Annotated in this window: 58 protein-coding genes and 1 pseudogene (1 of these 59 running past the window's edge); 21 read left to right on the forward strand and 38 right to left on the reverse strand. The window is 59.6% G+C overall.

Annotated elements, in window-relative coordinates; translation table 11 throughout:
• From ACIPZE_RS23625 to sdhC, 3 genes are all read right to left on the reverse strand, one after another.
• Positions 1–785, reverse strand: a 785-nt coding sequence (locus tag ACIPZE_RS23625) for an FAD-dependent oxidoreductase (protein WP_400775635.1), incomplete at its 3' end; no start/stop codon positions are given.
• A 3-nt stretch (positions 786–788) separates the two neighbouring features.
• Positions 789–1157 (reverse strand): succinate dehydrogenase, hydrophobic membrane anchor protein, encoded by a 369-nt coding sequence (gene sdhD, locus ACIPZE_RS23630; RefSeq protein ID WP_007977503.1) that lies wholly within the window; start codon positions 1155–1157, stop codon positions 789–791.
• Positions 1151–1525: a succinate dehydrogenase, cytochrome b556 subunit gene (gene sdhC, locus ACIPZE_RS23635; protein WP_400775637.1), complete on the reverse strand. Its 375-nt coding sequence runs from the start codon at positions 1523–1525 to the stop codon at positions 1151–1153. Before sdhC ends, sdhD begins: the two co-directional genes overlap by 7 nt.
• A gap of 362 nt (positions 1526–1887) precedes the next feature.
• Between sdhC and gltA the strand changes: the two genes are divergently transcribed.
• On the forward strand, positions 1888–3177 hold the full coding sequence (gene gltA, locus ACIPZE_RS23640; RefSeq protein WP_007919904.1) for a citrate synthase: 1290 nt from the start codon (positions 1888–1890) through the stop codon (positions 3175–3177).
• 1143 nt (positions 3178–4320) lie between these two features.
• Here gltA and ACIPZE_RS23645 read toward each other — a convergent pair.
• The 3 genes from ACIPZE_RS23645 to ACIPZE_RS23655 form a co-directional block, all read right to left on the reverse strand.
• Entirely contained in the window at positions 4321–5979 is a 1659-nt protein-coding gene (locus tag ACIPZE_RS23645; protein ID WP_129391062.1) for a cation acetate symporter, read from the reverse strand.
• Positions 5976–6287 (reverse strand): DUF485 domain-containing protein, encoded by a 312-nt coding sequence (locus ACIPZE_RS23650; RefSeq protein ID WP_129391059.1) that lies wholly within the window; start codon positions 6285–6287, stop codon positions 5976–5978. Before ACIPZE_RS23650 ends, ACIPZE_RS23645 begins: the two co-directional genes overlap by 4 nt.
• A 240-nt stretch (positions 6288–6527) precedes the next feature.
• Positions 6528–7379, reverse strand: a complete 852-nt coding sequence (locus ACIPZE_RS23655) for a glycine betaine ABC transporter substrate-binding protein (RefSeq protein ID WP_400775640.1) — start codon at positions 7377–7379, stop codon at positions 6528–6530.
• A gap of 286 nt (positions 7380–7665) precedes the next feature.
• Between ACIPZE_RS23655 and ACIPZE_RS23660 the strand changes: the two genes are divergently transcribed.
• Positions 7666–9261, forward strand: a complete 1596-nt coding sequence (locus tag ACIPZE_RS23660) for a beta (1-6) glucans synthase (RefSeq protein ID WP_400775643.1) — start codon at positions 7666–7668, stop codon at positions 9259–9261.
• A gap of 94 nt (positions 9262–9355) precedes the next feature.
• On the opposite strand, the gene ACIPZE_RS23665 is transcribed toward ACIPZE_RS23660, so the two are convergent.
• On the reverse strand, positions 9356–9724 hold the full coding sequence (locus ACIPZE_RS23665; protein ID WP_400775644.1) for a hypothetical protein: 369 nt from the start codon (positions 9722–9724) through the stop codon (positions 9356–9358).
• Positions 9725–9948: 224 nt separating this feature from the next.
• Here ACIPZE_RS23665 and ACIPZE_RS23670 point away from each other — a divergent pair, with 224 nt between their 5' ends.
• Together ACIPZE_RS23670 and ACIPZE_RS23675 are read left to right on the forward strand one after the other, a co-directional pair.
• Positions 9949–11247 carry a serine/threonine protein kinase gene (locus tag ACIPZE_RS23670; protein WP_129391047.1) on the forward strand — a complete coding sequence of 433 codons (1299 nt, stop codon included), beginning with the start codon at positions 9949–9951 and terminating at the stop codon, positions 11245–11247.
• Complete coding sequence (locus ACIPZE_RS23675; RefSeq protein ID WP_129391045.1) at positions 11240–12028, forward strand: VacJ family lipoprotein; 789 nt, start codon at positions 11240–11242, stop codon at positions 12026–12028. The genes ACIPZE_RS23670 and ACIPZE_RS23675 overlap by 8 nt, the downstream gene beginning before the upstream one ends.
• 138 nt (positions 12029–12166) lie before the next feature.
• Here the strand turns inward: ACIPZE_RS23675 and ACIPZE_RS23680 are convergent, their stop codons facing one another.
• Complete coding sequence (locus ACIPZE_RS23680; RefSeq protein WP_283437217.1) at positions 12167–13081, reverse strand: DUF808 domain-containing protein; 915 nt, start codon at positions 13079–13081, stop codon at positions 12167–12169.
• Between the two features lie 135 nt (positions 13082–13216).
• Between ACIPZE_RS23680 and ACIPZE_RS23685 the strand changes: the two genes are divergently transcribed.
• Positions 13217–13825, forward strand: a complete 609-nt coding sequence (locus tag ACIPZE_RS23685; protein WP_283437218.1) for a TetR/AcrR family transcriptional regulator — start codon at positions 13217–13219, stop codon at positions 13823–13825.
• Between the two features lie 100 nt (positions 13826–13925).
• On the opposite strand, the pseudogene ACIPZE_RS23690 reads toward ACIPZE_RS23685, so the two are convergent.
• The 3 genes and pseudogenes from ACIPZE_RS23690 to ACIPZE_RS23700 all read right to left on the reverse strand — a co-directional run bounded on the left by ACIPZE_RS23690 (position 13926) and on the right by ACIPZE_RS23700 (position 16221).
• A pseudogene (locus tag ACIPZE_RS23690) lies at positions 13926–14383 on the reverse strand (REP-associated tyrosine transposase).
• A 227-nt stretch (positions 14384–14610) separates the two neighbouring features.
• Positions 14611–15681: an alpha/beta hydrolase-fold protein gene (locus tag ACIPZE_RS23695; RefSeq protein ID WP_283437219.1), complete on the reverse strand. Its 1071-nt coding sequence runs from the start codon at positions 15679–15681 to the stop codon at positions 14611–14613.
• Positions 15682–15780: 99 nt separating this feature from the next.
• The gene (locus ACIPZE_RS23700) at positions 15781–16221 is read right to left on the reverse strand and encodes a heme-binding protein (RefSeq protein WP_129391030.1); all 441 of its coding nucleotides are present in this window, start codon (positions 16219–16221) and stop codon (positions 15781–15783) included.
• Positions 16222–16488: 267 nt separating this feature from the next.
• Between ACIPZE_RS23700 and gcl the strand changes: the two genes are divergently transcribed.
• The 8 genes from gcl (at position 16489) to ACIPZE_RS23740 (ending at position 26070) form a co-directional block, all read left to right on the forward strand.
• Positions 16489–18264 carry a glyoxylate carboligase gene (gcl, locus tag ACIPZE_RS23705; protein WP_129391027.1) on the forward strand — a complete coding sequence of 592 codons (1776 nt, stop codon included), beginning with the start codon at positions 16489–16491 and terminating at the stop codon, positions 18262–18264.
• Between the two features lie 145 nt (positions 18265–18409).
• Positions 18410–19192 (forward strand): hydroxypyruvate isomerase, encoded by a 783-nt coding sequence (gene hyi, locus ACIPZE_RS23710; protein ID WP_077571696.1) that lies wholly within the window; start codon positions 18410–18412, stop codon positions 19190–19192.
• Positions 19193–19323: 131 nt separating this feature from the next.
• On the forward strand, positions 19324–20217 hold the full coding sequence (locus tag ACIPZE_RS23715; protein WP_129391024.1) for a 2-hydroxy-3-oxopropionate reductase: 894 nt from the start codon (positions 19324–19326) through the stop codon (positions 20215–20217).
• 163 nt (positions 20218–20380) lie between these two features.
• The gene (locus tag ACIPZE_RS23720) at positions 20381–21655 is read left to right on the forward strand and encodes a glycerate kinase (protein WP_283437220.1); all 1275 of its coding nucleotides are present in this window, start codon (positions 20381–20383) and stop codon (positions 21653–21655) included.
• Positions 21652–23067, forward strand: a complete 1416-nt coding sequence (gene pyk, locus ACIPZE_RS23725) for a pyruvate kinase (RefSeq protein ID WP_400775649.1) — start codon at positions 21652–21654, stop codon at positions 23065–23067. Before ACIPZE_RS23720 ends, pyk begins: the two co-directional genes overlap by 4 nt.
• A gap of 139 nt (positions 23068–23206) precedes the next feature.
• Complete coding sequence (locus ACIPZE_RS23730) at positions 23207–24121, forward strand: urea transporter (protein ID WP_400775652.1); 915 nt, start codon at positions 23207–23209, stop codon at positions 24119–24121.
• Between the two features lie 21 nt (positions 24122–24142).
• Complete coding sequence (locus ACIPZE_RS23735) at positions 24143–24967, forward strand: ion transporter (protein ID WP_016987501.1); 825 nt, start codon at positions 24143–24145, stop codon at positions 24965–24967.
• Between the two features lie 104 nt (positions 24968–25071).
• Positions 25072–26070 carry a sulfate ABC transporter substrate-binding protein gene (locus tag ACIPZE_RS23740; RefSeq protein ID WP_064117377.1) on the forward strand — a complete coding sequence of 333 codons (999 nt, stop codon included), beginning with the start codon at positions 25072–25074 and terminating at the stop codon, positions 26068–26070.
• Between the two features lie 116 nt (positions 26071–26186).
• Here the strand turns inward: ACIPZE_RS23740 and ACIPZE_RS23745 are convergent, their stop codons facing one another.
• A complete protein-coding gene (locus ACIPZE_RS23745; RefSeq protein WP_400775655.1) occupies positions 26187–26807 on the reverse strand; it encodes a hypothetical protein in 621 nt (206 codons plus the stop codon).
• A 233-nt stretch (positions 26808–27040) separates the two neighbouring features.
• On the opposite strand from ACIPZE_RS23745, the gene ACIPZE_RS23750 reads away from it, so the two are divergent.
• Positions 27041–28228, forward strand: a complete 1188-nt coding sequence (locus tag ACIPZE_RS23750) for an MFS transporter (RefSeq protein ID WP_400775657.1) — start codon at positions 27041–27043, stop codon at positions 28226–28228.
• Positions 28229–28297: 69 nt separating this feature from the next.
• On the opposite strand, the gene ACIPZE_RS23755 is transcribed toward ACIPZE_RS23750, so the two are convergent.
• On the reverse strand, positions 28298–28702 hold the full coding sequence (locus ACIPZE_RS23755; protein ID WP_400775660.1) for a type II toxin-antitoxin system HicB family antitoxin: 405 nt from the start codon (positions 28700–28702) through the stop codon (positions 28298–28300).
• Positions 28702–28914 (reverse strand): type II toxin-antitoxin system HicA family toxin, encoded by a 213-nt coding sequence (locus ACIPZE_RS23760; RefSeq protein ID WP_400775661.1) that lies wholly within the window; start codon positions 28912–28914, stop codon positions 28702–28704. The genes ACIPZE_RS23755 and ACIPZE_RS23760 overlap by 1 nt, the downstream gene beginning before the upstream one ends.
• 220 nt (positions 28915–29134) lie before the next feature.
• On the opposite strand from ACIPZE_RS23760, the gene ACIPZE_RS23765 reads away from it, so the two are divergent.
• The 5 genes from ACIPZE_RS23765 to ACIPZE_RS23785 all read left to right on the forward strand — a co-directional run bounded on the left by ACIPZE_RS23765 (position 29135) and on the right by ACIPZE_RS23785 (position 32673).
• The gene (locus ACIPZE_RS23765; RefSeq protein WP_400775663.1) at positions 29135–29791 is read left to right on the forward strand and encodes a peroxiredoxin-like family protein; all 657 of its coding nucleotides are present in this window, start codon (positions 29135–29137) and stop codon (positions 29789–29791) included.
• 25 nt (positions 29792–29816) lie between these two features.
• On the forward strand, positions 29817–30536 hold the full coding sequence (locus tag ACIPZE_RS23770) for an SDR family oxidoreductase (RefSeq protein WP_400775666.1): 720 nt from the start codon (positions 29817–29819) through the stop codon (positions 30534–30536).
• A 129-nt stretch (positions 30537–30665) separates the two neighbouring features.
• A complete protein-coding gene (locus tag ACIPZE_RS23775) occupies positions 30666–31553 on the forward strand; it encodes a LysR family transcriptional regulator (RefSeq protein WP_283437227.1) in 888 nt (295 codons plus the stop codon).
• Positions 31554–31633: 80 nt separating this feature from the next.
• Positions 31634–32101, forward strand: coding sequence for a helix-turn-helix domain-containing protein (locus ACIPZE_RS23780; RefSeq protein ID WP_283437228.1), 468 nt, complete (start codon positions 31634–31636; stop codon positions 32099–32101).
• A complete protein-coding gene (locus ACIPZE_RS23785; RefSeq protein WP_283437229.1) occupies positions 32098–32673 on the forward strand; it encodes a putative toxin-antitoxin system toxin component, PIN family in 576 nt (191 codons plus the stop codon). The genes ACIPZE_RS23780 and ACIPZE_RS23785 overlap by 4 nt, the downstream gene beginning before the upstream one ends.
• 56 nt (positions 32674–32729) lie before the next feature.
• Here the strand turns inward: ACIPZE_RS23785 and ACIPZE_RS23790 are convergent, their stop codons facing one another.
• The 10 genes from ACIPZE_RS23790 to ccmA all read right to left on the reverse strand — a co-directional run bounded on the left by ACIPZE_RS23790 (position 32730) and on the right by ccmA (position 40110).
• Positions 32730–33134 (reverse strand): hypothetical protein, encoded by a 405-nt coding sequence (locus tag ACIPZE_RS23790; RefSeq protein ID WP_283437230.1) that lies wholly within the window; start codon positions 33132–33134, stop codon positions 32730–32732.
• A 25-nt stretch (positions 33135–33159) separates the two neighbouring features.
• Positions 33160–34362 (reverse strand): c-type cytochrome biogenesis protein CcmI, encoded by a 1203-nt coding sequence (gene ccmI, locus ACIPZE_RS23795; protein ID WP_400775670.1) that lies wholly within the window; start codon positions 34360–34362, stop codon positions 33160–33162.
• Positions 34359–34829 carry a cytochrome c-type biogenesis protein gene (locus ACIPZE_RS23800; protein WP_400775673.1) on the reverse strand — a complete coding sequence of 157 codons (471 nt, stop codon included), beginning with the start codon at positions 34827–34829 and terminating at the stop codon, positions 34359–34361. Before ACIPZE_RS23800 ends, ccmI begins: the two co-directional genes overlap by 4 nt.
• Complete coding sequence (locus ACIPZE_RS23805) at positions 34826–35362, reverse strand: DsbE family thiol:disulfide interchange protein (RefSeq protein WP_016987490.1); 537 nt, start codon at positions 35360–35362, stop codon at positions 34826–34828. Before ACIPZE_RS23805 ends, ACIPZE_RS23800 begins: the two co-directional genes overlap by 4 nt.
• On the reverse strand, positions 35359–37347 hold the full coding sequence (locus ACIPZE_RS23810) for a heme lyase CcmF/NrfE family subunit (protein ID WP_400775676.1): 1989 nt from the start codon (positions 37345–37347) through the stop codon (positions 35359–35361). The genes ACIPZE_RS23805 and ACIPZE_RS23810 overlap by 4 nt, the downstream gene beginning before the upstream one ends.
• A 3-nt stretch (positions 37348–37350) precedes the next feature.
• Entirely contained in the window at positions 37351–37806 is a 456-nt protein-coding gene (ccmE, locus tag ACIPZE_RS23815; protein ID WP_064117387.1) for a cytochrome c maturation protein CcmE, read from the reverse strand.
• Complete coding sequence (gene ccmD / locus ACIPZE_RS23820; protein WP_008083431.1) at positions 37803–37979, reverse strand: heme exporter protein CcmD; 177 nt, start codon at positions 37977–37979, stop codon at positions 37803–37805. Before ccmD ends, ccmE begins: the two co-directional genes overlap by 4 nt.
• On the reverse strand, positions 37976–38731 hold the full coding sequence (locus tag ACIPZE_RS23825; protein ID WP_283437232.1) for a heme ABC transporter permease: 756 nt from the start codon (positions 38729–38731) through the stop codon (positions 37976–37978). Before ACIPZE_RS23825 ends, ccmD begins: the two co-directional genes overlap by 4 nt.
• Before the next feature lie 78 nt (positions 38732–38809).
• A complete protein-coding gene (ccmB, locus tag ACIPZE_RS23830; protein ID WP_283437233.1) occupies positions 38810–39478 on the reverse strand; it encodes a heme exporter protein CcmB in 669 nt (222 codons plus the stop codon).
• On the reverse strand, positions 39475–40110 hold the full coding sequence (gene ccmA / locus ACIPZE_RS23835; RefSeq protein ID WP_400775680.1) for a cytochrome c biogenesis heme-transporting ATPase CcmA: 636 nt from the start codon (positions 40108–40110) through the stop codon (positions 39475–39477). The genes ccmB and ccmA overlap by 4 nt, the downstream gene beginning before the upstream one ends.
• A 197-nt stretch (positions 40111–40307) precedes the next feature.
• Between ccmA and ACIPZE_RS23840 the strand changes: the two genes are divergently transcribed.
• A complete protein-coding gene (locus ACIPZE_RS23840; protein ID WP_283437234.1) occupies positions 40308–41882 on the forward strand; it encodes a flagellar hook-length control protein FliK in 1575 nt (524 codons plus the stop codon).
• Entirely contained in the window at positions 41879–42208 is a 330-nt protein-coding gene (locus tag ACIPZE_RS23845; protein ID WP_129390969.1) for an EscU/YscU/HrcU family type III secretion system export apparatus switch protein, read from the forward strand. The genes ACIPZE_RS23840 and ACIPZE_RS23845 overlap by 4 nt, the downstream gene beginning before the upstream one ends.
• 97 nt (positions 42209–42305) lie before the next feature.
• On the opposite strand, the gene ACIPZE_RS23850 is transcribed toward ACIPZE_RS23845, so the two are convergent.
• The 14 genes from ACIPZE_RS23850 to flhA form a co-directional block, all read right to left on the reverse strand.
• A complete protein-coding gene (locus ACIPZE_RS23850; RefSeq protein WP_008083419.1) occupies positions 42306–42698 on the reverse strand; it encodes a DUF2802 domain-containing protein in 393 nt (130 codons plus the stop codon).
• Complete coding sequence (locus tag ACIPZE_RS23855; protein WP_008083417.1) at positions 42699–43184, reverse strand: chemotaxis protein CheW; 486 nt, start codon at positions 43182–43184, stop codon at positions 42699–42701.
• Between the two features lie 89 nt (positions 43185–43273).
• Positions 43274–44224 carry a CheW domain-containing protein gene (locus tag ACIPZE_RS23860; RefSeq protein WP_400775683.1) on the reverse strand — a complete coding sequence of 317 codons (951 nt, stop codon included), beginning with the start codon at positions 44222–44224 and terminating at the stop codon, positions 43274–43276.
• 131 nt (positions 44225–44355) lie between these two features.
• Complete coding sequence (locus tag ACIPZE_RS23865) at positions 44356–45144, reverse strand: ParA family protein (RefSeq protein WP_007919990.1); 789 nt, start codon at positions 45142–45144, stop codon at positions 44356–44358.
• Between the two features lie 43 nt (positions 45145–45187).
• On the reverse strand, positions 45188–46078 hold the full coding sequence (motD, locus tag ACIPZE_RS23870; protein WP_008077690.1) for a flagellar motor protein MotD: 891 nt from the start codon (positions 46076–46078) through the stop codon (positions 45188–45190).
• Between the two features lie 12 nt (positions 46079–46090).
• The gene (locus ACIPZE_RS23875; protein ID WP_003222929.1) at positions 46091–46831 is read right to left on the reverse strand and encodes a flagellar motor protein; all 741 of its coding nucleotides are present in this window, start codon (positions 46829–46831) and stop codon (positions 46091–46093) included.
• Positions 46831–47976, reverse strand: coding sequence for a chemotaxis response regulator protein-glutamate methylesterase (locus ACIPZE_RS23880; RefSeq protein ID WP_400775686.1), 1146 nt, complete (start codon positions 47974–47976; stop codon positions 46831–46833). The genes ACIPZE_RS23875 and ACIPZE_RS23880 overlap by 1 nt, the downstream gene beginning before the upstream one ends.
• A gap of 49 nt (positions 47977–48025) precedes the next feature.
• Positions 48026–50293 (reverse strand): chemotaxis protein CheA, encoded by a 2268-nt coding sequence (locus ACIPZE_RS23885; RefSeq protein WP_283437237.1) that lies wholly within the window; start codon positions 50291–50293, stop codon positions 48026–48028.
• Positions 50294–50347: 54 nt separating this feature from the next.
• Positions 50348–51136, reverse strand: coding sequence for a protein phosphatase CheZ (locus ACIPZE_RS23890; protein ID WP_034151516.1), 789 nt, complete (start codon positions 51134–51136; stop codon positions 50348–50350).
• Between the two features lie 18 nt (positions 51137–51154).
• The gene (locus ACIPZE_RS23895; protein WP_161986607.1) at positions 51155–51526 is read right to left on the reverse strand and encodes a chemotaxis response regulator CheY; all 372 of its coding nucleotides are present in this window, start codon (positions 51524–51526) and stop codon (positions 51155–51157) included.
• 166 nt (positions 51527–51692) lie between these two features.
• Positions 51693–52433 (reverse strand): RNA polymerase sigma factor FliA, encoded by a 741-nt coding sequence (fliA, locus tag ACIPZE_RS23900; RefSeq protein ID WP_007920004.1) that lies wholly within the window; start codon positions 52431–52433, stop codon positions 51693–51695.
• Positions 52430–53260 (reverse strand): flagellar synthesis regulator FleN, encoded by an 831-nt coding sequence (gene fleN, locus ACIPZE_RS23905; protein WP_003222917.1) that lies wholly within the window; start codon positions 53258–53260, stop codon positions 52430–52432. Before fleN ends, fliA begins: the two co-directional genes overlap by 4 nt.
• Positions 53261–53376: 116 nt before the next feature.
• Positions 53377–54717, reverse strand: a complete 1341-nt coding sequence (flhF, locus tag ACIPZE_RS23910; RefSeq protein ID WP_129390952.1) for a flagellar biosynthesis protein FlhF — start codon at positions 54715–54717, stop codon at positions 53377–53379.
• Between the two features lie 11 nt (positions 54718–54728).
• Positions 54729–55919 carry the 3' portion of a flagellar biosynthesis protein FlhA gene (gene flhA / locus ACIPZE_RS23915; RefSeq protein ID WP_129390949.1) on the reverse strand. The gene runs 939 nt beyond the window's last position, so the window shows 1191 of its 2130 coding nt (coding positions 940–2130); its start codon lies beyond the right edge, outside the window — the gene reads right to left on this strand; its stop codon occupies positions 54729–54731.

A 55919-nucleotide genomic window follows, 5' to 3' on the forward strand; every position in this document is an offset into this window, starting at 1 on the left:
CCCCGGCAACCTTCGGTAACCACTACACCGGCGCCGGCGATGCCGGTCGGGCGGAACTGCCACATTTCGAGGTCTTGGACCGGCACGCCAGCACGCAGAGCCATGCCGACGCCGTCACCGGTGTTGATCAGGGCGTTGGTGGTGGACGCGTAGATACGACCTGCACCGCCGGTAGCCAATACGGTGGCTTTAGCGCGGATGTAGGTGGTTTCGCCGGTTTCGATGCAGATCGCGATCACACCGACGAAGTCGCCTTCCTGGTTTTTCACCAGATCGACAGCGTAGTACTCGTTCAGGAACGTGGTACCGGCTTTCAGGTTGCCCTGATAAAGGGTGTGCAGCAGCGCGTGACCGGTACGGTCGGAAGCGGCGCACGTACGGGCAGCCTGCCCGCCCTTGCCGTAGTCCTTGGACTGGCCACCGAACGGACGCTGGTAGATACGGCCCTGTTCGGTACGCGAGAACGGCATGCCCATGTGGTCCAGCTCATAAACAGCAGCCGGGCCTTCCTGACACATGTATTCGATAGCGTCCTGGTCACCGATGTAGTCGGAACCCTTGACGGTATCGTACATGTGCCAGCGCCAGTCATCGTTCGGGTCTGCAGACGCGATTGCGCACGTGATGCCGCCCTGGGCGGATACAGTGTGCGAACGGGTCGGGAAAACCTTGGTGATCACGGCAGTCTTGTGACCGCCCTGTGCCAGCTGCAGCGCAGCGCGCATGCCGGCACCGCCACCACCAATAATGATGGCGTCGAAAGAAATCGTTGGAATGTTAGCCATGAATCAGATACCCCAGAGAATCTGCACACCCCAGACGAAGTAAGCGAACATCGCGACGCCGCATACTGCCTGGAAAAGGAAACGTACTGCAGTCGCGGACTTGCCCAGCGCCATCGGCGTCAGGTAGTCGGTCGCGATGGTCCACATGCCGACCCAGGCGTGAGCGCCAAGGGCAACGAGGGCCAGCAGACTGAAGATACGCATCCCGTTGTGAGCGAACAGGCCGTGCCACTGGTCGTAGCCAATGCCCGGATTCGCTGCAAGGTATCCGATCAGGAAGATGAAATAAGCCGCGAGAACAACCGCAGACACACGTTGCGCCATCCAGTCATAGAGGCCCGAACGCGAAAGGTTCGTAACGCTGGTTACCATATCCAAACTCCTGCCAGAACGATCAGCACCACGGAACTGGCGATGATGATTTTCGAGCCCAGGCGGCCGCCTTCCAGCGTCTCTCCGATGCCCATGTCCATGATCAAGTGGCGCACACCGGCTACCAAGTGATACAGCAGAGCGGACAGGAGGCCCCATGCTACGAACTTGGCCAGCGGGCTGGTCAAGCATGCCTTCACTTCGGCAAAACCTTCCTCGGAACCCAGGGATTTGCCCAATGCATAAAGCATGAAGCCAAGGCCCAGGAAGAGGATGATGCCGGAAACACGGTGAAGTAACGAGGTAACGCCGGTGATGGGGAGTTTGATGGTCCTTAGGTCTAGGTTTACAGGTCGTTGGCTTTTCACGGCTTTTTTTTCACACTGAAGAGCCCCTAACAATCAGGGCAAAGTTGTTGGGGAGTGCACTGGTCAGGTAACCACCACCCAGGGATGCGACCCCCAATAAAGCAGGCCCAAAAGCCCTTGGCGGTCGGTGGCCGAGTATAGACAGTTAGGCTACTAATGACAACGCAATCACCTACCCCCAATAGCTGATTGCACAAGTTGCATAAAAGGCGTAAATGGCAGTCAATTTCGAGGAAAAAGTGCGCTTAAAGCCTTCTGGAGCAAGACTTTAGGCAAATTGACATTCGAATTTATCTCACTATAGTGGTGCGGGCCCTGCGTGGGGGGTCTGTCTGATGGTTCAAGCATAAATAGGAGGCCACATGGCTGACAAAAAAGCGCAGTTGATCATCGAGGGCGCAGCCCCCGTCGAGCTGCCCATTTTAACCGGCACCGTTGGTCCCGATGTAATCGATGTTCGGGGCCTGACGGCCACGGGCCGCTTCACTTTCGACCCTGGTTTCATGTCGACCGCTTCGTGCGAATCGAAGATCACCTATATCGACGGCGACAACGGCATTCTGCTGCACCGCGGCTACCCGATCGAACAGCTGGCTGAAAAATCGGACTACCTGGAAACCTGCTACCTGCTGCTCAACGGCGAACTGCCGACCGCAGAACAGAAGGCCCAGTTCGTCAGCACCGTGAAAAACCACACCATGGTTCACGAGCAGCTGAAAACCTTCTTCAACGGCTTCCGTCGCGACGCCCACCCAATGGCCGTCATGTGCGGTGTAGTCGGCGCCCTCTCGGCCTTCTACCACGACTCCCTCGACATCAATAACCCGCAGCATCGCGAAATCTCCGCGATCCGTCTGGTTGCCAAGATGCCGACCCTGGCAGCGATGGTTTACAAGTACTCCATGGGCCAACCCATGATGTACCCGCGCAACGACCTGACGTACGCGGAAAACTTCCTGCACATGATGTTCAACACCCCGTGCGAGATCAAACCGATCAGCCCGGTACTCGCCAAGGCCATGGACCGGATCTTCATCCTCCACGCCGACCACGAGCAGAACGCTTCGACCTCCACCGTGCGCCTGGCCGGCTCTTCGGGTGCCAACCCGTTCGCCTGTATCGCCGCCGGTATCGCCGCACTGTGGGGCCCTGCCCACGGCGGCGCGAACGAAGCCGTGTTGACCATGCTTGACGAGATTGGCGATGTGTCGAACATCGACAAGTTCATCGCCAAGGCCAAGGACAAGAACGATCCGTTCAAACTGATGGGCTTCGGTCACCGCGTTTACAAGAACCGCGATCCTCGCGCGACTGTAATGAAGCAGACCTGCGACGAAGTACTGAAGGAACTGGGCATCAACAACGATCCGCAACTCGAACTGGCCATGCGCCTGGAAGAGATCGCGCTGACCGACCCGTACTTCATCGAGCGCTCGCTGTACCCGAACGTCGACTTCTACTCGGGGATTATCCTCAAGGCGATCGGCATTCCAACCAGCATGTTCACCGTGATTTTCGCGCTGGCACGTACTGTTGGCTGGATTTCGCACTGGAAAGAGATGCTCTCCAGCCCGTACAAGATTGGCCGTCCGCGCCAGCTGTACACCGGCTACGAGTCGCGTGATATTTCCAAGCTGGAAGACCGTAAATAAGATCTGTCTTGCGATAGGTTTTTAAGTTGTATCGGGAACGGCCTCTATTTATATAGGGGCCGTTTTTGTTTGTGCCGTGGCGGTTTTATTGGATTAGGGGCATATCCGATGCTGCGGGAGCCGCCGCTGGCGGTTTCGCCCTTACAGCAACTCACTTTTCCAAACGCCGAAAAGTAAGCAAAAGGCTTGGCCCCGGCGTACGGCACTTCGCTGAGGCTCAGTGTTCCCTCGCTACGGCGTCCATCCGGGGGCATCGCCTACGGTTTGCTTCGCTGCACCTCCTCTCGATGTATGCGGCTGCGCCGCACGGCGCTGCGCGCCTACCCCCGGATGAACACCTACGCTCGGCCTGCCGATGGGGCAAAAGATCAAAGGCCGAAGCCAAAGCCAGATCAAGATCACAAACCAGATCAAGAGCCCCTCACCCTAGCCCTCTCCCGGAGGGAGAGGGAACTGACCAAGGTGATTGCGAGAGCTACGCCGACGTGCGATACCGCGGTGAACTCATGCCTTGAAACACCCACAGATCGGCCCCCTCTCCCTCCCGGGGGGAGAGGGAACTGACCGAGGTGATTGCGAGAGCTACGCCGACGTGCGATACCGCGGTGAACTCAGGTCTTGAAACACCCACAGATCGGCCCCCTCTCCCTCCGGGAGAGGGCTGGGGTGAGGGGCGAATCCACAACCAATCCAAAGCCGAGCGCGCTGTTGCTCCTCACCACTCAACAGGATGAGCGTTAGCTCGGCTGCAGCTCTTGATCTGTAAGGCGACGTCGGAAGGCTGAGCGGAGGGATTGATCCGGGGGGTGGGAGCGTAGCGACCGTTTGGCGCAGCCAAACACAGCGAGAAGAGGTGCAGCGAAGCAAACCGTAGGCGCTGCGCCCGGATCGATCCCGCAGCGAAGGAACCCCGAGCTCCAGCGAGCGGGCCGCACGTAGGAGCAAGCGTTTTTTGCTTACTTTTTTTGGCGTTTGAAAAAAAGTGAGTCGCCGTAAGGGCGAAACCCTAAGCCGCCGTTACCGCAGCAACGGATATGTACAAAATCCACACAAAAAGCACAGCCTGCCCGATAACCGCCCACAAAAAATGCCCCGATCTCTCAACCGGGGCATTCAGCACAACATTACCAAACCATCAAACCATCAATGCGAAACCGCCCCGCTCGCCCCCAACCCAGTCTGCGAACGCACAAACTGCGGGAAGAACAGCGCACGTTCTTTGTCCGCAGCCGCCGACTTGTCAGTAATCGAGAAGAACCAGATCCCGACAAAGGCAATGATCATCGAAAACAACGCCGGATACTCATAAGGGAAGATCGCCTTCTCGTGATGCAGAATCTGCACCCAAATGGTCGGCCCGAGAATCATCAAACCCACCGCACTGATCAACCCCAACCACCCACCAATCATCGCACCACGAGTCGTCAGCTTCTTCCAGTACATCGAAAGCAACAGCACCGGGAAGTTGCAGCTCGCCGCAATCGAGAACGCCAGACCCACCATGAACGCAATGTTCTGGCTTTCGAACAAAATACCCAGGCCAATCGCCAGGATCCCCAGTGCGATGGTGGTGATCTTCGAAACGCGAATCTCATCCTTGTCGTTAGCCTTGCCCTTCTTGATCACGCTGGCATACAGATCGTGAGACACCGCCGAAGCACCGGCCAGCGTCAAACCTGCCACTACCGCCAGAATGGTCGCAAAGGCTACCGCCGAGATGAAGCCGAGGAAGATACTGCCGCCCACCGCGTCAGCCAGGTGCACCGCCGCCATGTTGTTGCCGCCGAGCAGAGCGCCCGCTGCATCTTTGAAGGCCGGGTTGGTGCTGACCAGCAGGATCGCGCCGAAGCCGATGATGAAGGTCAGGATGTAGAAGTAACCAATGAAGCCGGTCGCGTACAGCACGCTCTTACGCGCTTCTTTTGCGTCGCTCACAGTGAAGAAGCGCATCAGGATGTGTGGCAGGCCAGCGGTACCGAACATCAGTGCCAGGCCCAGCGAGAACGCCGAAATCGGATCTTTCACCAGACCGCCCGGGCTCATGATCGCTTCACCTTTCGGGTGAACCTTGATCGCCTCGGAGAACAGCATGTTGAAGTCGAAGTTGACGTGCTTCATCACCATCAGCGCCATGAACGAGGCACCGGACAGCAACAACACGGCTTTGATGATCTGCACCCAGGTGGTCGCGAGCATGCCGCCGAACAGCACGTACATGCACATCAGGATACCGACCAGAATCACCGCCACGTAGTAGTCGAGACCGAACAGCAGCTGGATCAGCTTGCCGGCTCCGACCATTTGCGCGATCAGGTAAAACGCCACCACCACCAGCGAGCCGCAGGCGGACAGAGTGCGTATCTGGGTTTGCCCGAGGCGGTAGGACGCCACGTCGGCAAAAGTGTACTTACCCAGGTTACGCAGACGCTCGGCGATCAGGAACAGAATGATCGGCCAGCCCACCAGGAAGCCGATCGAGTAGATCAGGCCATCGTAGCCGGAGGTGAACACCAGCGCGGAAATCCCCAAGAAGGACGCCGCCGACATGTAGTCACCGGCAATCGCCAGACCGTTCTGGAAACCGGTGATCTTGCCGCCCGCCGCATAGTAGTCGGCAGCCGACTTGTTACGTTTGGATGCCCAGTACGTGATGCACAGGGTGGCGCCAACGAACACTACGAACATGGCGATCGCGGCGACGTTGAGCGGTTGTTTGTGGACTTCGCCGGTCAGGGCGTCAGCGGCCCAGACGGCTGGCGCGAACGCCGAGATGCTCAGAAGAGCCAGTAGACGCCGGATCATTGCTGAGCCTCCTTGAGAATCGCATTGTTCAGGTCGTCGAACTCGCCATTGGCGCGGCGCACGTAGATAGCGGTCAGGATGAAGGCCGAGACAATCAGCCCGACACCGATCGGGATGCCCCATGTGATGGATGATTCAGGACTGATCTTCGCCCCGAGCACTTGCGGCCCATAAGCGATCAGCAGGATGAATGCCGAGTAAAGCCCTAGCATGATCGCCGAGAGTATCCAGGCGAATCGTTCCCTTTTCTGAACCAGCTCCTTGAAGCGCGGGCTGTTTTGAATCGAGAGGTAAATGCTGTCGTTCATTGTTTTTATCCTCGCAGCACAGATTATTGTTGGAACGTATCCACTCTATGCGGCTTCGGAACAGGTTCCAGACGACCTTAGTATTAGAACGACATGACGTTTTCGCCAATTTTCAGCAGGAATAAATAAATGCAGGAGGGAGCCTGCTCGCGATGGCGTCGTATCAGTCAACATTTTCGTCAACTGACAGAACGCTATCGCGAGCAGGCTCACTCCTACAGGGGGATTGCGGTGTTGTGGTTATTTGGTCCAGTCAGCCACGCGATCCGGGTGTTTGGCTACCCAGTCTTTCGCGGCGGCTTCAGGTTTTGCACCGTCCTGAATCGCCAGCATGACTTCGCCGATTTCGTCTTTCGATGCCCACTGGAAGTTCTTCAGGAACTTGGCCACTTCCGGTGCCTTGGCGTCGAGCTCTTTGCTGCCGATGCTGTTCACGGTTTCAGCTGCGCCGTACACGCCTTTCGGGTCGTCGAGGAAGCGCAGTTTCCACTTGGCGAACATCCAGTGCGGCACCCAACCGGTGACGGCAATGGATTCGTTCTTCTTCTCGGCACGGGTCAGCTCGGCGATCATGCCGGCGCCGGAACTGGCCTTGAGATTGTATTTATCGAGGCCGTAATCCTTGATCGCCTGATCGGTTTTGAGCATCACGCCTGAACCGGCGTCGATGCCGACGATGCGATTTTTGAAGGTGTCATCGGTTTTCAGATCTTCGATCGACTTGGCTTTGACGTACTCCGGCACGATCAGGCCGATTTTTGCATCCTTGAAGTTCGGGCCGTAATCGACGACCAGATCCTTGTTCTTCGCCCAGTACTCGCCATGGGTGACTGGCAACCAGGCCGAAAGCATGGCGTCGAGTTTGCCGGTGGCAACGCCCTGCCACATGATCCCGGTGGCGACGGCTTGCAGCTTCACGTCGTAGCCGAGTTTCTGCTTGATGACCTCGGCTGCCACGTGCGTGGTCGCAACGCTGTCGGACCAGCCGTCAACGTAACCGATGTTCAGGGTCTTGGTTTCCGCGCTGGCCAGTGTTGCGCCCATCGCAAGCGCCAGTGCGGCACCTGCGCTTAAAAGTCGTCGCATCTTCATCGTTACTTCCCCGAAATGCTGCGCCCGACGGATGACGGGCGGTATCAACGTATTGTTATGGTGCACAGCGCCCCCATCACGCCTGACCGCAAACTCGCAGGAACATCAGTGGAGTGCTGACGCTTTGATCATCAACCTCACGCCGCACGCGACCTGCTCTGTCAGCGACCTCAAGACAACGAGAAACGACATCAGAAGGCCATTAACTGCCTCCGGATAATTGGCGCCAGACAATCCGCCCGAACTTTGCATGTCAAAATCATGCGGGCCACCAACCCCTGTATAAATGCAGGTAACATGCGTCGCTTTGCAGCCACTCGGCCTGACCATGTCCGCGACTTCCCGCTTCCCTTTCCTGCCTTATCTCTTCGCCTGCCTGCTTGGCCTGTTTGCCCTCGGCGGCTTTTGGTACGGCCTCGGCAAACCGGTAATCCTGCCGGACGCCGCAACGCCGACGCACAAACTGCAATGCGCCTCCTACACGCCGTTCGACAAGGACCAGTCGCCGTTCGACGTGCCGTTCAAACTGCGCCCGGAGCGCATGGACGCCGACCTCGCGTTGCTGGCGACACGCTTTGAATGCATTCGCACCTATTCAATGACCGGCCTTGAAGCGCTGCCCGATCTGGCACGCAAGCACGGTCTGAAATTGATGATCGGCGCCTGGGTCAACAGCAACCCGGTGGACACCGAAAAAGAAGTCGAGCTGCTGATCAAATCGGCCAACGCCAACCCGGACGTGGTCAGCGCGGTGATCGTCGGCAACGAAGCGCTGCTGCGCAAGGAAGTCACCGGCGCGCAACTGGCTCGCCTGATCAACAAGGTCAAGAGCCAGATCAAGCAACCGGTGACCTACGCGGATGTCTGGGAGTTCTGGCTCAAGCACCCGGAAGTCGCGCCGGCAGTGGATTTCCTGACCATTCATTTGCTGCCGTACTGGGAAGATGATCCCTCCAACATCGATGCCGCCCTGCACCACGTGGCAGAGGTGCGTCAGGTGTTCGGCAACAAATTCGCCCCGAAAGACGTGATGATTGGCGAAACCGGCTGGCCTAGCGAAGGCCGTCAGCGCGAGACGGCGCTGCCGAGCCGGGTCAACGAAGCGAAGTTCATTCGTGGATTTGTCGCAATGGCCGAGAAGGAAGGCTGGCATTACAACCTGATCGAAGCGTTCGATCAGCCATGGAAACGTGGCAGTGAAGGCGCGGTGGGCGGCTATTGGGGGCTGTTCGATGCGGATCGCCAGGACAAAGGCGTGCTCGCCGGGCCAGTGACCAATGTGCCGTACTGGAAGGAATGGCTAGCGGTCGGTGGTTTGATTTTCCTCGCAACCTTGCTGCTGGGCGGTCGCGTGCGTACCACCCGCGCAGCCCTGGTGTTGCCGCTGCTGGGCGCTCTCGCCGCTTGCTCGATGGGCGCGTGGGGGGATCTGGCACGCGTGACCACACGCTTTACCGGTGAATGGCTGTGGGTCGGTTTGCTGACGGTGCTGAATCTGTTGGTGTTAGCGCATGCTGCACTGACGCTCAGCGCGCGTACGGGTTGGCGTGAACGGGCGTTCAGTCTGCTGGAGCGGCGCGCCGGCTGGCTGGTCGCGGCGGCCGGGTTTGCGGCGGCAGTGATGGTGCTCGAGATGGTCTTTGACCCGCGTTATCGCAGCTTCGCCAGCATGGCGTTTGTGCTGCCGGCGCTGGTTTACCTGTGCCGTCCGGTGAGCGTGCCGCGTCGCGAAATTGCCTTGCTGACGTTTATTGTCGGTGCGGGGATTGCACCGCAGTTGTATCAGGAAGGTTTGCAGAATCAGCAGGCGTGGGGTTGGGCGTTGGTGAGTGGATTGATGGTGGCTGCGTTGTGGCGCTGCCTGCGCATTCGCAACAGCTGATCAAAAGCAAGATCAAAAGATCGCAGCCTTCGGCAGCTCCACAAGGTGTACGCCATCTCAATGCAGGAGCTGCCGAAGGCTGCGATCTTTTCCATCAGGCGCTACGGGACTCGCGGACCAGACGCAACCCGGCAATCACCAGCGCAAACACCGCAAAAGTGGTGTTGTACAACGCCAGCGCCGGCAGCCCGAACACCAGCGCCAGCACAGCCAGCCACCACCCTGCCCGCCCGGGCAAGACGAAAGCGATCAGCGCCGCAACCAGCGCCGCCCAGCCCAGCACCTGAAAATGAATCATCAGCCCGAGGTTGGAACGCAGCTGGCATTCCCAACGGCTGGCCTCATCCACGCAGATGCCCACCCACTTGCCGTCCTCCATAAAGCCATAACGCGCGCCATAACTGGCGGCCAGCCATAACGGCAACAGAACGAGCAGCAAAATCACGGGCAAGCGGCGGGACATGAAGCACTCCAAACGTGGGAAATCGGCGGCCAGCTTAATCTGCCGCCAGCCGTGTGCAAGCGCTAACAACAGTTAACTGTTCATTGAAGCGGTGCAAAGTGTATCGTCCAGCTACTATTACTCCGAATTCTGCCTGTTTGGTGCTGATGCATGGCACTTTGGCGCAAACCCAGTGGTCATAGCCTGCGAACTTCATTCGGCACCTTCCTCTAAGGGATCTAGTCATGCTCCGTTCCTTGCGCTTCGCCGCGCTGTTCAGCGGCCTTATTTTGAGTGCGTCCGCACTGGCGGTAGATATCGATGCCGCCAGTTATGGCTACCCCCTGACCAATCCGTTCGAGGCGACCATCGCCACGACCCCGCCGGATTTGCGCCCGGAATTGCCGCTGGACGACGACATCAATCAGTCGGATCGCAGCGTCACTTTGCGCCCGGAGCGTGCGTTTATCCTGCCGGACAATTTCTGGGCAGTGAAAAAACTCACCTACCGCATCGCCACGCAGGACAAGCCGGCGCCGCTGATCTTCCTGATCGCCGGCACCGGCGCACGCTATGACAGCACGCTTAACGAATACCTGAAAAAGCTCTACTACAAGGCCGGCTACCACGTCGTGCAGTTGTCCTCGCCGACCAGCTTCGACTTCATCAGCGCCGCCTCGCGCTTCGCCACCCCGGGCGTGACCAAGGAAGACGCCGAAGACATGTACCGGGTGATGCAGGCCGTGCGCGCGCAAAACCCGAAAGTGCCGGTCACCGAGTACTATCTGACCGGCTACAGCCTCGGCGCCCTCGATGCGGCATTCGTGGCGCACCTCGACGAGACGCGTCGCAGCTTCAACTTCAAGAAAGTCCTGCTGCTCAATCCGCCGGTGAACCTCTACACCTCGATCACCAACCTCGACAAGCTGGTCCAGACCGAGGTCAAGGGCATCAATAACAGCACCACGTTCTATGAACTGGTACTGAGCAAATTGACCCGCTACTTCCAGCAGAAAGGCTACATCGACCTCAACGATGCGCTGCTCTACGACTTCCAGCAGTCCAAGCAGCACCTGACCAACGAACAGATGGCGATGCTGATCGGCACCTCGTTCCGCTTCTCGGCAGCCGACATCGCGTTCACCTCGGACCTGATCAACCGTCGCGGCCTGATCACCCCGCCGAAGTTTCCGATCACCGAAGGCACCAGCCTCACGCCGTTCCTCAAGCGTGCCCTGCAATGCGACTTCGACTGCTACCTGACCGATCAGGTGATTCCGATGTGGCGCGCACGCACCGACGGCGGCAGCCTGCTGCAACTGATCGATCAGGTCAGCCTGTATGCGCTCAAGGATTACCTGCACGACAGCCCGAAAATCGCCGTGATGCATAACGCCGATGACGTGATTCTCGGCCCCGGCGACCTCGGTTTCCTGCGCAAGACCTTCGGTGATCGCCTGACCGTTTACCCACTGGGCGGCCATTGCGGCAACATTAACTACCGCGTCAACAGCGACGCCATGCTGGAGTTCTTCCGTGGCTAAATATCTCCTGCTGATTGCAGCGCTCCTCTGCGCAGGCGTGGCCCAGGCCGACAACAGTAAGGCCAACGCACCCGTCGTGGTCGACAGCGACGGCTTCAAAGAGCCGCTGTCCAAACTGAAATTCAACCCGGGACTGGACCAGCGCGAATTCGAGCGTTCGACGCTCAACGCGCTGAACGTCTACGACCCGCTGGAATCGTGGAACCGTCGGGTTTACCACTTCAACTACCGCTTCGACCAATGGGTATTCCTGCCGGTGGTCGATGGCTATCGCTACGTCACGCCAAGCTTTGTGCGCACCGGTGTGAGCAACTTCTTCAACAACCTCGGCGATGTGCCGAACCTGTTGAACAGCCTGTTGCAGTTCAAAGGTCAGCGCTCGATGGAAACCACCGCGCGCCTGTTGCTCAACACCACCATCGGCATCGCCGGCCTGTGGGACCCGGCGACCGCCATGGGCCTGCCACGCCAGAGCGAAGACTTCGGGCAGACCCTGGGTTTCTACGGTGTACCGGGTGGCGCCTACTTCGTACTGCCGATCTTCGGCCCGTCGAACATTCGTGACACCGCAGGCCTCGCCGTGGATTTCACTGCCGAGTCGGCGATCAACTTCCTCAATGTTTCGGAAGTGAGCTCCAACCACCCGGAAGTCTGGGCCTTGCGCGCCGTCGACAAGCGCTACCAGACCAGCTTCCGTTACGGTCAGATGAACTCGCCGTTCGAGTACGAGAAAGTGCGTTACGTGTACACCGAAGCGCGTAAGTTGCAGATCGCCGAATAGTTTTCGGCAGAAACAAAAAAGGGCCATTCGATGCGAGTCGAATGGCCCTTTTTTTTAAGATCAAGGGATCGCAGCCTGCGGCAGCTCCTACAGAGGGTGCGCGATGCCCATGTAGGAGCTGCCGCAGGCTGCGATCTTTTAGCCCTTAACAGATTTCCAGATTTTGCCGACGATGGAAACCACCGCCAACACCACCGCACCGGCAAAGATCCCCGCCACGCCATTGAGCAACATCGGCACCGCAAACCCGGCACTCCCGGCCGCTGCGCCAACGCCTTCAATCCAGTGATGAATCACCGGCACGCCGTGGGTGAGAATGCCGCCACCGACGAGAAACATCGCCGCCGTGCCCACCACCGACAGGGTTTTCATCATGTACGGTGCTGCGCTGAGGATCCCGCTGCCAATCTTCTTCGCCATCTGCCCAGGCTTCTGGGTCAGCCACAAACCGAGATCGTCGAGTTTGACGATGCCCGCGACCAGGCCGTAAACCCCCACGGTCATGACGATGGCAATGCCCGACATCACGATCACTTGCTGGGTCAGCGAGGCATCCGCCACGGTACCCAACGTGATGGCGATGATTTCTGCCGACAGAATGAAGTCAGTGCGAATCGCGCCTTTGATCTTGTCCTTTTCGTACGCCACCAGATCGGTCGCAGGATCCGCCACGGCTTCTGTCAACTGCGCATGCCCGGCCTCGTCTTCAGCCTCGCTGTGGAGAAATTTGTGCGCGAGTTTTTCGAAGCCTTCGAAACACAGATACGCGCCACCGACCATCAACAACGGCGTCACCAGCCAAGGGACGAACGCACTGATCGCCAGCGCCGACGGCACGAGGATCAGCTTGTTGACGAATGAGCCCTTGGCCACCGCCCAAACCACCGGAATTTCCCGCTCGGCACGCACGCCGGAGACTTGCTGGGCATTCAGCGCCAGGTCGTCGCCGAGCACGCCGGCGGTTTTCTTGGCGGCCATTTTGCTCATCAACGCCACGTCATCCAGAACGGTGGCGATATCGTCGACCAGCACCAGCAAACTGCTTCCTGCCATGAATCCTGTTTCCTTTTATGTATGAATGTTGCGAAGCATAACGCGACCACAGACCACACGGAGCATTCTTGAGCGCCGCGCGAGGCCGGTGCTACCATGCGCAACCGCCAGAACAGGCAAGGAACCACCGGGTTTATGAGCACAATCCGCGAGCGCAACAAAGAACTGATCCTGCGTGCCGCCAGTGAGGAGTTTGCCGACAAGGGCTTCGCTGCGACCAAAACCAGCGACATCGCCGCCAAGGCAGGATTGCCCAAGCCCAACGTCTACTACTACTTCAAGTCCAAGGAAAACCTCTATCGCGAGGTTCTGGAAAGCATCATCGTGCCGATCCTGCAGGCCTCGACCCCGTTCAATCCGGACGGCGTACCGAGCGAAGTGCTGAGCGGCTACATCCGCTCGAAGATCCGCATCTCCCGTGACCTGCCCTTCGCCTCCAAGGTGTTCGCCAGCGAAATCATGCACGGCGCGCCACATTTGAGCGCTGACCTGGTCGAGCAGCTCAACGGCCAGGCCAAGCACAACATCGACTGCATCCAGAGCTGGATCGACCGCGGCCAGATCGCCCCGATCGACCCGAATCACCTGATGTTCAGCATCTGGGCCGCGACCCAGACCTACGCCGACTTCGACTGGCAGATTTCTGCGGTCACCGGGAAGGAGAATCTGGACGAAGCGGATTATGAAGCAGCGGCGCAGACGATTATCCGGTTGGTGCTCAAAGGCTGTGAGCCAGATCAATAAGACTGCGGTGACGCCATCGCGAGCAGGCTCACTCCTACAGGGGAACGCATTCCAAATGTAGGAGTGAGCCTGCTCGCGATCAAGGCAACTCGGTTTGAGCTCAAACCCAAATAGCATCCCACAGCGGATAGTCACCTAGTTTTTGTACAAGTCCTGCCCGCAATGGGTTAGCCACGACATACCGCGCCACTTTCACCAGATCCTCCTCTCGCCGCAGTGCCCGGTCATGAAAGCCTCGCTGCCAGATAGAGTTGCTATCACCAGTAGCCTGCTTTACCGCTTTAGCACTCAGTGACTTGGTCTTCTGCATCAACTCACTCAAGGTTCCCTGCCGCAACTCGATCAGCCAGTGAAAATGATCCGGCATAACCACCCACGCCAATGAGTTGGCCTGGCCAGAATGCTGAGCATTTCTAAATTGCTTGACGACCAATCTACCAGGGTGAAATCCCTGAAGACCGGTTTCCTCTGATATGTGTTGGTAGTTAACAGATAAATGCGACTGGCTTCGGCGTAGCGTCCGAATCGCAATCGGTGTGCAGCAGGTAAATCCGGCATTCCTTTGCCCTCCATGATCAGGTCATGAAAGGCTAGTTCTGTGGATTCAATTGGGGTGGGTGGACCTTTGGCTGGATGTGTCTGGAAGGTTGCTATCGCGAGCAGGCTCACTCCTACATAGGGTTTGTGGTGTTTAGACAATTTGTGTCTAAACACGCCCCTTGTAGGAGGGAGCCTGCTCGCGATGACTCTTCTTCAGGCGCCGCAAGACTTCACGAATAAAAATCTCAAGCCTCCTCCCCCATCAACCAGCGCAATGCCTGCGGCAGCGAAGTGCTCCAGTCCTCCGGAAAAGTGTGTCCAGCCTCGTGAGTGCGCGACTTTACCTCGTTGCCGTCGCTGAACAGCTTGCGGAAATCGGCGCTCATCTGTTGATTGCCCGGTCCTTCTTTCTCACCGTTGATGACAAACACACGTTTGCCGCGTGCCTTGCTTTCGGTAGGCGTCGGCTGATTGCCGCCGGGTGACAGCAGCAGTGCGCCGGCGTAATCGTCCGGGTGTTGCGCCAACAAGGCGCCGGCGTGTTGCGAGCCTTGCGAGAAACCCATCAGGAACACGCGTTTGCGGTCGATGCATTGCTGGGCTTCGAGGGTTTTGAGGCCATTCTGCACCGTTTGATGAGTACCTTCAAAACCTGGGCCGATCCAGCGGAAGCTGTCGACCGCATTGATCATTTGCGTACCGTTGATCCCTAGAATGATTGCGCCCGTGTCAGCCAGCGGTTGGTAGCCCTCATCCAGTTCACCATTGACGCCATAACCGTGCAGCCAGACCACTACCGGCCGGCAGGCTTTGGGCACCGGAATGCTTGCCGACGGGTTGAGCACCGATATCGCGCCAACCTTGCCCACGGCGATTTTCCGGTAGCGTTCCTGCGCGTGCGCCAGCACGGTTTTGTAGGTGTCAGATTCGCGCAGATCAGCAAAATCCTCATCGCCAGCCATCAATGGGCCGAACCACAAACCACGATCATCGGCTTCGCGCAGGAAGCGCTCGGCCAATTTGTCGTCACCACGACGAGCAAACAGCGCCGCGACCTGATAAGGCGCCTGCAATTGTTTCGGATCTTCACGGCTGGCGGCCAGATAGACGGCAATGGCCTGCAACGTATCGGACGATTCGAGCTTTTCCGCGCGCTCCATCAGTTCCTCGACGTCGTCGGCATTGATCAATGCCGAGACCACCGGGCTCAGTGCGTTGAACGCGATTTCTTCGGCATCGGGAGTTTCCGTCGCATGCAGGACGGGAGTGCAGAGAATGATGGCGGCGGCCATCGTCATGGCAAATAGCGTCTTCACGCAGATCTTCCTTGATACATAAACGAGAGGGGCGGCAGTCTATAGACCCCGCCCCTCTTCGTCATCATCACACCATCAGGCGTGCTGACTCATTGCCGGTCAGGCCGCCACCCCCGCATCCGCACGCAGGTCCAGCGCCTCCACCGCTTTGATCGCCACTTGCTCATCGATATCCGACAGATCGCCGCTAATCCCGATCGCTCCCAGCACATTGCCGGCCTGATCACGAATCAACACACCGCCCGGTGCCGGCACGACGCTGCCCTGGCCCATGCTGTTCAGCGCGGCAATAAAGGCCGGGCGTTGTTGTGCATCAAGTGCCAGCAAGCGTGAGCCTTTGCCCAGAGCGATGGCGCCCCAGGCTTTGCCGATGGCGATGTTCGGGCGCAGCAGGCTCGCGCCGTCTTCGCGCTGCAGGGTGATCAGGTGGCCGCCGGTATCGAGTACCGCGATGGTCAGCGGCGCGGCGTTGATGCCCCGCCCGGCCGTGATGGCTTCGTTGACCAGGTTGACTGCGACTTTCAAGGTTAAAGCGCTCATGGTGCCGTCCTCATTTTGTTATAGGGAAAGTCGGGGGCTGCGGTTTTCTGCCGCAGCCCGATGCAACAAATAGAACACAATGAATTATTTTTTTGTATACAATAATTCTCGAAAAGCGCCACATGCGACGAAAAGCCACAGCAGAAACGGCTTCCGACGAATGAAACAGGCGCTTGAGAAAATGGATTGACCTGCGCCGTCCGCCGTGAATACACTCTGCGCAAAGCCACTTGTATACAATTACAAAACGTAAAGAGGCACAAAACCATGAGCAAAATGAGAGCAATCGAAGCCGCCGTTCTGGTGATGCGCCGTGAAGGGGTTGATACCGCTTTTGGCATCCCGGGCGCTGCCATCAACCCGCTGTACTCCGCCTTGCAGAAAATCGGTGGCATCGATCACGTCCTTGCTCGCCACGTTGAAGGCGCCTCGCACATGGCCGAGGGCTACACCCGCACCAAGGCCGGCAACATCGGCGTGTGCATCGGTACTTCCGGCCCTGCCGGTACCGACATGGTCACCGGGCTCTACAGCGCCTCGGCCGACTCGATTCCAATCCTCTGCATTACCGGCCAGGCACCCCGCGCCCGTATGCACAAGGAAGACTTCCAGGCTGTCGACATCACCAGCATCGTCAAGCCAGTCACCAAGTGGGCGACCACTGTTCTGGAACCGGGCCAAGTGCCTTACGCGTTCCAGAAAGCGTTCTTCGAGATGCGTTCCGGCCGTCCAGGCCCAGTGCTGATCGACCTGCCGTTCGACGTGCAGATGGCCGAAATCGAATTCGATATCGACGCTTACCAGCCGCTGCCATTGGCCAAACCGACCGCGACCCGCATTCAGGTCGAGAAGGCTTTGGCTCTGCTTGATCAAGCTGAGCGCCCATTGCTGGTTGCCGGTGGCGGCATCATCAACGCCGACGCCAGCGATCTGCTGGTTGAATTCGCTGAACTGACCGGCATCCCGGTGATCCCGACCCTGATGGGCTGGGGCACCATTCCGGACGATCACCCGCTGATGGTCGGCATGGTCGGTCTGCAGACTTCGCACCGTTACGGCAACGCGACGATGCTGAAATCCGACGTGGTGTTGGGGATCGGTAACCGTTGGGCTAACCGTCACACCGGTTCGGTTGACGTTTACACCGAAGGCCGCAAGTTCATTCACGTCGACATCGAAGGCACGCAGATCGGTCGTGTGTTCACGCCGGATCTGGGCATCGTTTCCGACGCTGCTGCCGCACTGACCGTGTTCATCGAAGTGGCCCGTGAATGGCAAGCCGCCGGCAAGCTGAAAAACCGCAGTGCCTGGCTGCAAGACTGCCAGCAGCGCAAAGCCAGCCTGCACCGCAAGACTCACTTCGACAACGTGCCGGTAAAACCGCAACGCGTTTACGAAGAAATGAACCAGGTGTTCGGCAAGGACACCTGCTACGTCAGCACCATTGGTCTGTCGCAGATTGCCGGCGCGCAGTTCCTGCACGTCTACAAACCGCGTCACTGGATCAACTGTGGCCAGGCAGGCCCGTTGGGCTGGACCATTCCGGCGGCGCTGGGCGTGGTGAAGGCCGATCCGAGCCGTAAAGTCGTGGCCCTGTCGGGGGACTATGACTTCCAGTTCATGATCGAAGAACTGGCGGTCGGCGCTCAGTTCAAACTGCCGTACATCCACGTCGTGGTGAACAACTCGTACCTGGGTCTGATCCGTCAGGCACAGCGCGGCTTCGAAATGGACTACTGCGTGCAGCTGTCCTTCGATAACCTCAACGCGCCGGAACTCAACGGTTACGGTGTTGACCACGTTGCAGTGGCTGAAGGCCTCGGCTGTAAAGCGCTGCGTGTGTTCGAACCATCGGAAATCGCCCCTGCCCTGCGCAAGGCCGAACAGATGATCGAAGAGTTCAAGGTGCCGGTGATCGTCGAGATCATTCTGGAGCGTGTGACCAACATCTCCATGGGTACCGAGATCAACGCCGTCAACGAATTCGAAGACCTGGCGCTGGTCGGCAACGATGCGCCAACGGCGATTTCGTTGCTCGACTGATCCGCCATGGCCTGATGCTCCTGTAGGAGCTGCCGCAGGCTGTGATCTTTTGATCTTTGTTGTTAACAGATCAAGATCAAAAGATCGCAGCCTGCGGCAGCTCCTACACGGGGTCATCATCATTAATTTGCAACGGGAGACCACCATGCCGCGTTTCGCAGCCAACCTGTCCATGCTGTTCACCGAACAGGATTTCCTTGCCCGTTTCGACGCCGCCGCCAAGGCTGGTTTCAGCGGTGTCGAGTACCTGTTCCCGTACGACTTCAGCTCCGCTGAAATCAAGGCCAAGCTCGACGCCAACGGTCTGACCCAAGTGCTGTTCAACCTGCCGGCCGGTGACTGGGCCAAGGGCGAGCGCGGTATCGCGTGTCTGCCGGATCGGGTCGAAGAGTTCCGCGCCGGTGTCGATCTGGCGATTGCCTACGCGCAAGTGCTGGGCAACACCCAGATCAACTGCCTGGCCGGTATTCGTCCGCAAGGCGTTGATGATGCAACCGTAGAAAAGACCTTCGTTGCCAACCTGAAATACGCCGCCGACAAGCTGCAGGCTGCGGGTATCAAACTGGTGATGGAAGCGATCAACACCCGTGACATTCCGGGCTTCTACCTGAACAACACGGCGCAAGCCCTGTCGATTCGCGAACAGGTCGGCAGCGCCAATCTGTTCCTGCAATACGACATCTATCACATGCAAATCATGGAAGGCGATCTGGCCCGCACCCTGCAATCGCACTTGGGCGAGATCAACCATGTGCAGCTCGCGGATAACCCGGGGCGCAACGAACCAGGCACTGGTGAAATCAACTACCGCTTCCTGTTCGAACACCTCGACCGCATCGGTTACCAAGGCTGGGTTGGTTGTGAATACAAGCCGCTGACCACCACCGAAGCAGGCCTCGGCTGGCTGAAAACCCACAACGCAATCTGACAAACACGTGACCCCGTAGGAGCTGCCGCAGGCTGCGATCTTTTGATCTTGTTATTTTGAAGATCAAGATCAAAAGATCGCAGCCTGCGGCAGCTCCTACAGGGGAAAGACAAAAACAAGAGGATTTTCTCATGGCTAAAATCGGATTTATCGGCACCGGCATCATGGGCCACCCAATGGCTTCGAACCTGCAGAAAGCCGGTCACAGCCTGTTCCTGTCGGCGCACCACGACGCCGCCCCTGCCGACCTGGTTGCCGCTGGCGCCGTCGCCCTGGCCAACCCGCGCGAAGTGGCACAGGAAGCTGAATTCATCATCGTTATGGTGCCGGATACCCCGCAGGTAGACGACGTCCTGTTCCGCGCTGACGGCGTTGCCGCCGGCCTGAGCAAAGGCAAGATCGTTATCGACATGAGCTCTATCTCGCCGACCGCCACCAAGGCGTTCGCTGCGAAGATCAACGAGAAAGGCGCGCAATACCTCGACGCACCGGTATCCGGTGGTGAAGTCGGCGCCAAAGCCGCGACCCTGAGCATCATGATCGGTGGCGACGCCGATGCCTTCGAACGCGCGCTACCGCTGTTCCAGGCCATGGGCAAGAACATCACTCTGGTCGGTGGCAATGGCGACGGTCAAACCGCCAAGGTCGCCAACCAGATCATCGTTGCGCTGAACATTCAGGCCGTTGCTGAAGCCCTGCTGTTCGCTTCGAAAAACGGTGCTGATCCGGCCAAGGTGCGTGAAGCACTGATGGGTGGCTTCGCTTCCTCGAAGATTCTTGAAGTGCACGGCGAGCGCATGATCAAAGGTACCTTCGATCCAGGCTTCCGCATCAGCCTGCACCAGAAAGACCTGAACCTGGCCCTGCAAGGCGCCAAAGAGCTGAACATCAACCTGCCAAACACCGCCAACGCCCAGCAAGTGTTCAGCACCTGCGCAGCCATCGGTGGCAGCAACTGGGATCACTCGGCGCTGATCAAAGGTCTGGAACACATGGCCAACTTCTCGATCCGCGACAAAAAATAAACCACTGCCCCGTCGCTCGTTCCCACGCTCTGCGTGGGAATGCAGCCCGGGACGCTCCGCGTCCCTGCCGAAGCGGACGCAGAGCGTCCATTGAGGCATTCCTTTGCTGCGCGTGGGAACGATCATCAGCATTAACCAAGAACAATAAGATTGGGAGCCCGCCATGTCGGTCGATCCGCAACAACTGCTGCGCGAGCTGTTTGCCACAGCCATCGACGCGGCCCATCCGAACCAGGTTCTCGAAGCCCATCTGCCCGCTGATCGCAGCGGCCGGGTGATCGTCATCGGCGCCGGTAAAGCCGCCGCCGCGATGGCGCAAGTGGTCGAGCGCAGCTGGCAAGGTGAAGTCTCCGGCCTCGTGGTGACCCGTTACGGTCACGGCGCCCCCTGCGAAAAAATCGAAGTGGTCGAAGCCGCGCATCCGGTGCCGGACGCTGCCGGTCTGGCCGTGGCCAAACGCGTGCTCGAGCTGGTCAGCAACCTGACTGAAGACGACCGCGTGATCTTCCTGCTCTCCGGTGGTGGCTCTGCCCTGCTGGCGTTGCCGGCCGCCGGCATCACCCTCGCCGACAAGCAGTCGATCAACAAAGCCCTGCTCAAATCCGGCGCGACCATCGGCGAGATGAACTGCGTGCGCAAGCACCTCTCGGCGATCAAGGGTGGCCGTCTCGGCAAGGCCTGCTGGCCTGCCACTGTCTACACCTACGCGATTTCCGATGTACCCGGCGACCTCGCCACGGTCATCGCTTCCGGCCCGACCGTGGCCGACCCAAGTACCTCCGCTGAAGCGCTGGCGATCATCAAACGCTACGGCATCGAGATCCCGGCGTCGGTACGCACCTGGCTGCAAAGCCCTGAGTCGGAAACCGTCAAACCCGGTGATCCGTCGCTGGCGCGCAGCCACTTCCAGTTGATCGCCCGCCCGCAGCAATCGCTGGATGCCGCAGCAGTGAAATGCCGTCAGGCCGGGTTCAGCACGCTGATCCTCGGCGACCTCGAGGGTGAGTCGCGCGAAGTGGCGAAAGTCCACGCCGGCATCGCCCGCCAGATCATCAATCACGGCCAGCCACTGGCTGCGCCGTGCGTGATTCTCTCCGGCGGCGAAACCACCGTGACCGTGCGCGGCAATGGCCGTGGCGGACGCAACGCCGAGTTCCTTCTGAGCCTGACCGAAAACCTCAAAGGCCAGCCCGGCGTCTATGCGCTGGCCGGTGACACCGACGGCATCGACGGCTCGGAAGACAACGCCGGCGCGATCATGACCCCGGACAGCTACGCCCGCGCCGCCACCCTCGGTTTGAGCGCCAGCGACGAGCTGGATAACAACAACGGCTACGGCTATTTCGCGGCGCTCGATGCGCTGATCGTCACCGAGCCGACCCGCACCAACGTCAACGACTTCCGCGCCATTCTGATCCTTGAGAGCTCCAAATCATGACGCCTGATAAAAAGGTCAAAATCCTCGCCACCCTCGGGCCTGCCGTCGATGGCATAGAAGACATCCGTGAACTGGTCGAGGCCGGGGTCAATATCTTCCGCCTGAACTTCAGCCACGGCGACCACGCCGACCACGCCAAGCGCTATCAGTGGATCCGCGAAGTCGAGCGCCAGCTCAACTACCCGTTGGGCATTCTGATGGACTTGCAGGGGCCGAAACTGCGCGTCGGCAAGTTCGCTGACGGCAAGGTGCAGTTGCATCGCGGTCAGGCATTTCGCCTGGATCTGGACGCGACACCGGGCGATGAGCGCCGGGTGAATCTGCCGCATCCAGAGATCGTTGCTGCGCTGGAAGCCGGCATGGATTTGCTGCTCGATGACGGCAAACTGCGTCTGCGCGTAGTCACCAAGTACGACGATGCGATCGATACCACCGTGCTCAATGGCGGCGAACTGTCGGATCGCAAAGGCGTCAACGTGCCGCAAGCGGTACTCGACCTCAGCCCGCTGACCGCCAAGGATCGCCGCGACCTGAGCTTCGGTCTGGAACTGGGTGTGGACTGGGTCGCGCTGTCGTTTGTGCAGCGTCCGCAAGACATCATCGAAGCCCGCGCATTGATCGGCGACAAAGCCTTTCTGATGGCGAAAATCGAGAAGCCTTCCGCCGTTGAACAACTGCGCGAAATCGCTGAATTGAGCGACGCGATCATGGTGGCTCGCGGCGACCTCGGCGTTGAAGTGCCGGCCGAAAGCGTGCCGCAGATTCAGAAAAACATCATCACCACCTGCCGCGAACTCGGTAAACCGGTGGTGGTGGCGACGCAGATGCTGGAGTCGATGCGCTTCTCCCCTGCCCCGACCCGCGCCGAAGTGACAGACGTTGCCAACGCCGTGGCCGAAGGCGCCGATGCGGTGATGCTGTCGGCAGAAACTGCCTCCGGCGAATACCCGCTGGAAGCCGTGCAGATGATGAGCAAGATCATTCGTCAGGTGGAAAACGGCCCGGACTATCAGACTCAGCTCGACGTCAGTCGGCCGAAAGCTGAAGCGACCGTTTCCGACGCGATCAGCTGCGCGATCCGTCGCATCAGCAACGTGCTGCCAGTGGCGGTGCTGGTCAACTACAGCGAGTCGGGCACATCGAGTTTGCGTGCCGCGCGGGAAAGGCCAAAAGCGCCGATCCTCAACCTGACGCCGAACCTGCAGACGGCACGGCGTTTGAGCGTGGCGTGGGGGATTCATTCGGTGGTCAACGATCGCTTGCGTCAGGTCGACGAAGTCTGTTCGACCGCGCTGGAAATCGCCCAGGCGCAAGGCATGGCCGAGCGTGGCGACACGTTGCTGATCACTGCCGGTGTGCCGTTTGGTCAGCCGGGGTCGACTAACTCGCTGCGTATCGAAACATTGATTTAACCGCCCACCATGATCGTTCCCACGCTCTGCGTGGGAATGCGGCCCGGGACGCTCTGCGTCCCAAGAGCAGACGCAGAGCGTCCTTTGAGGCATTCCCACGCAGAGCGTGGGAACGATCAACTGCCCAGATTTCCTCAACATGCCTGCCAATCATTTCAACACCCACTGCCCCGACTGGGCCGAGGCTTTGCTCAACGGTTTCAGTCAAATATTCCTCCAGCGCCATCCGCTGTGCGGCCTGCTGTGCCTGTTGGCGATCCTGCTGACGGCGCCAGTGCTGTTCGCCGGAGCGCTGCTCGGTGCCGTTGCCGGTTTGCTCACCGCGCAACGACGCAACTACGCCAAGGCTGATCGCCAGGCCGGACTGTTCAGCTACAACGGCATCTTGCTCGGTCTGCTGCTGAGCCTGTATTTCCCGTGGTCGCCGATGCTGCCGCCGCTGATTCTTGCCGCTGGCGGCTTGAGCGCGATGGTCACCCAGCAATGGCTCAAACATGTCTACAGCAGCCGATCGATTCCGGCCTATACCTCTCCGTTCGTGGCGATGAGCTGGGTTCTGCTGCTGTTCGCTGAACCGTCGGCGCCGATGACACACGTAGAAATGAGCACGCTGAACCTGCTTGCCGCCGAACTGCGTGGTTTGGGCCAGGTGATGTTTCTCGGTCATCCACTGGCCGGCGCCCTGATCGCCATCGGTTTGCTGATCGCTGATCGCCGCGCTTTCTGCTGGGCGCTGCTGGCGTCGGCCATCGGTCTCGGCTCCAGCCTGCTGCACCACGAAACCAGTGTCGCGCTGCTCGGCATCGGCAGCTACAACGCCGTGCTCGCCGCCCTTGCCTTCTCCGCGCAACGTCAACAACCGTGGTTGCCGCTGTTCGGCATCGTCCTCGCGCTGCTGGTCACGCCGCTGTTTGCCGCCATCGGCCTCGCTACGTTGACCGCGCCATTTATCCTCGCTGGCTGGCTGATCCGCGCCGGCATCCAGATGCTCGGCAAAACGCCGGTCGAGCGTGCGCCTTGCGCTCATGGGGAGAATCAACCTAGGCTGCGCTGATCTTCGATTCAGGCGTTATCCATGGACAGCAGCAACAGTTGGCGCGAACGACTCTACGTCATGATTTTCCAGAGCGACACCCTCGCCGGGCGTCGCTTCGACGGCATTCTGCTGTTGATCATCCTCGCCAGTCTGGTGATCGTGATGCTCGACAGCATCGACAGCATTCACCAGAACTACGCCGACGTGCTGGCCTACATCGAGTGGGGCTTCACGATCATCTTTCTCGGCGAGTACATCCTGCGTCTGTATTGCTCACCGAAACCATTGCGCTACGCCTTCAGCTTTTACGGGCTGGTGGATTTGCTGGCGATCGTGCCCGGCATCCTCGCCCTGTATTACAGCGATGCGCAGTACCTGCTGATCATCCGGATCATCCGCATGCTGCGGATCTTCCGCGTACTCAAGCTCAGCCCGTACCTCAAGCAAGCCAACTATTTGATGTCGGCGCTGCGTGGCAGCAAGCAGAAGATCGTCGTGTTTCTGGTCAGCGTCTGCACGCTGGTGACGGTGTTCGGCACGCTGATGTACGTGATCGAAGGCCCGGAGCATGGCTTCACCAGCATTCCCAAAGGTATCTATTGGGCGATCGTCACACTGACCACGGTAGGCTTCGGCGACATCGTGCCGAAGACCCCGCTGGGCCAGGTGATTTCGTCGTTGGTGATGATCACCGGTTACTCGATCATCGCTGTACCGACCGGGATTTTCACCGCCGAGCTGGCCAACGCCATGCGCGGCGAACAGCTGCAACACGACTGCCCGGTGTGCAAGAAAAACAGCCACGAACACGGCGCGGCGTTCTGCTCGCGATGCGGTAATGCGCTGTTCAAGAAACTGGAATAAGCACAGAGCTTTTTAATCTTTAAGCGACTACGCGCGCCCCGTTATAGTCAGTGGCAATTGACCATCACCCCCCCGATACATACGCAAACAACAAGGAATGCGCAGTGAAAAAACTCTTTGGCGCCTCACTTCTCGCCGCCGGCCTGGCCTTGGCCAACATCGCCCAGGCAGCCCCGACGCTGCTCAACGTTTCCTACGACGTGATGCGCGATTTCTACAAGGACTACAACACTGCGTTCCAGAAACACTGGCAAGCCGAGCACAACGAAAACATCACCGTGCAGATGTCCTTCGGCGGTTCGAGCAAGCAAGCGCGCTCGGTGATCGACGGCCTGCCGGCTGACGTCATCACCATGAACATGGCCACCGACATCAACGCCCTCGCCGACAACGGCAAACTGGTTCCGGAAAACTGGGTCACGCGTCTGCCGAACAACAGCGCGCCATTCACCTCCGCCACCGTGTTCATCGTCCGCAAGGGCAACCCGAAAGCCCTGAAAGACTGGCCGGATCTGCTCAAGGACGGCGTGCAAGTGATCGTGCCAAACCCGAAAACTTCGGGTAACGGCCGCTACACCTACCTGTCGGCTTGGGGTTATGTGCTGAAGAACGGTGGTGACGAGAACAAGGCCAAGGATTTCGTCGGCAAACTGTTCAAGCAGGCGCCAGTGCTGGACACCGGTGGCCGCGCCGCAACCACCACGTTCATGACCAACCAGATCGGCGACGTGCTGGTGACTTTCGAAAACGAAGCGGAAATGATTGCCCGCGAGTTTGGTCGTGATCAGTTTGAAGTGATTTACCCGAGTGTTTCGGCTGAGGCTGAGCCACCGGTTTCCGTGGTTGACAAAGTGGTCGACAAGAAAGGTTCGCGTGCGGCGGCGGATGAGTACCTGAAGTACCTGTGGTCGCCGGAAGGTCAGGAGATTGCTGCGGCAAACTACCTGCGTCCGCGTGATCCGGCGGTGCTGGCGAAGTACACCGATCGTTTCCCGAAAGTTGATTTCCTTTCGGTTGAGAAGACCTTCGGCGACTGGCGCACGGTGCAAAAAACTCACTTCAATGATGGCGGTGTCTTCGATCAGATTTACACCGGCCAGTAACACCTGATCCTCTGTAGGAGCTGCCGCAGGCTGCGATCTTTTGACTTTGATGTTTAGAAACAAGATCAAAAGATCGCAGCCTGCGGCAGCTCCTACAGGGGGAATTGTGTGAACCATTACATCGGTGGGGTGACGCCGTCCTTGCCGGCGGAGATGGATTGCGCAGTCAGCGTGCCGTCCGCACTTTGCGTGACGAAGGTGACAATCTTCACTCCAACCTTCAGCAAGCTTCTATCGCCCGGCGTCAGATTGACGATCGGCACATCCTCCGGCACCAGGATCTTCTGCTGCCCGCCCTTGTAGTTCACCGTCAGCACCCGCCCGTTGCTCACCACCAGATCGCCGACGCTGCCATTGGTCATGCTGCTGCCCTTGGCCAGATCGAAAGGTCGATGACCATCGCCGCTGCCCGCCAACTCTGGCGGAAACACATGCACTTCCAGAGCTTTGAGCGTGCCATCTTCCTGCGGTATTGCCGCCGAACCGATGTAGCTGCCGGGTTTGATGTCTTCGATATTAGCCAGTGTTACGGCGCGAACTTTGGTGTCGCCGGTCAACCGGATCACCACGTTCTCGCCGCTGTTGACGTGGACTTTCAAGGTATCGGCGCTGACCCCGGTGATCTCGCCGCGCACACCGAGGCGCATCCCCGGTGCATCGGCAGCCTGCACGCTCGTCGCACTCAGCAGGCTGATCAGGACAATCGTTGCGGTGTGGCGAAGCCTCTGACGAAACATTGCAATCCTCCGGTGATGAACATTGAACAAGCCGATGCAAACATAAGCACGCTATCGAAGAAGATGTAAGTGAATGTATCATCAGCCCTCAACTGTCGGACGCAAGGTTCGCCCTGAATGGCCACGCCCGTCATTCCGCAACGGAATAACTGATATCAACTGACGGCGTCTTCTGCCCTTCGGCTTTGTCCCATAGCCTCACCGCATTCCCTTTCGCTGGATCGAGAAACCTTATGACCGCCACCACTCACGCAATGACCCGAGGCATGGTGCTGCTGTTCGCCTTCTGCTGCGGCGCCATCGTTGCCAACATCTACTATGCGCAGCCAATCATCGGCCTGATCGCGCCGGACATTGGCCTGAGCGACACCATGGCCAGTTTCATCGTCTCGCTGACGCAGATCGGCTATGCGCTGGGCCTGTTCTTTTTGGTGCCGCTGGCGGACCTGCTGGAAAACCGTCGGTTGATGATCATCACTACCGTGGTGGCGATTGCCAGCCTGTTGGCGGCGGCGTTTACCGATCAGCCTAATGTGTTTCTGCTGATCTCATTGCTGGTGGGTTTCAGTTCAGTATCGGTGCAGATTCTGATTCCTCTGGCAGCGCACCTTGCTCCGGAGGAATCCCGTGGCCGTGTCGTCGGCGGGATCATGGGCGGTTTGTTGCTGGGTATTCTGCTGGCGCGACCGGTGTCGAGCGTGGTCGCGGATCACCTGGGCTGGCGGGCAATGTTCATGATTGCGGCGGCACTGATGGCAGCGATCAGCGTGGTGCTGGCGCTGACCGTGCCCAAGCGTCAGCCTGATCACAGCGCCACTTATGGCCAACTGCTCGGCTCGTTGTGGACGCTGTTGCGCCAGCAACCGGTGCTGCGTCAGCGCGCGTTTTATCAGGGCTGCATGTTCGCCACGTTCAGCCTGTTCTGGACGGCCGTGCCGCTGGAACTGGCGCGTAACCATGGTCTGTCGCAAAGCGAAATCGCGATTTTTGCCCTGGTCGGCGCCATCGGTGCCATTGCCGCGCCGATCAGCGGACGTCTGGCCGACGCCGGCCACACTCGCATCGCTTCGTTGCTGGCCATGGTCTTCGCCAGCCTGAGCTTTTTGCCCGCCTTCATTCATCCGGCCTACAGCGTCATCGGTCTGGCCGTAACCGGTGTAGTGCTCGACTTCTGCGTGCAGATGAACATGGTCCTTGGCCAGCGCGCGGTCTACTCGCTGGACGCAAAAAGCCGTGGCCGTCTGAACGCGCTGTACATGACCAGCATCTTTATCGGCGGCGCGTTTGGTTCGTCGGTGGCCAGTGCGGTGTATGAGCATGGTGGCTGGTTATGGATCGTGATTGTCGGGAGTGCGTTTCCGCTGTTGGCGTTGTTGCGGTTTTTGAGTGTTTCGCAGCGTGGTTCATTGGCGACGGCGTAAGACGTCAAAAGCTTCGCGAGCAGGCTCGCTCCCACAGGTTATTCATTTAGCCTGGGGGAGCGATGAGGCTTAATATCGAACCAGTTTTTCCATCGCCGCATCCGCCAGAAAGGAGGAGCGGCTTTTGACGTTGTGTTCGCGCACATAACGATCGATGCGCTGGATCACGTAACCGGGGAGCGTCACGTTGACCTTCTCGGTCTTGCCCAGATATGGCGAGATATCCAGTTCGAGCATGCCCCAGCCCATGTCGGCAAATTCCGGATTGTTGCGATGCGCCGCTGCAGAAGTGGGCATCGGGATCGGCTCTGCGCTCGCCACAATCTCTTGCAGCATGATGTGGGCGATTTCAACTGCCGCATTGTAGGCATCTTCAAAGCTATCCCCTGCCGTAACGGCGCCGGGAATATCGGGGATCTGAATACCAATGGCGGTATTTTCGTCACCCCATTCAATGCAGATTGGATATTGCATTATGGATCTCCTTGGTAACTGGCTGGCGGGTTGTACAGCCCGGCACGCCTCCTGATGCTTTTGACCGTCCCCAGCGGCAAATTCTTTTTCGGGTGAGGGACGGGAATCGTGTACGGGTTGTATCGGTGAGTGAAGATGTGATGACTGCCGGTGATCCGATCCAGCACCCACCCAGCCTCCTCCAGCTCCTTGATCAATTGCCTGCTCTGCACCAATTGCCTCCTTGGCCCGGTCTTTTAAAAATAACCCTAGAGTTATCTTTATTCAAGTACAGAAAACCCTAAAGCGACGTCCGGTTGTTTTGCAGGGTGTGAATTTTCACTCATTCCGCCCGAGCATGAATGCTATGCCCCGCACCGGCGTTCCCCTGCACCCGTATGACGGTCACTCTTGAACCCAGCCACTACCGGCGTTTCTTCAGGACTTTCGACCATGACCCTGCAAGCAAAACTCGATGCCTTCAAAGCTGACTTCAAGGCCGGCAAACCGCCTTACAACGCCCCTGCCGATATCCACCCGGTGATGGAGCGGGCCACCGCCGAATTGATTGCCTCCGGTGCTGCCAACAGTGCCTTGAAGGTCGGCGACATGGCGCCGCTGTTCACTCTGAAAGATCCTGAGGGTAATGCGGTCTCTTCCGCCGATAAACTGGCGCAGGGGCCGCTGGTGCTGACGTTTTATCGCGGCGTCTGGTGCCCGTACTGCAACATGGAGCTGCAAGCATTGCAGGCTTTTCTGCCGGCAATTCAAGATGCCGGGGCAAGTCTGCTGGCGATTTCACCGCAGATCGCTGCCAACAGTCGCAAGTCGCAACGCATCAACGAACTGCAATTCCCTATCCTCAACGACCCGCGCAATGACGTCGCGGCAGCCTTCGGCCTGCGCTTCGAACTGCCGCCCTACCTGATCGAGCTGTACAAGAATCTGCGCAATGATCTGCCGACCTTCAACGATGATCCGGCCTGGACCTTGCCGATGCCGGCCCGCTATGTGATCGGTCAGGACGGTGTGATTCGTTACGCCGAGGTCAACCCGGATTACACTCAGCGTCCCGAGCCTGACGCGATGCTGGATGCATTGCGTGGCTGAATCGATGACTTGCCCTGGAGTTGCCATGACCCGCCGTACTTTCCTCATCACCGGCGCCAGCAAAGGCATTGGCCGCGCGTTGGCCGAACATCTGGATCGCGCCGGGCATCGGGTGGTGGGGATTGCTCGCCACCCCGATTTGAGTTTCCCGGGGATTCTGTTCCCGCTGGATCTGAGCGATCGCAAGCTCACTGCAGATGTGCTCGCGGAGTTGGCGCGCACTTATGAGTTCGATGGGCTGGTGAATAACGTCGGGCTGGTGCGCCCGCAGGCGTTGGGCGATATCGATCTGGATGCCTTCGACGACGTGATGCGGGTGAACCTGCATTCAGCGTTGCAGGCCACGCAGGCGTTGTTGCCGGGGATGCGCACGCGGGGTTGGGGTCGGGTGGTGAATATTTCCAGCCTGACGGTGCTGGGCATCACCCAGCGCACGGCGTATGCGGCGGCGAAAGCGGCGTTGGTCAGCTTCACCCGCTCGTGGGCGCTGGAGCTGGCGCAGACCGGGATCACTGTGAACGCGGTTGCACCGGGGCCGACCGAGACCGAACTGTTTCGCGCCAACAATCCGCCGGGCAGCGAGGGTGAGGCGCGCTATCTGGCCGGGGTGCCGATGGGACGGCTGGGGCAGCCGGAAGAGATTGCCTCGGCGATTGCGTTTCTGCTGTCGGAGCAAAGCGGCTTCATCACCGGGCAAACCTTGTTCGTCGATGGCGGCGCATCAGTCGGCAAAGCCGCATTCTGATCAACACCCCAAATCCTCTGTGGGAGCGAGCCTGCTCGCGAATACGGTATGTCAGACACATTGATGTTGCTGATACACCGCTTTCGCGAGCAGGCTCGCTCCCACAGGGATCCACGATAAGGAGCATTGATGGACCGCCTCGCCGTCATGGAAACCTTCATCTACGTCGTCGAAACCGGCTCGTTTTCCGCCGCCGCGCGACGTCTGAATATCGGCCAGCCAGCGGTATCGAAAACCATCGCCGCGCTGGAAAAACGCTTGGCCGTCAGCCTGCTCCTGCGCTCGACGCGCGGCCTGACCCCGACCGAAGCCGGACTGGCTTTTTTCGAACGGGCCAAACGCGCCATCGAAGAAGCCGACGAGGCCGACAACGCTGCGCGCGGCATCGCCAGCGGCTTGAGCGGCAACTTGCGCATCAGCGCCGCGGTGACCTTCGGTCGCCTGCACATCGTCCCGCAACTGGGGCCGTTCCTCGATCAGCACCCACAACTGAACATCGACCTGATGCTCGACGACCGCAACATCAATCTGGTTGAAGAAGGCATCGATGTAGCTTTGCGCATGGGTGCGCTCAACGATTCGGGGCTCACCGCCCGCAAGATCGCCGACTGCCGCCGCGTGGTGCTTGGCACACCGGCCTACTTTGCCAAGCACGGCGAACCGAGCTGCCCCGCCGAATTGAGCAAACACCAGGCCGTCGTCTACAACCTCGGCGGCGGCACCACTTGGCAGTTCGCCAAAGGCGCGGAGCAACAATCGGTGATCCTCAGCGGACGTTTGCGCGTCAGCGCGGCCGAGGGCGTACGCGAAGCTGTACTGGCCGATCAGGGCCTGACAATCGCCTCCGAATGGATGTTCGCCCCGGAACTGGCCAGCGGCGCGGTGAAAACCGTTATGCACGACTGGACACTGCCCGATCTGGATTTGTGGGCGGTGTTTCCAACGGGAAGAATGGCGAGTGCCAAGGCGCGGGCGTTTGTTGAGTATGTGCAGGGGATTCTGATCGACGAGCATTAATACCGAGCGTTTCGTTTATTGCGATTTTCGTTTATTTCGAATAAAGTTCCGACATTCATTATTAACATGTCGGAAAAATCATGTCGATCATTGTTCATCCTCCTATCAACCTTCCCGTAGAGCGCGAAATAAAAGCAGCCATCGAAGGCCAACGCGCCCTGGCCGCTTACCTGGCGACTGAATTCGAAACCCAGCACATCCAGATCTTCGATGAGCAGAACGAGGCGCACCGTGTCGAACTGCCCACCTCCGCCCTGCGCCTTCTCGTCGACATTCTTGCGGCGCTGGCAGAAGGCAATGCCGTCAAAGTCGTGCCGATTCATGCCGAACTCACCACCCAGGAAGCCGCTGACCTGCTTAACGTCTCACGCCCGCACATGATAAAGCTGCTGGAAAGCGGCGAGATTTCCTACCACAAAACCGGCAAGCACCGACGTGTGCGCTTTGCCGATTTGATGGACTATAAAACCCGGCGCGACACCGCCAGCGAGCAGGCAATGGCGCTACTCGCGGAGCAGGCACAAGTATTAAGGACAGGATACGAGTGAGGCATTCCTCTTTCACCGCTGTATACGATGCATGTGTTTTATACCCAGCCCCGTTGCGAGATTTCCTGATGTGGCTCGCCCTCTCAGGAAGATTTCGGGCGCGATGGACAAAGGAGATTCACGGCGAATGGAAACGCAACCTACTAAAGAACCGCACTGACTTGACCATGCAGCAACTGGACCGCACGTCGGAACTGATGGATCGCGCCATCCCTGATGCATGCGTCTCGGACTATGAGGATCTTGTAACCGGACTGTCACTGCCGGATCCAGATGACCGCCATGTTCTGGCAGCCGCGATACGTTGCGGTGCAGGCGTTATCGTCACATTCAATTTGAAAGATTTTCCCGATGAGCATCTCGCCCCTTTTGGTATCGAGGCGCAGCATCCAGATGAATTCGTCGAAAATCTGTTTCATCTGGATTCGGCTGCAGTGATCGCAGCCGCTCAACGACAGCGAAAGCAATTGAAAACACCCGCGATGGACGTCGAATCATTTCTGAGTTTGCTGCAGCGTCAGGGATTGAAGAAGTCGATTCACGCGCTCGGCAGCTACCGCGCGATCCTGTGAAATCGCCAACGCAATCGACAGACAAAAAACGGCGATCCGAAGATCGCCGTTTTCATTCACTGCCCGAACTGCTTGCCCAGCCCCGGTGGCACGCCGTGGATGTTGGTGTCTTCCCACGGGCCGTTAGGGCTGATCGAGCGGCTCCAGCCGTTGTTCCAGCGGTAGTAGGTGCGTTGGCGGTAGAAGGTGTTGGTCTGGTCGTCGAGGACGTAGACGCCGAGTTTCTGGTCCCAGTGGCTGTTGCCGCCCGGTGGTGGGGCGAAGCTGGCCGAGGTGCGCGGGACCGGTTTGGCCGGTTTCGCCGGGATGCTTTTGCCTGGGGTCGGCGAGGTCGACGGGGTCGGGCTCGGTTGCGACGGCGGGATCGGCGGCAGGTGGGTGGTCGGTTCCGGGCGTTGCACCGCACATGCACTCAAGCCCAGGGCCAGTGTGAGGACTGTGATTCGGGCGATGGTGTGCATGGCGGTGCTTTCCTGTTGTGCCCGGTTATTGATCCGGGCTGTCGATGGTCAGTTTTTGTGGCGCGGTGGTGCTGCTGGCCAGCGGGCCGCTGCGACCCACCCATTCACCGGCGGTCGGTTGACCAGCCCGTGAGACGCGCGCAACCAGTTGGACTTCAGGGAAGTTCGACAGTTTCAACTGCGGCATCATTGCATCGGCATCGCCCAGTTCCACGGTCACTGGCAGATCCGCCACGGTCAGGCGCTTGGCTGCCAGCGGCGCTGGTGGGCCGGACGTCGCGCGGGCGAAGATGAACACGCTGTCGCCCGGTTGCACTTTGCCTTTGAGCTCGCTGGCCAGATCGACGCTGACTTTCAACAGTGCGGCTTTCGCAGCTACAGGTGCCTCAGCGACTTTGCCACCGCTGGCTTCCAGACGTTCGGCGGCGCGCTTGATCCCGCCTTGCAGCGCGTCACGGGATTTGTCGTCCGGTGGCAGTTGCGCGAGCAGACGGTTCCAGTAATCGATGGCTTGCTGATAACGCTCGCCTTCGAACGCGGCGATGCCGAGCAGACCGAGGCTGGTGACTTCTTTCGGATCGGCCTTCAGCGCTTCGTCGGTCAGCGTCTGGATCTTCGCCGACCACTTCTTGCCGTCGGCGAAATACTGCGCCTGCGCCCACTGCCCGAGCAGTTCCGGCTGACGACCAGCCAGATTGGCGGCGCGTTCGAACATCTTCGCCGCATCCGCCGGACGCTCTTGCGCCATGTAGGTACGGCCGAGGAAGTACAGACCTTCAGCGGAATCCGGTTGCGCCGCGACAGCACGCTCCAGACGCTGGGTCATCTCTTCCATCGACTGCGGCGCCTGGGCGAATTCGCGGGTCAGCTCGACCTTGTCGACAGCACCGAAATGCATATAAAGACCCAAGCCAAGCACTGGCACCAATACAGCGGCCAACAACGGCAACGGTTTACCCAGCTTCGACACTCGTGGCGCAGCAACGCCTTCGGTATCCGCCAGCAACTCACGCGCAGCCTCGGCACGACCGCTGTCCATTTGTGCAGCGTCGAGCACGCCTTCAGCCTGTTGCGATTGCAACTCGGCGACGCGCTCCTGATACAGCGCAACGTTCAGGGCAGTACGATCCTCTTCACGCTGGGCGCGACGTTCGCGCAGAACCGGGATCAGCAGAAAACTCAGGGCGACCAGAAGCAACAGCCCTGCGGCAAGCCAGAAATCAATCATTCTTGGTTTTTATCCAACAGTTGGTCGAGGCGCTGACGCTCTTCGATGGACAGCGCTTGCGGGGTCTCGGCGCGCTGGCCGCGACGACGGCGGACGATCACCGCGATTACCACCAAACCACCGAGCAACAAACCGGCCGGGCCAAACCACAGCAGCGCGGTCTTGGCATTCAGCGCCGGTTTGTAGCGGACGAAATCACCGTAGCGATCCACCATGAAGTCGATGATCTGCTGGTTGTCCTTGCCCTCGCCGAGCATGCGGAAAATCTCTTTGCGCAGGTCAGCGGCAATCGGCGCGTTGGAGTCGGCGATGTCCTGGTTCTGGCATTTGGGGCAGCGCAGTTCCTTGGTCAGCTCGCGGAAACGCTCTCGATCACCTTCTTTGGCAAACTCGTAGGTGTCGATCGCGGCATGCGCCACGCCGATCAGACTCAATCCCAATACCAGCGCAGCCAGAAAGCGCTTCATGGCTTGGCCTCATCAACCAGCGCCTGGTATTTGGCCGCGAGTTTTTCGCGCCAGACCTGTTCATCGATCACGCCGACGTACTTGTCGCGAATGATGCCCTTGGCGTCGATGAAGAAGGTTTCCGGCGCGCCGTAGACGCCGAGATTCAGGCCCAGCGAGCCTTCGTCATCACGGATATCCAGCACGTACGGATTGTGGAACTCGGCCAGCCACTTCAAGGCATCGGCGTTGGTGTCCTTGTAATTGATGCCGTAGATCACCACGCCGCGCTCGGCGAGTTTGTTCAGCACCGGATGCTCGACCCGGCAGGAAATGCACCAGGTTCCCCAGACGTTGACCAGTGCCGGTTTGCCGAGAATGTCAGCCTTGGTCAGGCTCTTGTCGCCCTGCACGTTTGGCAGGGAAAACTCCGGGAACGGTTTGTTGATCATCGCCGACGGCAGCTCCGCCGGATCGAGGTACAGACCGCGATAAAGAAATACCGCCACCAGCAGGAAAATCGCCAATGGCACCAGCATCAACCAACGTCTCATGCAGCCGCTCCCGTCATGCCCAGGGCTTCACGCACCTTGGCTTTCACCTTGACCCGATAACGTCGATCCAGCGCCGCCAGCAAACCACCGAACCCGGTGAGCAGACCGCCGAACCAGATCCAGCGCACGAACGGTTTGACGTGCACGCGCACAGCCCAGGCGCCGTTTTCCAGCGGTTCGCCGAGGGCGACGTAGAGGTCGCGGGTGAAACCGGCGTCGATCCCGGCTTCGGTCATCACCGAGTTCTGCACGGTGTACAGACGTTTTTCCGGGTGCAGCACGCTGACTTCCTTGCCGTCACGAATAACGCGAATCGTGCCTTTGTCGGACGTGAAGTTCGGCCCTTCGAAGTGTTTGGCGCCTTCGAAGATGAAGTGATAACCGGCCAGGTCCATCGACTCGCCCGGCGCCAGACGCAAGTCGCGTTCGGCACTGTTCTGGCTCGATAACACCACGCCCAGCGCGCAAACAGCGATGCCGAGGTGGGCGATCTGCATGCCCCAGTAGCTGCGGGTCAGCGTCGGCAGGCCTTTGATCAAGCCTTTGTGGCGAGTCTTGTCGACGATGTCGCGGGCGCCGGCGAGCAGAACCCAGGCAGCGAGCAGGAAAGTCGCGATCACCGCCCAGTTGAAATCGCCATAAGCGACACCAGCCACCACCGCCAGCGCGACGCTGCCGAGCAGCACTGGTGTGAGCATACTGCCCAGCCATTTCATCGGCGTGTCCTTCCAACGGACGATCACGCCGACCGCCATGACCATCATCAGCAACGCCATCAACGGAATGAACAGCGCATTGAAGTACGGCGGGCCAACCGACATTTTCGCGCCGCTCAGCGCATCGAGAATCAGCGGGTACAGCGTGCCGAGCAGGATCATCGACGCGGCCACCACCAGCACCAGGTTGTTGCCCAGCAGCAGGGTTTCCCGCGACCACAGATTGAAACCGACCTGACTCTTCACCACTGGCGCGCGCAGGGCGAACAGCGTCAGCGAGCCGCCGACCACGAACAGCAGGAAGATCAGGATGAACACGCCGCGCTCAGGGTCCGAGGCAAATGCGTGCACCGAGGTCAGCACACCAGAACGTACGAGGAACGTACCGAGCAGGCTCAGCGAGAATGCGGCAATCGCCAGCAACACCGTCCAGCTCTTGAACACGCCACGTTTTTCCGTGACCGCCAGCGAGTGAATCAGCGCAGTGCCGACCAGCCAAGGCATGAACGATGCGTTTTCCACCGGATCCCAGAACCACCAGCCGCCCCAGCCGAGTTCGTAGTACGCCCACCATGAACCGAGGGTGATGCCGATACCGAGGAAGGCCCAGGCGACAATGGTCCACGGGCGCGACCAGCGTGCCCACGCAGCATCAAGTCGACCGCCCATCAACGCGGCGATGGCGAAGGCGAACGCCACGGAAAAGCCGACGTAGCCCATGTACAACATCGGCGGGTGAACGATCAGGCCAATGTCTTGCAGCAGCGGATTAAGGTCAGCGCCATTGCTGGGCATTTGCGGCAGGATGCGTTTGAACGGGTTGGACGTGAGGATCAGGAACAGCAGGAAACCGGTGCTGATCATGCCCATCACCGCCAGCACCCTGGCGAGCATGACTTGCGGCAACTGCCGGGAAAATACCGACACCGCAAAGGTCCAGCCGCCGAGGATCAGTGCCCACAACAGTAACGAACCTTCGTGGGCACCCCATACCGCGCTGAATTTGTAATACCACGGCAACGCGGTATTCGAGTTGTTCGCCACGTAGGCGACGGAGAAGTCGTCGACCATGAACGCGTAGGTCAAGGCGCCGAAGGCGAACAGCAAAAATGCAAACTGCCCCCACGCGGCCGGCTGGGCCAGACTCATCCAGAAACGGTCGCCGCGCCAGGCGCCAATCAACGGCACCACGGCCTGCACCAGAGCAAAACACAGCGCCAGAATCATCGCCAGATGACCCAGCTCAGGAATAAAAATTGCCGACGTCATCGATCAACCCTCCTTCGCGGGCGTTGGTGCGGATTGACCACTGTCTTTCAGCGCTTTGGTCACTTCCGGCGGCATGTACTTCTCGTCGTGCTTGGCCAGCACTTCATCGGCCACCACCACGCCGTCGGCGTTGATCTTGCCCAGCGCGACGATGCCCTGCCCTTCGCGGAACAGGTCCGGGAGGATACCGCGATAGGTGATGGTCACGGATTTGTTGAAATCGGTGACGATGAATTTGACGTCGAGCGAATCCGGCGAACGTTGCAGCGAGCCTTTCTCGACCATGCCACCGGCGCGGATGCGCGTGTCTTGCGGCGCTTCGCCGTTGGCGATCTGGGTCGGGGTGTAGAACAGATTGATGTTCTGCTGCAGGGCGCTGAGGGCCAGGCCGACGGCAGCGCCGACCCCGACCAGAATGGCCAGAATGATGATCAGACGTTTCTTGCGCAGCGGATTCACTTGCCGTTCTCCCGGCGCAGACGTCGCGCCTCTTGTTGCAGATACCGCTTGCGGGCCAGGATCGGCGCCGCCACGTTGAAGGCCAGTACGGCCAGGCAGATGCCGTAGGCCGTCCAGACATACAGGCCATGATGGCCCATGGCGAGAAAGTCGCCGAATGAAGCAAAACTCATCGAGCGGCCTCCAGACTGTTCTGCACTTCTGCTTTCACCCAACTGGCGCGGGCTTCGCGTTTGAGCACTTCAAGACGCATGCGCAACAGCAGTACGGCGCCGAAGAAGCAGTAGAAACCCAGCACTGTCAGCAGCAGCGGCAGCCACATTTCTGCCGGCATTGCCGGTTTTTCGGTGAGGGTGAAGGTCGCGCCCTGGTGCAGGGTGTTCCACCACTCCACCGAGTACTTGATGATCGGGATATTGATCACACCAACGATGGCCAGCACCGCGCAGGCCTTGGCGGCACTGTCGCGGTTGCTGATGGCATTGCCCAGCGCGATCACACCGAAATACAGGAACAGCAGAATCAGCATCGAGGTCAGGCGTGCGTCCCAGACCCACCATGAACCCCAGGTCGGTTTGCCCCAGATCGCCCCGGTGACCAGCGCCACAGCGGTCATCCACGCACCGATCGGTGCGGCGCATTGCAGGGCGACGTCAGCCAGTTTCATCTTCCACACCAGCCCGACCACACCGCACACCGCCAGCATCACGTAGATCGACTGAGCGAGCATCGCGGCAGGCACGTGGATGTAGATGATGCGAAAGCTGTTGCCTTGCTGATAATCCGGCGGCGCGAAGGCCAGGCCCCAGACGACGCCGACACCAATCAGCAGCAACGCTGCGATGCTCAACCACGGCAGCAACTTGCTGCTGATGCCGTAGAACCACTTGGGCGAGCCGAGCTTGTGAAACCAGGTCCAGTTCATACTGTTTCCATCACGGGTGCCGCTCATCGGTGTGAGCAGTCTCAGGGTCTTTGCTGGTTAAATTTTAACCAGACCTCATTATTCGCCGACGCTGATCTTCAGGCCAGCAGCTATTGCAAAAGGTGTCAGGGTGATCGCCAGGGCGGTCAGGCTACCAAGCCACAGCAGATACCCGGTCGCCGGCATGCCTTGGAGGGCTGCCTGCAAGGCGCCACTGCCAAGAATCAACACCGGGATGTACAACGGCAGAATCAGCAGCGCCAGCAACAGGCCGCCACGTTTCAAACCGACCGTCAGCGCCGCGCCCACCGCGCCGAGCAAGCTCAGCACCGGTGTTCCCAGCAGCAACGAAAGCAGCAAAACCGGCAGACAGGCGGCAGGCAAACCGAGCATCAACGCCAGCAGAGGTGAGAGCAAAACCAGTGCCAGGCCGGAGAAAAGCCAGTGTGCCAGTACCTTGGCCAATACCAGAAGTGGTAACGGGTGCGACGAAAGGACCCACTGTTCCAGGGATCCGTCTTCGAAATCACTGCGGAAAAGCCCGTCCAGCGAGAGCAGGACCGACAAAAGCGCCGCCACCCAGACTAACCCGGGGGACAGGTTTTGCAACACTTGAGTTTCCGGGCCGACGGCCAGCGGGAACAAAGCGATGACGATGGCGAAGAAAATCAGCGGATTGGCCAGATCCGCCGGGCGGCGAAACAGCAGTCGGGATTCACGGGCAACCAGCAGGCCGAAGACACTCATACTGCCCAGTTCCCCAGATCGATATCACGATAACCGGCCGGCATTCGGCTCAGCGTGTGGTGCGTGGTCAGCACGACCAGGCCGCCGCGCTCGCAGTGAGCCGCCAGGTGCTCTTCGAGTTGCGCCACGCCCTGTTTGTCCAGCGCGGTGAACGGCTCATCGAGAATCCACAGCGGCGGGCTGTCGAGATACAACCGCGCCAGCGCCACGCGTCGTTGCTGACCGGCAGACAGGCTGTGGCAGGGAACATCTTCGAAGCCGCGCAATCCTACTGCTGCCAGCGCTTGCCAGATGGCCTGGCGTTCAGCGGGATGATGCAGGGCGCAGAGCCACGACAGGTTCTCTTCCGGGGTCAGCAGGTCCTTGATCCCGGCGGCGTGGCCGATCCACAACAGGTTGCGCGCCAGTTCGCTGCGTTGTTCGGCGAGCGGCAGACCGTTGAGCAGGACTTGACCGTCGGTCGGCTGCATCAGCCCGGCCAACAAACGCAACAAACTGGTTTTACCGCTGCCGTTGGGACCGCTGATCTGCACCATATCGCCACTGGCCAGTCTCAATTCGAGATTTTCGAAGAGCAGCCTGAGATCACGTTCACACGCGAGGGCAACGGTTTGCAGGACAGGACTGGTCAAGGGATCACGGGCCTTATACGGTTCAAGTCGGCTCTGGCGCGGCCGTTAAAGAGATGCAGCATAAATGCAATGACGGCTCGATCTAGAGAGCTGCGTCAAACAATTGCTATGTTTTTTGAACGAAGCGCAAGACGGGCGGCATTATACATGCCGTGCCTTACTCTCAAGAGTGCAATTTCCTCAGGTTGTGTCCGCGTATGACAGGCGAAATGAACATCCTCCCGCTCCCGCCAGCCACCCAGGCGACCGTTCGCCCGCAGGTCGGTGAGTTGCTCAAGCTGCTGACCCCGGTCGAAGGCTTGATCGACGCGGGGCAAAGCGCCAAGGCCGAGGTGTTGTCGCTCAAGCAGGCGGATCAGACCTTTCAACTGTTGCTCAAGGTGACGCTCGACAACGGTCGCCAGACCACCGTGCAAGCGACCAGCAATCTGCCGCTGCCCCAGGGCACCAGCCTCGCGATCACCCAGCCATCGGCGGGCAATCTGGCGATTACCGTGCAGCAAGCCATCGCCAGCAGTGTTGCCGCCCTCACCCGCATCGACACGGCACAATTGCCGGTCGGCACCCTGTTGCAAGGCAAAGTGCTGACCTCGCAAGTGCTGCCGCAGACGCCGGGGCAAGCAACGGTGTTTCGCTCGCTGGTGACGTTGCTCAACACCGCCCAGAGCGGCAGCACGCTGACCCTCGACAGCCCGCAACCGCTGCGCATCGGCACCCTGCTCTCGGCCTTGGTCGAAGATGCGCAAACGCTGAAATTCCTGCCCTTGAGCAGCCGTCAGGAGCAGCTCGCCGTCAGCCAGCAATTGCTTGGCCAGCAAAGTCGTCAGGCTTCCCTGACAGGTGTGTTGAACGCGCTGCAAAACCTGCCGGCCGACACCGATCAGACCTCGCAGGATTTGCGCGCCATGGTCGACAAGTTGCTGGCCAGCCTGCCCGACGTGCAGCAATTGAGCACCGCCAAAGGTGTCGCGCAGGCCCTGGCCAACAGCGGCGCGTTCCTCGAAGCGAAACTGCTGACCGGGCAGACCCCGACACTGGCGCCAGACATGAAAGCCGATCTGCTCAAGCTGATCGCGCAACTGACGCCGGGCTTGCCGAGCAGCACCAGTTTCAATGCGATCATCGCCGCCAATACGCTGGCGCAGGCGCTACCGAATTTCGTCCGTAACGCGCTCGGCACCCTCGGCCAGGTCAGCGCAAAACCGCTGCCGAGCAGCTTCCCCCTGCCCGACCGCTTGCTGCAAAATCTGGAAGGCGAAGGCGATCTGGAACAGTTGCTGCGCCTCGCCGCTGCCGCTGTTTCGCGCCTGCAAAGCCATCAACTGTCGAGCCTGGAACAGACCGGCGTCACCGACGACGGCCGCTTGCTCAGCACCTGGCAGTTGGAAATCCCCATGCGCAACCTGCAGGACATCGTGCCGTTGCAGGTCAAGTTCCAGCGCGAAGAAGCCCCGGAACGCGAACCGCAACCGAACGAGCGCCGCGAGGAACACGAGCCCCGGCAACAACTGTGGCGCGTCGATCTGGCGTTCGACATGGAACCGCTCGGGCCAATGCAGATTCAGGCGCAGTTGATCGCCGGCAGCCTGTCGAGCCAGCTCTGGGCCGAACGGCAGTACACCGCCGATCTGATTGAAAGCAATCTGTTCGCCCTGCGCCAGCGTCTGCTTGATCGCGGGTTGAACGTCGGCGATATCGATTGCCATCTCGGCACCCCGCCGCAAGGCAACCAAACCCGTCTCGAACACCGCTGGGTCGACGAAACCGCATGAACAATTCCACTGCCCCACGCCAGGCCATCGCCCTCAAATACGACGGCAACCACGCGCCGACACTCACCGCCAAGGGTGATGAAGAACTGGCCGAAGAAATCCTGCGCATTGCTCGCGACTGTGAAGTGCCGATCTACGAGAACGCCGAGCTGGTGCGCCTGTTGGCGCGGATGGAATTGGGCGACAGCATTCCCGAAGAGCTGTACCGCACGATTGCCGAGATCATCGCGTTTGCATGGAATCTGAAAGGCAAATTCCCCGAAGGGCACGACCCGAATGCGCCGATGGTCGAGAAGGATGTGACCCTGCGCGGGGATGATTATTAAGCCCTGAAAGCAAAAGATCGCAGCCTTCGGCAGCTCCTACAGGAAAGCGCATTCCAATGTAGGAGCTGCCGAAGGCTGCGATCTTTTGATCTTGCTTCTAGTTCTTATGCAACTTGCGCATCAACTCCGCCTCAGCCTGGGTCAAACCGCAGGACTGCGTCAGCTCATCAACGCTCGCACCCATCCCCACCAGTTTCGCCGCCTGGGCGAACGACAGGCTGGATGGATCGCGCTGTTCCAGCTGGACGATCTTGTCCGGCAACGGGCTGACCACCGCACGCAACTCGTGCAGCGCCTCGCCCATGCGCACATTACCGTTCTGGTAATCGTCGACGCGCTTGGCCAGGTCTTTGATGCGCTGATCACGCAGCGCATCGCCCTGAGCCTGTTGCGCAGCAATGACTTTTTGCGCCTTGATGTAAGACACAAACATTGCCAGCGTGCCTGCCCAGAAAAGGAACAGGACAATGACCGCGACCTCGAGAATCAATCAGATATTCTCCAGGTCCGACCATTCTTCTTCGCTCATCATCTTGTCCAGCTCGACCAGGATCAGCAACTCGTTGTTCTTGTTGCACACGCCCTGGATGAACTTGGCCGACTCTTCGTTACCGACGTTCGGCGCCGTTTCGATTTCCGACTGACGCAGGTAAACCACTTCGGCCACGCTGTCGACCATGATGCCGACGACTTGCTTGTCGGCTTCGATGATGACGATACGGGTGTTGTCGCTGATCTCGCCGCTGTTCAGGCCGAAGCGCTGACGGGTGTCGATCACGGTGACCACGTTACCGCGCAGGTTGATGATGCCCAGCACGTAGCTTGGCGCGCCCGGCACCGGAGCGATCTCGGTGTAGCGCAGGACTTCCTGAACGCGCATCACGTTGATGCCGTAGGTTTCGTTGTCCAGCTTGAAGGTCACCCATTGCAGGATCGGATCTTCAGAACCTTTTGCATTCGTCGCCTGATTACTCATACCTGACCCCTCGAAAAAACCGCTCTGGGCGGTGTGTGTTCTGTGTGGCGGCATTCAACAATGCCGTCGCCTGATTGTTATGTCGGCTGCTATGTCGGTTTATGTAGCGGCTTGTGGCCGCTCAAGTGCTTTGCCCCACCGCTGTCGATCAACTCGGCCAGTGCGGAAACGTCAAGCAATGCACACATGTGCTCAATCACGGTGCCGGCGAGCCATGGCCGCTGACCCCGGTGACTTCTCCATTTGATTTCATTCGGGTCCAGGCGCAACGAGCGGCTGACCTGATGCACCGCCAGGCCCCACTCGTAACCTTGTACCGAAATCACGTACTGCAGGCCCTGACGAAAGTCATCGCGATAGCGATCCGGCATGACCCAGCGTGCGGTGTCCAAAACTTTCAGGTTGCCGGACTGGCTCGGCAGGATCCCGAGGAACCATTCCGGCTGACCGAACAGCGGCGTCAGCTCATGACCGGCCAGCGAATAGATCGAGCCAAGGCACACCAGCGGCACCGCCAGGGTCAACCCGGCGACGTCGAACAGCAGGCATTCGAAGGCTTCTGACGCCCAGGCCGGACGGCCATCGGTTTCCACCGGTGGCGGCGTATTGCTGGGCGGCAGATGCACTTCGACCAGCGGCGGTACCAGCGTCTGCTCGACGGGTGCGGGTGCTACCGGAGCCGGTTCCGGTTCAAGCACCGCCGGTTCCGGCGCGGTTTTCAACAATTGGGTTTGCAACAGCGGCGCCAGCGTCGACACCGATGCGCGCATCGGCTCGTCTGCTTCGATCAATGCCACCGGCGCTTTGGCAACCGCGGCGATGGCAGGCGCAACAACCGGCGCAGCCGGCCCGGCCGCTTTCTGCGCGTCACGCGCCTGCTCTTCCAGCACCGCCGCCTGGAACTCGTCCAGCACCTCGGCACGTTCTTCGACAACCTCGACTGGCGCCGGCAACTCGTCAGGAATTTCCTGCAGCAAACTGTCCAGATACGACTGCAAGGCCAACTGCGGCTTAGACGTCAACTTCAAAGGCCGATTCATACACAGTCCCCTGTAGGAGCTGCGGAACGCTGCGATCTTTTGATCTTTTCAGAAGCACCACAAAGCAAGATCAAAAGATCGTCCGAACGCGGCACCGAACCTGCGGCAGCTCCTACAAGGTTCAAAATCATTCAAGCCACCTGCGGAACAAGTTGTTGCGCCAACAGGTGCTTGAGCAGCGCGCGATACGCCAGCACGCCACGGCTCTTGCCGTCGAATTGCGAAGGCGTGACACCGGCACGGCTGGCGTCGCGCAGACGAGTATCGACCGGGATGTAACCCTGCCAGATCTCTTCCGGGAATTTGTCGCGCAGCACGCGCAAGGTGTGCATCGATGCCTGCGTACGGCGATCGAACAGGGTCGGCACGATGCTGAACGGCAGCGCCTGTTTGCGTGAACGGTTGATCATCGCCAGAGTGTTGACCATGCGCTCGAGGCCTTTGACGGCCAAGTGTTCGGTCTGCACCGGGATCACCAATTGCTGGCTCGCCGCGAGGGCGTTGACCATCAACACGCCGAGCAACGGCGGGCTGTCGATCACCGCGTAATCGAAGTCCTGCCACAACTGCGCCAGACTCTTGGCGATCACCAGACCCAAGCCACTCTGACCCGGCGACTGCCGCTCAAGGGTTGCCAGCGCAGTGCTCGACGGCAACAGGGAAATGCGTTCGTCACTGGTCGACAACAGCAACTGCCCCGGCAGGCCTTGCGGCACACTGCCCTTGTGCAGAAACAGGTCGTAGTTGCTGTGTTCCAGGCTGTCGGGATCGTAGCCGAAATAGCTGGTCATCGAGCCGTGCGGGTCAAGATCGACCACAACCACGCGCTTGCCCGCCTCGGCCAGCAATCCGGCTAAAGCGATGGAAGATGTGGTTTTACCGACACCACCCTTTTGATTGGCGACTGCCCAGACTCTCATTCAGTTCGTTCCTCCCGGCCGATATGCTCGACCGAGACATAGCTCAGCGTGTTAATGCGGGTGACGGAGAATTGACGGCACTCTCGCGTCCCGGCGTCTTGACCGGGGTCGGTGCAGTTTGTGTGCCAGCACGCTTCAACGCGGCGTCCGGTTGCGCATTGGCGGTCCCGGTGCCCGTGAGGCTGCGACGCACATCGAGATTGCGCGACACCACCAGCACCACACGACGGTTCTTCGCGCGGCCTTCAACGGTGGCGTTATTGGCCACCGGTTGAAACTCACCGTAACCCACCGACGCCAGACGACCAGGGTTCACGCCCTGCATCGCCAGCATGCGCACGATGCTCGCCGAACGTGCCGAGGACAGTTCCCAGTTGGTCGGGTATTGCGCGGTGCGAATCGGTTGATCGTCGGTAAAGCCTTCGACGTGAATAGGGTTGTCGAACGGCTTGAGGATCGCTGCAACCTTGTCGATGATGTTGAACGCGATGTCGCTCGGCATGGCGTCGCCACTGCCGAACAACAGGCTGGAATTGAGCTCGATCTCGACCCACAACTCGTTGCCGCGCACGGTCATCTGGTTGGAGCTGATCAGGTCACCGAAGGCAGCGCTGATGTCATCGGCGATGCTTTTCAGCGGATCGCTGGCGCCGGCGATACCGGCATCGATCTGCTCGGCGTCCTTGACCAACGGCTTGGCCGGGGTCACGGTCTTCGGTCGCTCGTCGCCGATCGGGATCGGTTTTAGCGCGCGGTCGGAGTCTTTGAAAACGCCGACCAGCGCTTCGGAAATTTCCTTGTACTTGCCTTCGTTGATCGACGAAATCGAGTACATGACCACGAAGAACGCGAACAGCAAGGTGATGAAGTCAGCGTAGGAAACCAGCCAGCGTTCGTGGTTTACATGCTCTTCCTGGTGGCGACGACGAGCCATGAGGTTATTCCCTTAATCCATGAAGCCTTGCAGCTTCAACTCAATGGAGCGAGGGTTTTCACCTTCGGCGATCGACAGGATCCCTTCCAACAACATTTCGCGATAACGCGACTGTCGCAACGCGATTGACTTCAGCTTGGCGGCCACCGGCAGCAACACCAGGTTGGCACTGGCCACACCGTAAATGGTCGCGACGAAAGCCACGGCGATGCCGCTGCCCAACTGCGTCGGATCGGCGAGGTTGCCCATCACATGGATCAGGCCCATTACCGCACCGATGATGCCGATGGTCGGCGCGTAGCCGCCCATGCTTTCGAAGACTTTCGCCGCCTCGATGTCGCGCGCTTCCTGCGTATAGAAATCCACTTCGAGGATGCTGCGAATCGCTTCCGGCTCGGCGCCATCGACCAGCAGTTGCAGGCCTTTGCGCGAGTAATTGTCAGGCTCGGCATCGGCCACGCCTTCCAGGCCCAGCAGGCCTTCCTTACGCGCGGTGAGGCTCCAGTTGACGACGCGGTCGATGCCACCGGCCAGATCGACCCGTGGCGGAAACAGGATCCAGGCGAGGATCTGCATGGCGCGCTTGAACGCGCTCATCGGCGATTGCAGCAGCGCGGCACCGATGGTGCCGCCCAGTACGATCAATGCCGCCGGGCCGTTGGCCAGCGCACCGAGGTGACCACCTTCCAGGTAGTTGCCGCCGATGATGGCGACGAACGCCATGATGATCCCGATAAGGCTTAAAACATCCATCAGATACACGCCTCGACGATGTGCTTGCCGATGTCGTCCAGGCTGTACACCGCATCGGCGAGATCAGCTTTGACGATGGCCATCGGCATGCCGTAGATCACGCAACTGGCTTCATCCTGCGCCCAGATCGAGCTGCCGCCCTGCTTGAGCAGACGCGCGCCTTCACGGCCGTCAGCGCCCATGCCGGTCAACACCACCGCCAGAACTTTGTCGCCGTAGGACTTGGCTGCGGAACCGAAGGTGATGTCCACGCACGGCTTGTAATTCAAACGCTCGTCACCCGGCAGAATCTTCACCGCGCCACGGCCGTCGATCATCATTTGCTTGCCACCCGGCGCGAGCAACGCCAGGCCCGGACGCAGGATGTCGCCATCCTCGGCTTCCTTGACGCTGATGCGGCAGAGCTTGTCGAGACGCTCGGCGAAAGCCTTGGTGAACGCTGCCGGCATGTGCTGGATCAGCACGATCGGTGCCGGGAAGTTCGCCGGCAATTGCGTCAGCACGCGTTGCAGGGCAACCGGGCCGCCGGTCGACGTACCAATCGCAACCAGTTTGTAGGCTTTGCGTTTCGGTGCCGGCGACGATGAGCCGGCAGTCGAGGCGCGGCTTGCAACAGGCGCATGCACAGGTGCCGGGCGTGCCGGGGCGCTGGTGCTGTGGCTGCTGAAGCTCGATGCCGGGGTCGGCGCAGGTGCAGGTGCAGGTGCAGCCACTGGCGCAGGTGCGCTGTAAGCACTGAAACGACGATTGCTGCGCGAAATGCTGTGGACCTTCTCGCACAGCAGTTGCTTGACCTTCTCCGGGTTACGCGAGATGTCTTCGAAATTCTTCGGCAGGAAATCCACCGCGCCGGCGTCCAGCGCATCGAGGGTTACCCGCGCGCCTTCGTGGGTCAGCGAGGAGAACATCAACACTGGGGTCGGGCAGCGCTGCATGATGTGCCGCACCGCCGTGATGCCGTCCATCATCGGCATCTCGTAGTCCATGGTGATCACGTCTGGCTTGAGCGCCAGAGCCTGATCGATCGCCTCTTTACCGTTGGTGGCCGTACCGACCACCTGGATGCTCGGATCCGCTGAAAGAATTTCCGAGACGCGGCGGCGGAAAAAACCCGAATCGTCCACCACCAGGACTTTGACTGCCATAAACACTCCATTAGGTGCAGCGGGACGTTATCGCCCCGCCGCCCCGGATTCAAATACGCCGTGCGGCGTAACGCTTGAGCATGCTTGGAACATCGAGAATCAGTGCAATGCGGCCGTCACCAGTGATGGTGGCGCCGGACATGCCCGGAGTTCCCTGGAGCATTTTGCCCAATGGCTTGATGACCACTTCTTCCTGGCCGACCAGTTGATCGACAACGAAGCCGATCCGCTGAGTGCCCACCGAAAGGATCACCACGTGGCCTTCACGCTGCTCTTCGTGAGCGGCGGAACGAACCAGCCAGCGCTTGAGGTAGAACAATGGCAGCGCCTTGTCCCGCACGATCACCACTTCCTGACCATCGACGACGTTGGTGGTCGACAGGTCGAGGTGGAAGATCTCGTTGACGTTGACCAACGGGAACGCAAACGCCTGGTTGCCGAGCATCACCATCAGGGTCGGCATGATCGCGAGCGTCAGCGGCACCTTGATGACGATCTTCGAGCCTTGGCCCTTGGTCGAGTAGATGTTGATCGAACCGTTGAGCTGGGAAATCTTGGTCTTCACCACGTCCATGCCGACGCCGCGGCCGGACACATCGGAGATCTCGGTCTTGGTCGAGAAACCCGGGGCGAAAATCAGGTTGTAGCACTCGGTATCGCTGAGGCGATCGGCCGCGTCCTTGTCCATCACCCCGCGTTTTACCGCGATGGCGCGCAGGACGTTCGGGTCCATGCCTTTGCCGTCATCGGAAATCGACAGCAGGATATGGTCGCCCTCTTGCTCGGCAGCCAACACGACACGACCGCCACGGGCCTTGCCCGATGCTTCGCGTTCTTCCGGCGACTCGATGCCGTGGTCGACCGCGTTGCGCACCAAGTGGACCAGCGGATCGGCGAGTGCCTCGACAAGGTTTTTGTCGAGGTCGGTTTCTTCACCGACCAGCTCCAGGTTGATCTCTTTCTTGAGCTGACGAGCCAAGTCGCGAACCAGACGCGGGAAGCGCCCGAAGACTTTCTTGATCGGCTGCATCCGCGTCTTCATCACCGCGGTCTGCAAGTCAGCCGTGACCACGTCGAGGTTCGACACGGCCTTTTGCATGGCTTCATCGCCGCTGTTCAGGCCCAGGCGCACCAGACGGTTACGCACCAGCACCAGCTCACCGACCATGTTCATGATTTCGTCGAGACGTGCGGTGTCGACGCGCACGGTGGTCTCGGCTTCGCTCGCCGGTTTTTCCGGTGGCGGTGTCGCCGGAGCGCGGGCCGGAGCCGGTGCAGCAGCAGCGGCCGGTTTCGGCGCTTCGGCTTTAGGCTCAGGCTTGGCCACAGGTTTGGGCGCTGCAACAGCGGCCGGTGCCTTGGCGGCAGGCGTGGCGACAGTAGAAGCGCTGCCCGCAGAAGCGGCGCCGACTTCGCTGAACTTGCCTTTGCCGTGCAATTCATCCAGCAGCGATTCGAACTCGTGATCGCTGATCAGATCGCTGCCGGCAGCCGCAGCCACCGGTGCGGCAGGCGCAGGTGCCGAGGCAATGGCCGATTCCAGCGCATCGACGGCGAAGTTGCCTTTGCCGTGCAACTGGTCGAGCAATGCTTCGAATTCGTCGTCAGTGATGTCGGAGTTGTCGCCCTTGGCAGGCGCCGCAGGCGTTGCCGCCGCAGGAGCCACGGCATCAACCGCGAACTGGCCTTTGCCGTGCAGTTGATCGAGCAACGACTCGAACTCGGCATCGGTGATTTCATCGCTGGCTGCTTCATTGGCAGTTTGCGCAGGGGCAGCAGCGGCCGGGGCTTCGGCTTCGGCCTTGACGGCGTTCAGCGAATCCAGCAGCTGTTCAAATTCGTTATCGGTGATGTCGCCCGAATCGCCTTCGCCAACCAGCTCTTCGATCATTTCAGCCACCGGCGATGCCGGGGCTGCGTCCGCCGATTGCGGTTCGGCCAGGCGCGCGAGGGCGGCCAGCAGTTCCGGGGTTGCAGCGGTGATCGGTGCACGCTCACGAACCTCAGTGAACATGCTGTTCACCGCGTCCAGTGCTTCGAGGACAACGTCCATCAGTTCTGCATCAACGCGACGTTCACCCTTGCGCAGGATGTCGAACACGTTTTCGGCGATGTGACAGCACTCCACCAGCTCATTGAGCTGAAGGAAGCCGGCGCCCCCTTTTACAGTGTGGAAACCGCGAAAAATTGCGTTGAGCAGATCTGCGTCATCCGGGCGGCTTTCCAGCTCGACCAGTTGTTCGGACAGTTGCTCAAGAATCTCGCCGGCCTCAACCAGGAAATCCTGAAGGATCTCTTCATCGGCGCCGAAGCTCATTAATGGGGTGCTCCTACAGGTCTAAAAACCCAAAAAACCTAAAATTCCACAACTCTAGAATCCAAGGCTGGATAACAAATCGTCCACATCGTCCTGACCGGACACAACGTCTTCTCGTTTATCGGCATGAATCTGCGGACCTTCACCCTGCGAGAGATGTTTTTGTGGATCTTTTTCTGCAAGCATCGCGGCGCGGTCATGTTCGATGCCCGCAAAGCGGTCGACCTGACTGGCCATGAGCACGAGTTTGAGCAAATTGCTTTCGACTTCGGTGACCAGTTGGGTCACACGCTTGATCACCTGACCGGTCAGATCCTGGTAATCCTGAGCCAGCAGGATGTCGTTGAGATTGCTCGACACCGCACGGTTGTCCGTGCTGCTGCGTGACAGAAAACCGTCGACCCGGCGCGCCAGTTCGCGGAACTCTTCAGCCCCGACCTCGCGACGCATGAAGCGGCCCCAATCGGCGCTCAAGGTCTGGGCTTCATCGGCCAGACCATTGACCACCGGCGTGGCGCTTTCCACCAGATCCATGGTGCGGTTGGCCGCGGCTTCCGTCAGCTTGACCACATAGCCAAGGCGTTCGGTGGCGTCGGTGATTTGCGACACTTCCTCGGCCTGCGGCATGTTCGGGTCGATCTGGAAGTTGACGATCGCACTGTGCAGTTCACGTGTGAGCTTGCCGACTTCCTGATACAGGCCACGGTCACGGGTCTGATTGAGCTCATGGATCAGTTGCACAGCGTCGCCGAACCTGCCTTTTTCAAGGCTCTCGACCAGTTCGACCGCGTGTTTTTTCAGGGTCGACTCGAAATCGCCCTGTGAAGATTCGTTATGCTCCATAGCTCCCCCGCGCGTTCATCAGCCGATGCGTTCGAAAATCTTCTCGATTTTGTCTTTCAACGCCTGAGCCGTGAAAGGTTTGACTACGTAGCCGTTCACACCGGCCTGAGCGGCCTCGATGATCTGCTCGCGCTTGGCTTCGGCAGTCACCATCAATACCGGCAGGTGCTTGAGTTTTTCATCGGCGCGCACGTGGCGCAGCAGGTCGATACCGGTCATGCCCGGCATGTTCCAGTCTGTTACCAGAAAGTCGATGCTTCCGCTGTTGAGCACTGGAATGGCAGTCACGCCATCGTCAGCCTCGACGGTGTTGGTGAACCCAAGATCACGCAGCAGGTTCTTGATGATCCGCCGCATCGTTGAGAAGTCATCAACGATGAGGATTTTCATGTCTTTGTTCAATTCGACCTCCAAGCAGTCTTAAACGCGCCCAGCACCTGGACGCGCCACTTCAATCAATCGGCGCAGCACTCGAAGACTGTCTGGAGCACAACAGAGCAAGACCGGTGCCGTTCATCACCGCACCAGCCTCGTTCGCAGTGTCCCCACACTGCCTTCAGCGCGCTCGCCACTCCCCCAAACGCCCCCGCAAACGGGCCGCGCACTGGCTGTGTAACTGGCTGACCCGCGATTCACTGACGCCAAGGACTTCACCGATTTCCTTGAGGTTCAGCTCTTCGTCGTAGTACAGCGCCAACACCAGTCGCTCACGCTCCGGCAAATTGGCAATCGCGTCCGCCAGCGCTGCCTGGAAGCGTTCATCTTCCAGATCGCGCGACGGCTCGAGATGAGCACTCGCGCCATCCTCGTGCAGCCCTTCGTGTTCGCCGTCCTGCAACAGGTCGTCGAAACTGAACAGGCGGCTGCCCAAGGTGTCATTCAAAATCCCGTAGTAATCGTCGAGACTCAATTGGAGTTCGGCTGCAACCTCGTGATCTTTAGCGTCACGGCCGGTTTTAGCTTCAATTGAGCGAATTGCGTCACTGACCATACGGGTATTGCGGTGAACCGAGCGTGGCGCCCAGTCCCCTTTGCGCACTTCGTCGAGCATCGCGCCGCGGATTCGAATGCCCGCGTACGTTTCGAAACTGGCGCCTTTGCTGGCGTCATATTTGGTCGAGACTTCGAGCAGGCCGATCATCCCGGCCTGAATCAGGTCTTCGACCTGCACACTCGCCGGCAACCGTGCCAGCAAGTGGTAAGCAATGCGTTTGACCAGCGGCGCGTAACGCTCGATCAGCTCGTACTGAGCGTCGCGTGCCGACTTCTTGTAGTAGTTCATACCGCTAGCGGTCATAACACGGGCCCTGCCGTTTGCTGCACGAGGCGCTCGACGAAAAATTCAAGATGGCCACGCGGGTTGGCCGGCAACGGCCAGGTATCGACTTTCTGCGCGATCGCCTTGAACGCCAGTGCGCACTTGGAACGCGGGAAGGCTTCATAGACGGCGCGCTGCTTCTGCACGGCCTTGCGCACACTCTCGTCGTACGGCACGGCGCCGACGTATTGTAGAGCGACGTCAAGGAAGCGATCCGTGACCTTGGTCAACTTGGCGAACAGGTTGCGCCCTTCCTGAGGGCTCTGCGCCATGTTGGCCAACACGCGGAAGCGGTTCATGCCGTAATCGCGGTTAAGCAATTTGATCAGCGCGTAGGCGTCGGTAATCGACGTCGGCTCATCGCAGACCACCAGCAACACTTCCTGCGCTGCGCGCACGAAACTGACTACCGAGTCACCAATACCCGCAGCGGTGTCGATCACCAGTACGTCGAGATTGTCGCCGATGTCGCTGAACGCCTGAATCAGGCCGGCGTGTTGCGCCGGGCTCAGGTGCACCATGCTCTGCGTGCCGGAGGCGGCAGGCACGATGCGGATCCCGCCCGGGCCTTGCAACAGCACGTCGCGCAATTCGCAGCGGCCTTCGATGACGTCGGCCAGCGTGCGTTTGGGGGTCAACCCCAGCAGAACGTCGACGTTCGCCAGCCCCAGATCGGCGTCCAGCAACATGACCCGACGGCCAAGCTCTGCCAGCGCCAGGGACAAGTTCACTGACACGTTAGTCTTCCCGACGCCACCTTTGCCGCCGGTCACCGCGATCACCTGTACGGGATGCATGCTGCCCATGTTATTTCTTTACCTTGTCTTGCATAGACGGAGGCCACATTACTGGCTGCGCGTTCACAACCGGAACAATGCATGGCAGACCATCGATGTAGGTACAAAAATTATTCATGAATACCTCAGCCTACCTGCTTGGTCGGGCTGTGATAGATATCAGCGAACATGTCAGCCATGGCTTCTTCGCTGGGTTCTTCCTGCATTTGCACGCTGACGGCGCGGCTGACCAGTTGATGACGGCGCGGCAGATGCAGATCATCCGGAATCCGTGGGCCATCGGTCAGGTACGCGACCGGCAATTCATGACTGATCGCCAGGCTTAACACTTCGCCAAGGCTGGCCGTTTCATCCAGTTTAGTCAGGATGCACCCGGCTAGCCCGCAACGCTTGTAACTGTGATAAGCGGCGGTTAGAACCTGTTTCTGGCTGGTGGTTGCCAAGACCAGATAATTTTTTGAGCGAATGCCACGACCGGCGAGGCTTTCGAGCTGCATGCGCAGGGCCGGATCGCTGGCTTGCAGGCCCGCAGTATCGATCAACACCACGCGTTTGCGCAGCAATGGATCCAGTGCCTGAACCAGCGATTGGCCCGGATCGACGTGAGTCACCGGCACATTGAGAATGCGGCCCAGCGTCTTCAGTTGTTCCTGCGCACCGATGCGGAAGCTGTCCATGCTCACCAGCGCGACATTCTGCGCGCCGTACTTGAGCACATAACGCGCGGCGAGCTTGGCCAGCGTGGTGGTCTTGCCCATGCCGGCAGGGCCGACCATGGCAATCACACCGCCCTCTTCCAGCGGCTCGACTTCCGGTACGGCAATCATCCGCGCCAGATGCGCGAGCAACATGCGCCAGGCCTGACGCGGCTCTTCGATATCGGTAATCATCGACAGCAAGTCGCGCGACAACGGACCGGACAAACCGATGCGTTGCAGACGACGATACAGATTGGCTTGCGCCGGACGGCTGCCTTGCAGCTGATTCCAGGCCAGGGTGCCGAGCTGCACTTCCATCAGCTCGCGCAGGCTGTTCAATTCAAAACGCATCGAATCCAGTGCACGCGGATCAACGCCGCCGGAGGACTGCGCAGGTGCCGGGGCCGGACGCGCCGGCGCGGCGTAGGTCGGTTCGGTCAGCGGTTCGGCAGCGGTCAGCGGCAGGCCGGCCGTCAATGGCAGCCCGGCGAACAACTGGCGATTGGTGTTGCCGTCGGCTTCGCCACGCATGCTCAACTCGGCCTGGGCGGTGACGATGCGCGACTGGGTCTTGCGCAGCTCGTCTTCGAGTTCCATGTTCGGAACCCGCGGCGCCAGCGCCGACAATTTGTAATCCAGTGCCGCCGTCAACTCGACACCGCCGGCAATGCGACGGTTGCCAATGATGGCGGCATCAGCGCCCAGCTCATCACGAACCAGCTTCATGGCCTGACGCATATCGGCGGCAAAGAAACGCTTAACTTGCATATACCACTACCTCAGCCGTTGGGCCCTACTGTCGCAACGATGGTCACTTGCTTGTTGTCCGGTATTTCCTGGTAGGCCAGCACGTGCAGTCCAGGGACTGCGAGGCGGCCAAAGCGCGAGAGCATCGCGCGCACCGGGCCTGCTACCAACAGGATCACCGGCTGACCTTGCATTTCCTGACGCTGCGCCGCTTCGATGAGCGAACGCTGCAGCTTCTCGGCCATGCTTGGCTCCAGCAGAACGCCCTCTTCCGAGCCTTGTCCTGCCTTCTGCAGACTATTGAGCAATATTTGTTCCAACCTTGGTTCCAAGGTGATCACAGGCAGCTCGGACTCAGTGCCTACAATGCTTTGGACGATGGCGCGGGATACGCCGACGCGCACAGCGGCCACCAACGCGGCGGTATCTTGACTCTTGCTGGCGTTGTTGGCGATTGCTTCAGCAATGCTGCGAATATCGCGCACCGGCACATGTTCGGCGAGCAGCGCTTGCAGCACTTTGAGCAGTTGCGACAGCGAAACCACCCCCGGCACCAGTTCTTCAGCCAGTTTCGGCGAGCTTTTGGCCAGCAATTGCATGAGTTGCTGCACTTCCTCGTGGCCAATCAGCTCACTGGAGTGCTTGTACAGAATCTGGTTCAAGTGCGTGGCGACCACGGTGCTGGCGTCAACCACGGTGTATCCGAGGGATTGTGCCTGCGCACGCTGGCTGATTTCGATCCACACCGCCTCCAGGCCGAAAGCCGGATCTTTGGCGTTGATCCCGTTGAGCGTGCCGTAGACCTGGCCCGGATTGATCGCCAGCTCGCGATCCGGGTAGATCTCGGCTTCGGCGAGGATCACGCCCATCAGGGTCAGGCGATAGGCGCTTGGCGCCAAGTCGAGGTTGTCGCGGATGTGCACGGTCGGCATCAGGAAGCCCAGATCCTGCGAGAGCTTCTTGCGCACGCCCTTGATCCGCGCCAGCAATTGTCCGCCCTGGTTGCGATCAACCAGCGGAATCAGGCGATAACCGACTTCCAGGCCGATCATGTCGATCGGCGTCACATCGTCCCAGCCCAGCTCTTTGGTTTCCATGGCGCGGGCCGGCGACGGCAGCAGCTCTTGCTGGCGCTTGACCTCTTCCAGTGCCACGACCTTGGCCACGTTCTGCTTTTTCCAGAACAGGTACGCGCCACCACCAGCCAGCGCGGCCATGCTCAG

Source organism: Pseudomonas sp. NPDC089741 (assembly GCF_044748825.1).
GTDB lineage: Bacteria > Pseudomonadota > Gammaproteobacteria > Pseudomonadales > Pseudomonadaceae > Aquipseudomonas > Aquipseudomonas helmanticensis.

Coding starts and splice junctions, on each gene's coding strand:
- ACIPZE_RS23720 (WP_283437220.1), top strand. CDS start 20,381: ATGTCGGTCGATCCGCAACAACTGCTGCGCGAGCTGTTTGCCACAGCC.
- ACIPZE_RS23660 (WP_400775643.1), top strand. CDS start 7,666: ATGCAGGTAACATGCGTCGCTTTGCAGCCACTCGGCCTGACCATGTCC.
- ACIPZE_RS23880 (WP_400775686.1), bottom strand. CDS start 47,976: ATGGCAGTCAAAGTCCTGGTGGTGGACGATTCGGGTTTTTTCCGCCGC.
- ACIPZE_RS23670 (WP_129391047.1), top strand. CDS start 9,949: ATGCTCCGTTCCTTGCGCTTCGCCGCGCTGTTCAGCGGCCTTATTTTG.
- ACIPZE_RS23800 (WP_400775673.1), bottom strand. CDS start 34,829: ATGAAGCGCTTTCTGGCTGCGCTGGTATTGGGATTGAGTCTGATCGGC.
- gcl (WP_129391027.1), top strand. CDS start 16,489: ATGAGCAAAATGAGAGCAATCGAAGCCGCCGTTCTGGTGATGCGCCGT.
- ACIPZE_RS23645 (WP_129391062.1), bottom strand. CDS start 5,979: ATGATCCGGCGTCTACTGGCTCTTCTGAGCATCTCGGCGTTCGCGCCA.
- ACIPZE_RS23745 (WP_400775655.1), bottom strand. CDS start 26,807: ATGTTTCGTCAGAGGCTTCGCCACACCGCAACGATTGTCCTGATCAGC.
- ACIPZE_RS23855 (WP_008083417.1), bottom strand. CDS start 43,184: ATGAGTAATCAGGCGACGAATGCAAAAGGTTCTGAAGATCCGATCCTG.
- ACIPZE_RS23865 (WP_007919990.1), bottom strand. CDS start 45,144: ATGAGAGTCTGGGCAGTCGCCAATCAAAAGGGTGGTGTCGGTAAAACC.
- pyk (WP_400775649.1), top strand. CDS start 21,652: ATGACGCCTGATAAAAAGGTCAAAATCCTCGCCACCCTCGGGCCTGCC.
- ACIPZE_RS23810 (WP_400775676.1), bottom strand. CDS start 37,347: ATGACGTCGGCAATTTTTATTCCTGAGCTGGGTCATCTGGCGATGATT.
- ACIPZE_RS23685 (WP_283437218.1), top strand. CDS start 13,217: ATGAGCACAATCCGCGAGCGCAACAAAGAACTGATCCTGCGTGCCGCC.
- ACIPZE_RS23680 (WP_283437217.1), bottom strand. CDS start 13,081: ATGGCAGGAAGCAGTTTGCTGGTGCTGGTCGACGATATCGCCACCGTT.
- ACIPZE_RS23730 (WP_400775652.1), top strand. CDS start 23,207: ATGCCTGCCAATCATTTCAACACCCACTGCCCCGACTGGGCCGAGGCT.
- ACIPZE_RS23805 (WP_016987490.1), bottom strand. CDS start 35,362: ATGAGACGTTGGTTGATGCTGGTGCCATTGGCGATTTTCCTGCTGGTG.
- ACIPZE_RS23885 (WP_283437237.1), bottom strand. CDS start 50,293: ATGAGCTTCGGCGCCGATGAAGAGATCCTTCAGGATTTCCTGGTTGAG.
- ACIPZE_RS23650 (WP_129391059.1), bottom strand. CDS start 6,287: ATGAACGACAGCATTTACCTCTCGATTCAAAACAGCCCGCGCTTCAAG.
- ccmI (WP_400775670.1), bottom strand. CDS start 34,362: ATGATTGATTTCTGGCTTGCCGCAGGGCTGTTGCTTCTGGTCGCCCTG.
- ACIPZE_RS23895 (WP_161986607.1), bottom strand. CDS start 51,526: ATGAAAATCCTCATCGTTGATGACTTCTCAACGATGCGGCGGATCATC.
- sdhD (WP_007977503.1), bottom strand. CDS start 1,157: ATGGTAACCAGCGTTACGAACCTTTCGCGTTCGGGCCTCTATGACTGG.
- ccmD (WP_008083431.1), bottom strand. CDS start 37,979: ATGAGTTTTGCTTCATTCGGCGACTTTCTCGCCATGGGCCATCATGGC.
- ACIPZE_RS23735 (WP_016987501.1), top strand. CDS start 24,143: ATGGACAGCAGCAACAGTTGGCGCGAACGACTCTACGTCATGATTTTC.
- motD (WP_008077690.1), bottom strand. CDS start 46,078: ATGGCTCGTCGTCGCCACCAGGAAGAGCATGTAAACCACGAACGCTGG.
- ACIPZE_RS23765 (WP_400775663.1), top strand. CDS start 29,135: ATGACCCTGCAAGCAAAACTCGATGCCTTCAAAGCTGACTTCAAGGCC.
- hyi (WP_077571696.1), top strand. CDS start 18,410: ATGCCGCGTTTCGCAGCCAACCTGTCCATGCTGTTCACCGAACAGGAT.
- ACIPZE_RS23825 (WP_283437232.1), bottom strand. CDS start 38,731: ATGAACTGGACCTGGTTTCACAAGCTCGGCTCGCCCAAGTGGTTCTAC.
- ACIPZE_RS23860 (WP_400775683.1), bottom strand. CDS start 44,224: ATGAATCGGCCTTTGAAGTTGACGTCTAAGCCGCAGTTGGCCTTGCAG.
- ACIPZE_RS23890 (WP_034151516.1), bottom strand. CDS start 51,136: ATGGAGCATAACGAATCTTCACAGGGCGATTTCGAGTCGACCCTGAAA.
- ACIPZE_RS23715 (WP_129391024.1), top strand. CDS start 19,324: ATGGCTAAAATCGGATTTATCGGCACCGGCATCATGGGCCACCCAATG.
- ACIPZE_RS23845 (WP_129390969.1), top strand. CDS start 41,879: ATGAACAATTCCACTGCCCCACGCCAGGCCATCGCCCTCAAATACGAC.
- ACIPZE_RS23665 (WP_400775644.1), bottom strand. CDS start 9,724: ATGTCCCGCCGCTTGCCCGTGATTTTGCTGCTCGTTCTGTTGCCGTTA.
- flhF (WP_129390952.1), bottom strand. CDS start 54,717: ATGCAAGTTAAGCGTTTCTTTGCCGCCGATATGCGTCAGGCCATGAAG.
- ACIPZE_RS23750 (WP_400775657.1), top strand. CDS start 27,041: ATGACCGCCACCACTCACGCAATGACCCGAGGCATGGTGCTGCTGTTC.
- ACIPZE_RS23790 (WP_283437230.1), bottom strand. CDS start 33,134: ATGCACACCATCGCCCGAATCACAGTCCTCACACTGGCCCTGGGCTTG.
- fliA (WP_007920004.1), bottom strand. CDS start 52,433: ATGACCGCTAGCGGTATGAACTACTACAAGAAGTCGGCACGCGACGCT.
- ACIPZE_RS23700 (WP_129391030.1), bottom strand. CDS start 16,221: ATGAGCGCTTTAACCTTGAAAGTCGCAGTCAACCTGGTCAACGAAGCC.
- ACIPZE_RS23780 (WP_283437228.1), top strand. CDS start 31,634: ATGTCGATCATTGTTCATCCTCCTATCAACCTTCCCGTAGAGCGCGAA.
- ACIPZE_RS23875 (WP_003222929.1), bottom strand. CDS start 46,831: ATGGATGTTTTAAGCCTTATCGGGATCATCATGGCGTTCGTCGCCATC.
- ACIPZE_RS23770 (WP_400775666.1), top strand. CDS start 29,817: ATGACCCGCCGTACTTTCCTCATCACCGGCGCCAGCAAAGGCATTGGC.
- gltA (WP_007919904.1), top strand. CDS start 1,888: ATGGCTGACAAAAAAGCGCAGTTGATCATCGAGGGCGCAGCCCCCGTC.
- ACIPZE_RS23840 (WP_283437234.1), top strand. CDS start 40,308: ATGACAGGCGAAATGAACATCCTCCCGCTCCCGCCAGCCACCCAGGCG.
- ACIPZE_RS23755 (WP_400775660.1), bottom strand. CDS start 28,702: ATGCAATATCCAATCTGCATTGAATGGGGTGACGAAAATACCGCCATT.
- ACIPZE_RS23655 (WP_400775640.1), bottom strand. CDS start 7,379: ATGAAGATGCGACGACTTTTAAGCGCAGGTGCCGCACTGGCGCTTGCG.
- ccmB (WP_283437233.1), bottom strand. CDS start 39,478: ATGAGTGTCTTCGGCCTGCTGGTTGCCCGTGAATCCCGACTGCTGTTT.
- fleN (WP_003222917.1), bottom strand. CDS start 53,260: ATGGGCAGCATGCATCCCGTACAGGTGATCGCGGTGACCGGCGGCAAA.
- ACIPZE_RS23775 (WP_283437227.1), top strand. CDS start 30,666: ATGGACCGCCTCGCCGTCATGGAAACCTTCATCTACGTCGTCGAAACC.